Source organism: Tersicoccus solisilvae, from assembly GCF_014643255.1.
Lineage (GTDB): Bacteria > Actinomycetota > Actinomycetes > Actinomycetales > Micrococcaceae > Tersicoccus > Tersicoccus solisilvae.
This window is the reverse complement of sequence record NZ_BMJI01000012.1, coordinates 1-57,671: the sequence shown is the minus strand read 5'-3', so window position 1 is coordinate 57,671 and position 57,671 is coordinate 1. Positions and strand designations below refer to the sequence as shown.

The 57,671-nt window shown below is 71.6% G+C and carries 51 protein-coding genes and 1 riboswitch (1 of these 52 running past the window's edge); of the genes, 37 read left to right on the top strand and 14 right to left on the bottom strand.

What is annotated here, in order from left to right; all coding sequences use genetic code 11:
- Positions 1–189, top strand: the final stretch of a protein-coding gene (locus IEX22_RS10260) for a gluconokinase (protein ID WP_229659938.1). It extends 348 nt beyond the left edge of the window; the window shows 189 of its 537 coding nt (coding positions 349–537); its start codon lies off the left edge, out of view; it ends in the stop codon at positions 187–189.
- Between the two features lie 67 nt (positions 190–256).
- Here the strand turns inward: IEX22_RS10260 and IEX22_RS10255 are convergent, their stop codons facing one another.
- On the bottom strand, positions 257–1,642 hold the full coding sequence (locus tag IEX22_RS10255; RefSeq protein ID WP_229659937.1) for an MFS transporter: 1,386 nt from the start codon (positions 1,640–1,642) through the stop codon (positions 257–259).
- Between the two features lie 147 nt (positions 1,643–1,789).
- On the opposite strand from IEX22_RS10255, the gene IEX22_RS10250 reads away from it, so the two are divergent.
- A complete protein-coding gene (locus IEX22_RS10250) occupies positions 1,790–2,494 on the top strand; it encodes a hypothetical protein (protein WP_188668304.1) in 705 nt (234 codons plus the stop codon).
- A gap of 9 nt (positions 2,495–2,503) precedes the next feature.
- Here IEX22_RS10250 and IEX22_RS10245 read toward each other — a convergent pair whose 3' ends face one another.
- Positions 2,504–3,406, bottom strand: a complete 903-nt coding sequence (locus IEX22_RS10245; RefSeq protein WP_188668303.1) for a hypothetical protein — start codon at positions 3,404–3,406, stop codon at positions 2,504–2,506.
- 274 nt (positions 3,407–3,680) lie between these two features.
- Here IEX22_RS10245 and IEX22_RS10240 point away from each other — a divergent pair, with 274 nt between their 5' ends.
- The 4 genes from IEX22_RS10240 (at position 3,681) to IEX22_RS10225 (ending at position 10,155) form a co-directional block, all read left to right on the top strand.
- Entirely contained in the window at positions 3,681–5,387 is a 1,707-nt protein-coding gene (locus IEX22_RS10240; protein ID WP_188668302.1) for an HNH endonuclease signature motif containing protein, read from the top strand.
- Positions 5,388–5,498: 111 nt separating this feature from the next.
- A complete protein-coding gene (gene purH, locus IEX22_RS10235; RefSeq protein WP_188668301.1) occupies positions 5,499–7,130 on the top strand; it encodes a bifunctional phosphoribosylaminoimidazolecarboxamide formyltransferase/IMP cyclohydrolase in 1,632 nt (543 codons plus the stop codon).
- A 107-nt stretch (positions 7,131–7,237) separates the two neighbouring features.
- Positions 7,238–9,460, top strand: a complete 2,223-nt coding sequence (locus IEX22_RS10230) for an NADP-dependent isocitrate dehydrogenase (RefSeq protein ID WP_188668300.1) — start codon at positions 7,238–7,240, stop codon at positions 9,458–9,460.
- Positions 9,461–9,531: 71 nt separating this feature from the next.
- Complete coding sequence (locus IEX22_RS10225) at positions 9,532–10,155, top strand: histidine phosphatase family protein (RefSeq protein ID WP_188668299.1); 624 nt, start codon at positions 9,532–9,534, stop codon at positions 10,153–10,155.
- Between the two features lie 71 nt (positions 10,156–10,226).
- Here the strand turns inward: IEX22_RS10225 and IEX22_RS10220 are convergent, their stop codons facing one another.
- Positions 10,227–10,697 (bottom strand): Hsp20/alpha crystallin family protein, encoded by a 471-nt coding sequence (locus IEX22_RS10220; protein ID WP_188668298.1) that lies wholly within the window; start codon positions 10,695–10,697, stop codon positions 10,227–10,229.
- Between the two features lie 299 nt (positions 10,698–10,996).
- Between IEX22_RS10220 and IEX22_RS10215 the strand changes: the two genes are divergently transcribed.
- From IEX22_RS10215 to IEX22_RS10195, 5 genes are all read left to right on the top strand, one after another.
- Positions 10,997–12,223: a branched-chain amino acid ABC transporter substrate-binding protein gene (locus IEX22_RS10215; protein ID WP_229659936.1), complete on the top strand. Its 1,227-nt coding sequence runs from the start codon at positions 10,997–10,999 to the stop codon at positions 12,221–12,223.
- Positions 12,224–12,331: 108 nt separating this feature from the next.
- Positions 12,332–13,342, top strand: a complete 1,011-nt coding sequence (locus IEX22_RS10210; protein ID WP_188668296.1) for a branched-chain amino acid ABC transporter permease — start codon at positions 12,332–12,334, stop codon at positions 13,340–13,342.
- Positions 13,339–14,589 (top strand): branched-chain amino acid ABC transporter permease, encoded by a 1,251-nt coding sequence (locus tag IEX22_RS10205; protein ID WP_188668295.1) that lies wholly within the window; start codon positions 13,339–13,341, stop codon positions 14,587–14,589. Before IEX22_RS10210 ends, IEX22_RS10205 begins: the two co-directional genes overlap by 4 nt.
- Positions 14,586–15,614, top strand: coding sequence for an ABC transporter ATP-binding protein (locus tag IEX22_RS10200; RefSeq protein WP_306464440.1), 1,029 nt, complete (start codon positions 14,586–14,588; stop codon positions 15,612–15,614). Before IEX22_RS10205 ends, IEX22_RS10200 begins: the two co-directional genes overlap by 4 nt.
- Entirely contained in the window at positions 15,601–16,314 is a 714-nt protein-coding gene (locus IEX22_RS10195) for an ABC transporter ATP-binding protein (RefSeq protein WP_188668294.1), read from the top strand. The genes IEX22_RS10200 and IEX22_RS10195 overlap by 14 nt, the downstream gene beginning before the upstream one ends.
- Positions 16,315–16,421: 107 nt before the next feature.
- Here IEX22_RS10195 and IEX22_RS10190 read toward each other — a convergent pair whose 3' ends face one another.
- The 6 genes from IEX22_RS10190 to IEX22_RS10165 form a co-directional block, all read right to left on the bottom strand.
- Positions 16,422–17,504: a Gfo/Idh/MocA family protein gene (locus IEX22_RS10190; RefSeq protein WP_188668293.1), complete on the bottom strand. Its 1,083-nt coding sequence runs from the start codon at positions 17,502–17,504 to the stop codon at positions 16,422–16,424.
- 145 nt (positions 17,505–17,649) lie between these two features.
- Positions 17,650–18,750, bottom strand: a complete 1,101-nt coding sequence (locus IEX22_RS10185) for a substrate-binding domain-containing protein (protein WP_188668292.1) — start codon at positions 18,748–18,750, stop codon at positions 17,650–17,652.
- Between the two features lie 42 nt (positions 18,751–18,792).
- A complete protein-coding gene (mmsB, locus tag IEX22_RS10180; protein ID WP_188668291.1) occupies positions 18,793–20,067 on the bottom strand; it encodes a multiple monosaccharide ABC transporter permease in 1,275 nt (424 codons plus the stop codon).
- 33 nt (positions 20,068–20,100) lie between these two features.
- Entirely contained in the window at positions 20,101–21,648 is a 1,548-nt protein-coding gene (mmsA, locus tag IEX22_RS10175; RefSeq protein WP_188668290.1) for a multiple monosaccharide ABC transporter ATP-binding protein, read from the bottom strand.
- 173 nt (positions 21,649–21,821) lie between these two features.
- Positions 21,822–23,081, bottom strand: coding sequence for an ROK family transcriptional regulator (locus tag IEX22_RS10170; protein ID WP_188668289.1), 1,260 nt, complete (start codon positions 23,079–23,081; stop codon positions 21,822–21,824).
- Between the two features lie 68 nt (positions 23,082–23,149).
- Positions 23,150–23,668: a gamma carbonic anhydrase family protein gene (locus IEX22_RS10165; RefSeq protein ID WP_188668288.1), complete on the bottom strand. Its 519-nt coding sequence runs from the start codon at positions 23,666–23,668 to the stop codon at positions 23,150–23,152.
- Between the two features lie 60 nt (positions 23,669–23,728).
- A riboswitch (ZMP/ZTP riboswitch) is annotated at positions 23,729–23,812 on the top strand.
- A 51-nt stretch (positions 23,813–23,863) separates the two neighbouring features.
- On the opposite strand from IEX22_RS10165, the gene glyA reads away from it, so the two are divergent.
- Complete coding sequence (gene glyA / locus IEX22_RS10160) at positions 23,864–25,150, top strand: serine hydroxymethyltransferase (RefSeq protein ID WP_438816620.1); 1,287 nt, start codon at positions 23,864–23,866, stop codon at positions 25,148–25,150.
- Positions 25,151–25,220: 70 nt separating this feature from the next.
- Here the strand turns inward: glyA and IEX22_RS10155 are convergent, their stop codons facing one another.
- Positions 25,221–26,645, bottom strand: coding sequence for an FAD-binding oxidoreductase (locus IEX22_RS10155; RefSeq protein WP_188668287.1), 1,425 nt, complete (start codon positions 26,643–26,645; stop codon positions 25,221–25,223).
- A 105-nt stretch (positions 26,646–26,750) separates the two neighbouring features.
- Here IEX22_RS10155 and IEX22_RS10150 point away from each other — a divergent pair, with 105 nt between their 5' ends.
- From IEX22_RS10150 to IEX22_RS10120, 7 genes are all read left to right on the top strand, one after another.
- Positions 26,751–27,713 (top strand): ABC transporter ATP-binding protein, encoded by a 963-nt coding sequence (locus tag IEX22_RS10150; protein ID WP_188668334.1) that lies wholly within the window; start codon positions 26,751–26,753, stop codon positions 27,711–27,713.
- Positions 27,710–28,564, top strand: coding sequence for an ABC transporter permease (locus tag IEX22_RS10145; protein WP_229659935.1), 855 nt, complete (start codon positions 27,710–27,712; stop codon positions 28,562–28,564). Before IEX22_RS10150 ends, IEX22_RS10145 begins: the two co-directional genes overlap by 4 nt.
- Positions 28,561–29,394: an ABC transporter permease gene (locus IEX22_RS10140; protein ID WP_188668286.1), complete on the top strand. Its 834-nt coding sequence runs from the start codon at positions 28,561–28,563 to the stop codon at positions 29,392–29,394. The genes IEX22_RS10145 and IEX22_RS10140 overlap by 4 nt, the downstream gene beginning before the upstream one ends.
- A 59-nt stretch (positions 29,395–29,453) precedes the next feature.
- Positions 29,454–30,083, top strand: a complete 630-nt coding sequence (locus IEX22_RS10135) for a hypothetical protein (RefSeq protein WP_188668285.1) — start codon at positions 29,454–29,456, stop codon at positions 30,081–30,083.
- Between the two features lie 196 nt (positions 30,084–30,279).
- Positions 30,280–31,134 (top strand): exodeoxyribonuclease III, encoded by an 855-nt coding sequence (locus IEX22_RS10130; protein WP_229659945.1) that lies wholly within the window; start codon positions 30,280–30,282, stop codon positions 31,132–31,134.
- Positions 31,135–31,187: 53 nt separating this feature from the next.
- Complete coding sequence (gene trpS, locus IEX22_RS10125) at positions 31,188–32,240, top strand: tryptophan--tRNA ligase (protein ID WP_188668283.1); 1,053 nt, start codon at positions 31,188–31,190, stop codon at positions 32,238–32,240.
- 2 nt (positions 32,241–32,242) lie between these two features.
- A complete protein-coding gene (locus tag IEX22_RS10120) occupies positions 32,243–32,761 on the top strand; it encodes a 2'-5' RNA ligase family protein (RefSeq protein WP_188668282.1) in 519 nt (172 codons plus the stop codon).
- A 79-nt stretch (positions 32,762–32,840) separates the two neighbouring features.
- On the opposite strand, the gene IEX22_RS10115 is transcribed toward IEX22_RS10120, so the two are convergent.
- From IEX22_RS10115 to sdhC, 4 genes are read right to left on the bottom strand one after another with little or no spacing between them, the layout of a single operon-like run.
- Positions 32,841–33,623 carry a succinate dehydrogenase iron-sulfur subunit gene (locus IEX22_RS10115; protein ID WP_188668281.1) on the bottom strand — a complete coding sequence of 261 codons (783 nt, stop codon included), beginning with the start codon at positions 33,621–33,623 and terminating at the stop codon, positions 32,841–32,843.
- Positions 33,623–35,398: a succinate dehydrogenase flavoprotein subunit gene (gene sdhA / locus IEX22_RS10110; RefSeq protein ID WP_188668280.1), complete on the bottom strand. Its 1,776-nt coding sequence runs from the start codon at positions 35,396–35,398 to the stop codon at positions 33,623–33,625. Before sdhA ends, IEX22_RS10115 begins: the two co-directional genes overlap by 1 nt.
- A gap of 38 nt (positions 35,399–35,436) precedes the next feature.
- On the bottom strand, positions 35,437–35,919 hold the full coding sequence (locus IEX22_RS10105) for a succinate dehydrogenase hydrophobic membrane anchor subunit (protein WP_188668279.1): 483 nt from the start codon (positions 35,917–35,919) through the stop codon (positions 35,437–35,439).
- 2 nt (positions 35,920–35,921) lie between these two features.
- Complete coding sequence (sdhC, locus tag IEX22_RS10100; protein ID WP_438816619.1) at positions 35,922–36,314, bottom strand: succinate dehydrogenase, cytochrome b556 subunit; 393 nt, start codon at positions 36,312–36,314, stop codon at positions 35,922–35,924.
- Positions 36,315–36,645: 331 nt separating this feature from the next.
- On the opposite strand from sdhC, the gene IEX22_RS10095 reads away from it, so the two are divergent.
- The 18 genes from IEX22_RS10095 to IEX22_RS10010 all read left to right on the top strand — a co-directional run bounded on the left by IEX22_RS10095 (position 36,646) and on the right by IEX22_RS10010 (position 57,135).
- A complete protein-coding gene (locus tag IEX22_RS10095) occupies positions 36,646–37,812 on the top strand; it encodes a mannose-1-phosphate guanylyltransferase (protein ID WP_188668278.1) in 1,167 nt (388 codons plus the stop codon).
- 49 nt (positions 37,813–37,861) lie between these two features.
- Positions 37,862–39,136, top strand: coding sequence for an amidohydrolase (locus tag IEX22_RS10090; RefSeq protein WP_188668277.1), 1,275 nt, complete (start codon positions 37,862–37,864; stop codon positions 39,134–39,136).
- Positions 39,137–39,350: 214 nt separating this feature from the next.
- Positions 39,351–40,457, top strand: coding sequence for a BMP family lipoprotein (locus IEX22_RS10085; RefSeq protein ID WP_188668331.1), 1,107 nt, complete (start codon positions 39,351–39,353; stop codon positions 40,455–40,457).
- Positions 40,458–40,618: 161 nt separating this feature from the next.
- Complete coding sequence (locus IEX22_RS10080; RefSeq protein ID WP_188668276.1) at positions 40,619–42,172, top strand: ABC transporter ATP-binding protein; 1,554 nt, start codon at positions 40,619–40,621, stop codon at positions 42,170–42,172.
- Positions 42,169–43,551 (top strand): ABC transporter permease, encoded by a 1,383-nt coding sequence (locus tag IEX22_RS10075; protein ID WP_188668275.1) that lies wholly within the window; start codon positions 42,169–42,171, stop codon positions 43,549–43,551. The genes IEX22_RS10080 and IEX22_RS10075 overlap by 4 nt, the downstream gene beginning before the upstream one ends.
- A complete protein-coding gene (locus IEX22_RS10070) occupies positions 43,548–44,852 on the top strand; it encodes an ABC transporter permease (RefSeq protein WP_188668274.1) in 1,305 nt (434 codons plus the stop codon). The genes IEX22_RS10075 and IEX22_RS10070 overlap by 4 nt, the downstream gene beginning before the upstream one ends.
- A 5-nt stretch (positions 44,853–44,857) precedes the next feature.
- The gene (locus IEX22_RS10065; protein ID WP_268236875.1) at positions 44,858–45,277 is read left to right on the top strand and encodes a cytidine deaminase; all 420 of its coding nucleotides are present in this window, start codon (positions 44,858–44,860) and stop codon (positions 45,275–45,277) included.
- Between the two features lie 9 nt (positions 45,278–45,286).
- The gene (locus IEX22_RS10060) at positions 45,287–46,627 is read left to right on the top strand and encodes a thymidine phosphorylase (RefSeq protein WP_188668273.1); all 1,341 of its coding nucleotides are present in this window, start codon (positions 45,287–45,289) and stop codon (positions 46,625–46,627) included.
- A 91-nt stretch (positions 46,628–46,718) separates the two neighbouring features.
- On the top strand, positions 46,719–47,402 hold the full coding sequence (locus IEX22_RS10055; RefSeq protein ID WP_188668272.1) for a DedA family protein: 684 nt from the start codon (positions 46,719–46,721) through the stop codon (positions 47,400–47,402).
- Positions 47,403–47,405: 3 nt separating this feature from the next.
- A complete protein-coding gene (locus IEX22_RS10050) occupies positions 47,406–48,149 on the top strand; it encodes a DedA family protein (RefSeq protein ID WP_306464439.1) in 744 nt (247 codons plus the stop codon).
- Positions 48,150–48,189: 40 nt separating this feature from the next.
- Positions 48,190–49,320, top strand: a complete 1,131-nt coding sequence (locus IEX22_RS10045) for an adenosine deaminase (protein WP_188668271.1) — start codon at positions 48,190–48,192, stop codon at positions 49,318–49,320.
- Positions 49,301–50,065, top strand: a complete 765-nt coding sequence (locus IEX22_RS10040) for a nucleoside triphosphate pyrophosphohydrolase (RefSeq protein WP_188668270.1) — start codon at positions 49,301–49,303, stop codon at positions 50,063–50,065. Before IEX22_RS10045 ends, IEX22_RS10040 begins: the two co-directional genes overlap by 20 nt.
- Positions 50,066–50,162: 97 nt before the next feature.
- Positions 50,163–51,443, top strand: coding sequence for a phosphopyruvate hydratase (gene eno, locus IEX22_RS10035; RefSeq protein ID WP_188668269.1), 1,281 nt, complete (start codon positions 50,163–50,165; stop codon positions 51,441–51,443).
- A 135-nt stretch (positions 51,444–51,578) separates the two neighbouring features.
- Positions 51,579–52,415: an FtsB family cell division protein gene (locus IEX22_RS10030; RefSeq protein WP_188668268.1), complete on the top strand. Its 837-nt coding sequence runs from the start codon at positions 51,579–51,581 to the stop codon at positions 52,413–52,415.
- Between the two features lie 43 nt (positions 52,416–52,458).
- On the top strand, positions 52,459–53,055 hold the full coding sequence (locus IEX22_RS10025; protein WP_188668267.1) for a DUF501 domain-containing protein: 597 nt from the start codon (positions 52,459–52,461) through the stop codon (positions 53,053–53,055).
- Entirely contained in the window at positions 53,033–54,085 is a 1,053-nt protein-coding gene (locus IEX22_RS10020) for a Ppx/GppA phosphatase family protein (RefSeq protein ID WP_188668266.1), read from the top strand. The genes IEX22_RS10025 and IEX22_RS10020 overlap by 23 nt, the downstream gene beginning before the upstream one ends.
- On the top strand, positions 54,082–55,533 hold the full coding sequence (locus IEX22_RS10015) for a S8 family serine peptidase (RefSeq protein ID WP_229659934.1): 1,452 nt from the start codon (positions 54,082–54,084) through the stop codon (positions 55,531–55,533). The genes IEX22_RS10020 and IEX22_RS10015 overlap by 4 nt, the downstream gene beginning before the upstream one ends.
- Positions 55,534–55,620: 87 nt before the next feature.
- Entirely contained in the window at positions 55,621–57,135 is a 1,515-nt protein-coding gene (locus IEX22_RS10010; protein WP_188668264.1) for an NAD(P)/FAD-dependent oxidoreductase, read from the top strand.
- Positions 57,136–57,671 lie beyond the last annotated feature (536 nt).

The window sequence follows — 57,671 nt, the reverse complement described above, 5'->3', positions numbered from 1 at the left end:
ACCGTGGAGGTGCTGCAGGAGCGGATGGAGGGCCGCAGCGACCACTTCATGCCGCCCAGCCTGCTGCGCTCCCAGCTGGCGACGCTCGAGCCGCTGGCCCCGGGGGAGCCCGGGTTCGTGCTCGACATCGCGCAGCCGGTGGACGGTCTCGTGCGGCAGGCGGTCGCGGGCATCCGCGCTCGCGACTGAGCCCGCCTCTCACGACGCACGACGGCGGCCCCGGGAATCTCCGCGATTCCCGGGGCCGCCGTCGTGCTCAGTGCTCGAGCGTCGCCAGTTCCCGGCCGCGGGTCTCCGGGGCCCACACCGCCATGATGACGACGGCGACCACGACGAGGGCCCCGGTGACGGCGAACGTCAGCGGTAGCCCGAGGACCGGCCACAGCAGCGATCCGAAGATCAGCGGCACCAGGCCCGCGCCGACCCGCGACGCCGTCGACGCCCAGCCGAAGCCCGACCCGCGCAGCTGCGTCGGGTACAGCTCGGAGACGTAGGTGTAGAGCACCGGGATGGCGACCTGGACGACGAAGCCGAAGAAGAGCAGCGTCGCGTTCGCGGCCAGCGGCGCCTCGGCGTCCAGGAACAGGGCGAACACCACGAGGCTCACGGCCGAGAGGGGGCCGGCGACCGCGAGCAGCCACTTGCGGCCGAGCCGCTCGACGAGGGCGGCGGCGACGAGGGCGCCGACCAGGCCGATCGCCGTCATGCCCGCCGTGCGCAGGAAGGCGCTGGACTCCGGGTAGCCGGCCTTGACCAGGATCGACGGCATCCAGGTGAGGGCGCCGTAGTAGACGAGCAGGATCGTCACGAAGAGGCTCCACGCCGTCAGGGTGATCTTCCAGTCGAACCGCCACAGCAGCCCGACCTGCTTCGTGAGGGAGCCGATGGCCAGTTTCGGCGCCTCCTCCGGGTCGGGCAGCCGCCACGGGCCCACGGTGGCGCCGGTGCGGGCGATCAGGTCGTCGATGACGCGCTTCGCCTCGTCGCGCCGCCCCTTGCCGACCAGGAACAACGGTGACTCCGGCACGCCGGTGCGCACCCAGAAGACGAGCAGGGCCGGGATGATCATCACGAGCATCAACGGGCGCCAGTCGGCGAACGCGGCCACCAGGGCGGCGGAGACGACGCCGCACAGGGTGGCGCCGATCGGCCACCAACCGTCCATCGCCGTCAGGACCCGGCCGCGCTGCCGGCGCGGGGTGAACTCGCCGACGAGGGCGTAGTCGACGGGGATGCACCCGCCGAGACCGAAACCGGCGACGAACCGGAACACGCAGAACCAGAGCAGGTCGGGGGAGAGGGCCCCGAGGAGCGTGAACACCGAGAAGATGAGCAGGGTCAGGGTGAAGGCGCGCTTGCGGCCCACCGCGTCGGCGATCCCGCCCCACGCGAACGCGCCGACGGCCATGCCGATGAGGTTGGCGGTGCCGACCCAGGCGGCCTGGCCGGCGGTGAGGTGCCACTCGGTGGAGAGCAGCGGGATGAGGAAGCCGTTGAGGGTGACGTCCCAGGCGTCGAACATGAAGCCGAGGCCGCCGATGAGGAAGATCTTCCCCTGCACGCCCCAGCGCCAGGGCAGGTCCTGGACGACGGCGTCACCCGCGGGAAGCGGAGCATTCTGGGTATGGAGAGAACTGGTCACGGTGGACCTCTTTCCTGGCGTGATTCCCGCGACGAGCGGGCGACCTCCGACCGGGATAGCATGCTGCGTCACCACGGGGCGCCGGAAGTGGACATCACTGTAGCGCATGTCCGCGTGTCCGGCGTCACCTGAGGCTACGATCCGGTCATGACCGACGACGTGGGGGACGCCGATCGGCCGGCCTCACCCTCAGCCCAGCAGCCGTCCCGACAACGGGCCGGCCGACGCCCCCTTCCGTGGCCCCGGCTGGTCACCGCACTGGTGGGCCTCGGTCTGCTCGTCGCCGGGATCGTGACGATGGTGGTGACGAACGCCGGCGCGATCACCGGCGCCGGTCCGGCTCGCTATGCCGAGTACACGGTGTCGGACGAGCCCGCCGTCCTCTACTCCGGTTCGTACGAGTCGCTGCAGCCCGGTGACTGGGTGCCGGGGTCCGGACCAGCCGATCTGGTGGGACCGCTGCTGATCCTCGCGGGCGCCGTCGTCCTGGTGTTCACGGTCGGCTGGGCACTGGCGCAGCATGCCGTCGCAGCGAAGGCGCGACCCGTGCGGGAACTGCTCGCCGGCGCAGGGATCGCCGTCGTGCTCGTCGTCGCCGGCTTCGCCGTCGGGTTGATGGCGGCTCCGCAACGCTCGTTCGGGTGGTTCGCCTACGCGCCCCTGTCGGACGAGTACTTCGCCCCGGCCGTGCCGGACGCATCGGTCCTGTTCTCCCTTGCCCTGGTCACGGCCGGCCTCGGCGTCCTCGTCGTGACGGCCGGCTGGTGGTTCGGCTGGATCGTCGGGACCGGCGCCGGACGACGTCAGCCCCGCCGGTCCTGGACTCCCGGGCCCGACGCCGGCATCGCCTGAGCCGCTGCGTCAGCCGTTGACGTGGTCGGCGAACGCGCCGAGGTCGTCCTCGGGGTGGACGACGAGTGCCTCCAGCGTTTCCGACTGCGCGACCGCGGCGATCGCCTCGGCCGTGCCGCCGACCAGGGTGCTGTCGAAATCGATCTCGCTGCCGATGCACCAGGCCCGGTCCGCCGGCCACACCAGCGCTGGCATCGGGCCGTCGCCACTCGTCCACCCGATCCCGGCTCGCTCCGGCCAGGTCGGGTCGGCCAGCTCGTCCACCGTGGTCGCCAGTAGCACGTACTCACGGTTCGGCAGCTCGAGCAGGCCCCGCTGACGGTGGACGGCGTCGAAGACCTCGGGAGAGACGGCCCCATTTCGCTCGCGGTACCACGCCTCCTCGGCGCGACGCTCTTCGGAGCGTGACGAGTCCGGCGGGAAGAACATGACACTGCGCCCACCGACGTTGAATTCGCCCCATCCGGACCAGATGGCAACGGTCAGGTCGTCCGGCGTCGTCGTCGGCAGCAGGCGGACCAGGGCGGCGAGCTGTTCCGGCGGCAGGTGGCCGTCGCGCGTCTGGCCGAGGCTGCGGCCGTCGGGCAGGGTCGCGAAACCGTCGGCGTTCCCGGTGATAGCCGCCCACTGGGCCGTGGCGTGCATCGTCGTCCCGAGCGCCTCGGCCGTCCGCGCCCAGGTCCACTGTTCCTCGGCATGCCGTGGCTCGTCCGCCCGATCCTCGGGCAGCCCGGGGATCGGCGGCATCGCGGCGAGCTCGTCCGGGTCGGTGATCAGCCGCGAGACCGGCACCGGGTGGAACACCCGGGCGTACCGCTCGTAGCCGTCCGGCACGGCCACCGTCACCGTCGAGCCCCAGTGCGTCCGCTCGCCGATCCAGGCCCCGCGCGCGACGTCGTCGGTCCACTCCATGCGCCCAGCGTCCCACGTCGGGTGGGTGTCCGGGGGTGCTCTTCGGTGTCGCGAGTTCCGTCGGTGGCGGGTGGTTGAGTCAGGTCATGGAGACGATGGGGGCATCACGGTGCGGACGGTCTCGGCCCGGTGGCCCTGGCAGTTGCGGTGTCGGGCGGCCTCCCATGCTGCCGGGGCGCCGGCTCACCGAGGGCGTCGAGCGCGTTATCCCCAGGTCGTTGCCGGAATCATCGAACGGGCGAGTTCCGTCGGTGGCGGGTGGTTGAGTCAGGTCATGGAGACGCCGACGGTCGCACCGCAGGGGATCGAGTCGATGACCGACCCGGCGATGCTTCCCGGCCTCGACCGGGTCGGCGTCGCACCGGTCGGTCCGGCGATCACCGGCGCTGTCCCGTCCGGCCCGTCGTGGGAGCCCGCCGGGGCATGGCGCCTGATCGCCGCCACCGGTGACGGCGCGGACCTGGAGGCCGCCGTCGGCGCGCTCGAGCAGGTGCGCCGCGTGGAGGCGTGGTTGACGTGGCACAAACACCGGCTGGTGCTGGACGTGGTGCGGGCGTCGCGGGATCGGCAGACCCGGTGGGTCGATTCGCACCCCGCCTTCGACGACGCGGAGGGCGGCATCCCGGGATACGTGCAGGCGGGTCCACGCGGCCTCTCCCGACGCGAGCGGTTGGCGGTGGGTGAACGATCGGGGGTCGCGGAGGCAGCGGCCGTGCTGCGGGTGGGGGAGGAAGCCGTGCACGGGTTGCTGCGCCGGGCGGAGGCGCTGACGGGTCTGCTGCCCGCCACGGTGGAGGCGATGGCGTCGGGAGAGATCACGGGCTCAGCCGGGTCTTTGGTCGCCGGGGAAGTACGGGAGTACGCGGACCTGCTCGCCTCCACCGGCACCGACGAGGCGACGGTCCGCGCGCTGGAGGATGCTGTGGCGATGACGGAGGCGGACCTGCTGTCGGGTGCTCGCGCGGGCCGGTCGACGGGCTGGTTGCGCGATCGTGCGGTGAAGGTCCGCGAACGCTGCCACCCGAGCACATTCGAGCAGCGGCATGCGGCAGCCGTCGCGGAGCGGTGCGTGCGGGTGAGCCGGCTGCCGGACGGGATGGCCCGGTTGTCGGCGGTGCTGCCGGCCGCGGTGGCCCACCGCATCGACGGTCGCTTGAGTCGTCTCGCGCGGGAGGTGACGGGGGAGGGCCGCGAACACCATGGCGGCGACGCCCCTCGGCGGACGGTCGCGCAGCTGCGCGCCGACGTCCTCGCCGACCTGCTCGGCGGGCTGGACGGTTCCACCCTGGACGCCGGGTTCGCGGTCGCGGCCCGCAGTCGCGGGTCGTCGTGCCGTGACGGCGATCCGCCGCCCCCGGCGGTGCTGCTGACTCTTCCGGCGGAGACCGTGCTCGGCGGCGCCGATCCCGGGTGGATCAGCGGGTTCGGGCCGATCGCTGCCGAGGACGCGCGTCGACTCGCCCTACTGGCCACCTCCGTCTCGCTGGCGGTCACCGCGGCTGGGTCGAACGGTCGGCTCGGTGGTCCGCCCGGGCCCGGTGGCGACCCGCCCTGGCCGCCCTGGCCACCGCCCGTGGTGGTGCCGGTGGTGGTGACCGGGGAGCGGCAGTACCGGGTGCCGGCAGCGTTGCGCCGGGCGCTGGTGGTTCGCGACGGGACGTGCCGGTTCCCGGGGTGTCGTCGGTCGGCGATGCGATGCGACGTCGACCATGTGGTCGCGTGGGCCGACGGCGGTTCCACGGTGCCGGAGAACCTGGCCCACCTGTGCCGGAAGCACCACGTCCTCAAGCACCACTCCGCCTGGACCGTCAGGAGCGAGGGCGGACCGGACGCGACGAGGGACACGACGCCGAGGGCCGCCATGTCCGGACGTGCCGACCCCGATGCCGGCTCGCTCTTACCGGACGCGAGCGTGCTGGCGTGGACCTCGCCGGCGGGGCGCCGGTACCTGAGTCCAGCCGATGACCCGGCACCGTTCTGACCGGCACCGTTCTGACCCGGCCGGCCACCCGTCGTCATCGACGTGCCGCCACCCGGGCCCCGTGCCTAAGCTGAGGGAGAACCCGCTCCCGACCGACTGGAGTCCACTCCCGTGAGCCTGCAGCAGCTCGATCGCGTCCCCCTCCACCGCGCCCTCATCTCGGTCTACGACAAGACCGGGCTGCCCGAACTGGCCGTGGGCCTGCACGCCGCGGGCGTCAGCATCGTCTCGACGGGGTCGACCGCGAAGGCCATCGCCGCGGCCGGTGTTCCCGTCACCGAGGTCGCCGACGTCACCGGCTTCCCCGAGACCCTCGACGGGCGGGTCAAGACCCTGCACCCCCGCGTGCACGCCGGGATCCTCGCGGACCGCCGTCGCCCCGAGCACGTCGCCCAGCTGCACGAGCTGGAGGTCGAGCCGTTCGACCTGGTGATCGTCAACCTGTACCCCTTCGTCGACACCGTCGCCTCGGGCGCCGAGGCGGACGAGATCGTCGAGCAGATCGACATCGGCGGCCCCTCGATGGTGCGCGCCGCGGCGAAGAACCACGCCAGCGTCGCCGTCGTCGTCGATCCCAGCACCTACCCCGACGTGGTGCGCGCCGCGGAGGCCGGCGGGTTCGACCTGGCCGCGCGCCGTCGCCTCGCCGCCCGCGCCTTCGCCCACACCGCGAGCTACGACAATGCGGTCGCCACCTGGACCGCCGGGCAGTTCCTCGACGAGGACGAGAACGGGGCCGTCAGCTGGCCCGCCTACGCCGGCCTCGCCCTGGAGCGCTCCGAGGTGCTGCGCTACGGGGAGAACCCGCACCAGCAGGCGGCCCTCTACGCCGACAAGGCCGCCCCGGCCGGTATCGCCCAGGCGGACCAGCTGCACGGCAAGGCGATGAGCTACAACAACTTCGTCGACGCCGACGCCGCCCTGCGTGCCGCCTTCGACTTCGACGAGCCGGCCGTGGCCATCATCAAGCACGCCAACCCGTGCGGCATCGCCGTCGGCAGCCCCGATGCCGAGGACCCCATCGCCGACGCCCACCGCAAGGCCCACGCCTGCGACCCCGTCTCCGCCTACGGCGGCGTCGTCGCCGCCAACCGGGTCGTCACCGCCGGCATGGCCACCACGCTGAAGGACGTCTTCACCGAGGTCGTCATCGCGCCCGGATTCGAGCCCGAGGCGCTGACGGTCCTGACGGCGAAGAAGAACATCCGCCTCCTAGCCCTGCCCGAGGGCTTCGGTCGGTACCCGGCCGAGATCCGGCAGGTCTCCGGCGGCGTGCTCGTCCAGGTGACCGACCGGCTCGACGCCGACGGCGACGATCCCGCCACCTGGACCCTGGTCGCAGGGGAGCCGGCCGACGAGGCCACCCTCGCCGACCTCGCCTTCGCGTGGCGCGCCTGCCGGTCGGCGAAGTCCAACGCCATCCTGCTCGCCCGCGACGGCGCCAGCATCGGCGTCGGCATGGGCCAGGTCAACCGGGTCGACTCCTGCCGGCTCGCCGTCGAGCGCGCCCGGGAGCTGGCCCCCCAGGGGCCGGACGGCGTCCGCGTCGACCGCGTGACCGGATCGGTGGGCGCCTCCGACGCGTTCTTCCCCTTCGCCGACGGCGCGCAGATCCTGTTCGACGCCGGTGTGCGCGCCGTGGTCCAGCCGGGCGGGTCCATCCGCGACGACGAGGTGATCGCCGCCGCGAACGCGGCCGGCGTGACCATGTACGTCACCGGCGCCCGCCATTTCTTCCACTGAGGTCCACCGAGGTCCACCGATCCGTCCCGCCGCCGAGCCGGTCGGGTAGCATCGAACAGGCTGGCGAGCCAGCCGTCCGCCCACCGTCGCGAGGGAGATGCCCATCCATGTCCACGATCATCTACACCCACACGGACGAGGCGCCCATGCTGGCCACTCACTCGTTCCTGCCGATCATCGAGGCCTTCGCCTCCACGGTGGGGGTGGACGTGGAGACGCGGGACATCTCGCTGTCCGGTCGCATCATCGCCGCCTTCGGTGACCACCTGACCGAGGACCAGCGCACGGCCGACGCCCTCGCCGAACTCGGCGAGCTGGCGAAGACGCCCGAGGCCAACATCATCAAGCTGCCGAACATCAGCGCCTCGGTGCCGCAGCTGAAGGCCGCCATCGCCGAGCTGCACAGCCAGGGCTTCGCGGTCCCCGGCTACCCGGACGAGCCGGCCTCCGACGAGGAACGGGAGATCCGCGCCCGGTACGACAAGATCAAGGGTTCCGCGGTCAACCCCGTGCTGCGCGAGGGCAACTCCGACCGGCGCGCGCCGGCCTCGGTGAAGAACTACGCCCGGAAGAATCCGCACCGGATGGGTGCCTGGACCGCCGAATCGAAGACCAACGTCGCCACCATGGGCGGGGACGACTTCCGCTCCAACGAGCAGTCGGTCGTCATGGACGAGGCCGACACCCTGTCCATCGTGTTCGTCGCCGCCGACGGCACCGAGCGCGTGCTCAAGGAGGTGCCCGTCCTCGCCGGTGAGGTGATCGACGGCACCGTGATGCGCGCCGCCGCGCTCGATCGGTTCCTGGCCGCCCAGGTGCAGCGCGCCAAGGACGAGGGCGTGCTGTTCTCGGTCCACTTGAAGGCCACGATGATGAAGGTCTCGGACCCCATCCTGTTCGGGCACACCGTGCGCGCCTACTTCGCCGAGCTGTTCGAGACCTACGGTGACGACCTGGCCGCCGCCGGGCTGAGCGCCAACAACGGGCTCGCCGCGATCCTCTCCGGCCTCGACGACCTGCCCGACGACGTCAAGGAGGGCGTCGAGGCCCTCATCCAGAAGGGCCTCGAGGAGGGGCCACGGCTGGCCATGGTCGACTCGGACCGCGGCATCACCAACCTGCACGTCCCGTCCGACGTGATCGTCGACGCCTCGATGCCGGCCATGATCCGCACCTCCGGCCACATGTGGGGACCGGACGGCGAGGAGGCGGACACCCTCGCGGTGCTGCCCGACAGCTCCTACTCCGGCATCTACCAGGCCGTCATCGACGACTGCCGCGCGAACGGTGCGTTCGACCCGGTCACCATGGGCACCGTGCCGAACGTCGGCCTGATGGCCCAGGCCGCCGAGGAGTACGGCAGCCACGACAAGACGTTCGAGATCACCGAGCCCGGCGCCGTCAAGGTCGTGGACACCGCCGGCACCGCGCTGCTCCAGCACGCCGTCGAGCCCGGGGACGTGTGGCGCGCCTGCCAGACCAAGGACGTGCCGATCCAGGACTGGGTCAAGCTCGCCGTCACCCGCGCCCGCGCCTCGCAGACGCCGGCCGTGTTCTGGCTCGACGAGACCCGCGCCCACGACGCCAACCTGATCGCCAAGGTGAAGCAGTACCTGGCCGACCACGACACCGAGGGCCTGCAGCTGGAGATCCTCGACCCGGTCGAGGCCACCGCGTTCACGCTGCGCCGGCTCCGCGCCGGTGAGGACACCATCTCGGTGACCGGCAACGTGCTGCGCGACTACCTGACCGACCTGTTCCCCATCCTCGAACTGGGCACCAGCGCGAAGATGCTCTCGATCGTGCCGCTGATCAACGGCGGCGGCCTGTTCGAGACCGGTGCGGGCGGTTCCGCCCCGAAGCACGTGCAGCAGCTGCTCAAGGAGAACCACCTGCGCTGGGACAGCCTCGGCGAGTTCCTGGCCCTGGCCGTCAGCTTCGAGCACCTCGCCACGACCACCGGCAACGCGCGGGCCCAGGTCCTCGCCGACACCCTGGACCGGGCCACCGGCACGTTCCTGCTGGAGAACAAGTCCCCGAGCCGGAAGGTCGGGGAGCTGGACAACCGCGGCAGCCACTTCTACCTCGCGCTCTACTGGGCGCAGGAACTGGCGCAGCAGAACGACGACGCGGAGCTGAGCGCCGCGTTCGCGGACGTCGCCGCGCAGCTGAAGGAGAACGAGCAGGTCATCGCCAAGGAACTGCTCGCGGTGCAGGGCTCCCCGGTGGACCTGGGCGGGTACTACCGGCCCAGCGAGGAGAAGGCCTTCACCGTGATGCGGCCCTCCGCCACCCTGAACGGCATCCTCGACGCCCTGACGCGGCGCTGACCGTCTCCCGGTCCCGGCACCCGGCGGGCCCCGTCCCTCGTGGACGGGGCCCGCTGGCGTAGCGTGAGGCCGTGACCACCTTCTCCCTCGTGCGGCACGGCCGCACCTCCTGGCAGGACGAGAGCCGCTACGCCGGCGTCTCCGACATCGCGCTGACCGCGACCGGGAGGGCCCAGGCGGACGCCCTGGCGGCGTGGGCCGTCGAGCGGCCAGGCGGCGAGGCCTTCACTGCTGTCCGGTCCTCGACCCTGCGACGGGCGGTGGACACCGCGAGCCCCGCCGCCGAGGCCCTGGGACTCACCCTGGCCACCGACGCCCGGCTCGGCGAGGTGGACTTCGGTGCGGGGGAGGGCCTGACCCGGGTGGAGATGGACGAGCGGTTCCCCGAGGCCAGCGCCGCCCATTTCGCGCACCCGGGGGTGATCCCGCTGCCCGGCGGCGAGCCGGGGGCGACGGCGATCGCGCGCGGGTCCGACGCCCTGCGTGAGCTCGAGAGCGCCCACCCGGACGGGCACGTGCTCGTCGTCAGCCACGGCACGCTGATCCGGCTGCTGCTGTGCGCCCTGCTCTGGATCGACATCGACCGCTACCGCACCGTCTTCCCCGAGATCCGCAACGGGTCCGTCACGACGGTGCGGATCTCGGGCCACCGGGCCGAACTGCTCGACCTGAACGTGGTGCCCCCGGCGGGGTGACCCCGACGCGCCAGCGCCGCCACCGACGAGGTCGGCAGCGGCGCTGTGCGGGTGGGGGCGTGGTGATGGCCTCAGTCGGCCTCGGTCACCTCGTCGGCGGACGAGCCGCCGTCCTGGTCGAGCTGGCCGACCACCGTCTCACCGTCGCCGGTGCTCACCTGGATCTTGCGGGGCCGGGCGCGCGGGCTGACCGGGATGTCGACCGTGAGCACGCCGTTCTCGTAGCGGGCGGTGATGTTCTCGATGTCGATGCCCTGCCCCAGGTTGAGCTGGCGCAGGAACGACTGGGACTGGCGCTCGTGCGCGATCCACTTGACGTCCTCCACGGCGGGCACCTGCCGTTCGGCGCGAATGGTCAGCAGCTGACCGTCGACGTCGATGTCGACGCTCCGCGGGTCGATGCCCGGCAGGTCGGCGTGCAGCACGTAGCGGTTGCCCTCGCGGTACAGGTCCATCGGCATCCGGCTCGGGCTCTGCCGCCCGGCGAACAGTGAGGTGGCGACGCGATCCAGTTCCCGGAAGGGGTCGTAGTTCGTCGGCATGATCTCTCTCCTTGGCCTTTCTTCACCTGGTTGAGTCGATTTGACTCAACTATTGAGGAGGTTAGCACTCAGGTCGAAGCCCTGCCAAGACCCTCGTGCGGTGACGCGCAAGGACTCCCGCCGGGGTGTGGGCGACGCAACACCCGTCATTCGCCACGCAACATCACGGAAATGTGACCTTCACCACCGCGTCCGCATTTTGTGTGTAGTCTCAACCACACATATCGGGTGCAGCCACCGTTCGGAACGGCTGCCGATTCGTCGTGAGAGGCGGAATCACCATGGCGTCGAGGAAGACCTTGACCACACTGGCTGCGGGGGCAGCCATCGCGATGGCCCTGGCCAGCTGCGCCAACCCGGGTGCCGGAAGCGGGGGCGCTTCCGGTGGGTCCAGTGACGCGGGCGGCAGCGGGCGGGTCAACCTGCCCGCCATCAGCTCCATCGACACCCCGAAGGACGCCGTGCTGCCGAAGGGCGACGGCAAGGCGACCTGTGACGCCTCCACGACGCTGGCGTACGTGGGCGCCCAGACGGGTCCCAACGCCCAGCTCGGCGTGAACATCTACAACGGCGTGCAGCTGGCGATCAACGAGCACAACGCCGCCAACCCGAACTGCCAGGTGCAGTTCAAGAAGTTCGACACCGAGGGCGATCCCAACAAGGCCACCGGCCCGGTCACCCAGGCCGTCAGCGAGAACAACATCGTCGGCGTCGTCGGCCTGCCGTTCTCCGGTGAGTCGAAGGCCACCGGCAACATCTTCGAGCAGAAGGGCCTCGTGCACATCACGCCGGCCGCCACCAACCCGACGCTGACCACCAACGGCTGGAAGACCTTCTTCCGGGGCCTGGGCAACGACGCGGTGCAGGGCCCGGCGGCGGCCGAGTTCCTCAAGACCAAGCTGGAGGCCAAGAAGGTCTACGTGGTCCAGGACGACTCGGACTACGGCATCGGCCTGGGCGAGTCGACCTCGAAGGCCCTCGGCGACGCCGTCGCCGGCACCGACAAGGTGACCACCGGCCAGAAGGACTTCTCGGCCGTGATCTCCAAGATCGTCAACGCCAAGCCGGACGCCGTGTTCTACTCGGGCTACTACGCCGAGGGTGCCCCGTTCCAGCAGCAGCTGGCCGGCAAGGGCTACACCGGTGTGTTCCTCGGCCCGGACGGGCTGAAGGACGACCAGTTCATCAAGCAGGCCGGTGACGCGTCCGACGGCGCCTACTTCACCTGCCCCTGCATCCCGGGCGAGCTGATCTCCAGCTTCTCCGACGGATACAAGAAGGTCAGCAACGGCGCCGAGCCGGGCACCTACTCCATCGAGGGCTACGACGCGGCCACCGTGCTGCTCGCCGGCATCGACGGCGGCAAGAACACCCGCCCGGCCCTGCTGGACTGGGTGAAGACCTACGACAAGGACGGCCTGTCCAAGCACTACCAGTGGGACGACAAGGGCGAGCTGGCCAAGCCGGACGTCTACGGCTACAAGGTCGAGGGCGGCAAGATCGTCCCGGTCGGCAAGATCGGCTGACACCCGTGTTCGTGGTGCCGCGGGGCAGCGCTCGGCGCTGACCCCGCGGCACCGCTGCGTGCGGACCGTTGTCCCGCTGCCCGTTCCCGTCCGCCTCAAAGGATCTTCATGCTCGCAACCCTGACCGCTGCGCTGCCCATGGCCAGCGACTGGATCAACTTCGACGTCGACTCGCTGGTGCAGAACTTCTGGCCCGCCACGTTCGACGGCCTCACCTTCGGCGCCATCTACGCCCTCGTCGCCCTCGGTTACACGCTCGTCTACGGCGTGCTGAACCTGATCAACTTCGCCCACTCCGAGGTGTTCATCGTCGGCTGCTACGCCATCGTGTTCACCCTGACCCTCGGCTTCGGCTTCGGCCCGTCCATTCCCCGGCTGGGCCTCTGGGCCATCGTCATCAATCTCGTGATCGCGGTGCTGGTCGCCATGGTGGCCTCCGCCGTGACCGCGTTCCTGCTCGAACGCATCGCCTATCGGCCGCTGCGCAAGCGCAACGCCCCGCGCCTGGTCTTCCTGATCACCGCGATCGGCATGTCGTTCGTCATCCAGTACATCTTCTTCATCTGGCGGGGACCGTCGGCCGAGCCGGCTGTCATCATGTTCCGGCCGACCCCGGTGTTCGACGTCTTCGGCACCATCATCGACAGCCAGCAGATCGTCATCATCGTGGCGGCCGTGGTCATGATGGTCATCGTCGACCAGTTCATCTCCCGGTCCAAGACCGGGCGCGGCATCCGGGCCGTCGCCCAGAGCCCGGACACGGCGACCCTGATGGGGGTGAACAAGGAGCGGATCATCGTCACCACGTTCATCATCGGCGGCCTGCTCGCCGGCGTCGCCGCCCTGTTCTACGTGATGAAGGTGCCCTCCGGCGTCCAGTACAACGGCGGGTTCATCCTCGGCATCAAGGCGTTCGCGGCCGCCGTGCTCGGCGGCATCGGCAACGTCCGCGGCGCGCTCGTGGGCGGCCTGCTGCTCGGCCTGATCGGCAACTACGGGCAGCTGCTGCTCGGTGACTCGCAGTGGACCGACGTCGTCGCCTTCGTCGTCCTCGTCCTCGTCCTGCTGGTCCGGCCGTCCGGCATCCTCGGCCAGACCCTCGGAAGGAGCAAGGCATGAGCATGGCCAGCAAGACCCCGATGCCCTCGGCCGAGGCGGCCAAGGACGCCGTCGACCGGGAGTCCGGCCGCGGTGAGTTCTTCGGTCCGCTGCGACGCCGCTGGACGCAACTGTCCCGGCAGCAGCAGTGGGCGTGGGTGGCCATCATCGTCGTGGCCGCGTACGCGCTGCCGCTGCTGAACCCGCCGCTGATCTCCACCGAGCCCGGCACGAACTTCGCGCTCACCTGCGCCGAGATGGCCCGCTATGCCCTGGTGGCCGTCGGGCTGAACATCGTCGTCGGCTACGCCGGCCTGCTGGACCTCGGGTACGTCGCGTTCTTCGCGGTCGGCGCCTACACGGCGGCGATGCTCACCAGCCCGGACTCGCCGTTCATCAAGATCCCGTACCTGTGGACCCTGCCGGTCGCCATCGCGGTCACCATGTGCGCCGGCGTCATCCTCGGCGTGCCGACGCTGCGCCTGCGGGGCGACTACCTCGCGATCGTGACGCTGGGCTTCGGCGAGATCATCCGCATCCTGGCGACCATCATCCCGGCCGCCAAGGGCCAGGTCGGCTTCCAGAACGTCGGGGCGCCCCCGGGCACCCAGGCGGACGGCACCCCGCTGTTCTCCAACTCGAACGGCGTGCCCTGGTACTGGCTGATCCTCACGGTGCTCATCATCGTCATGCTGCTGGCCGGCAACCTGGAGCGGTCCCGCGTGGGTCGCGCGTGGGTCGCCATCCGCGAGGACGAGGACGCCGCCGAGGCGATGGGCGTGCCCACCTTCAAGTACAAGGTGTGGGCGTTCGCGCTCGGCGCCGGGGTGGGCGGCCTGTCCGGTTCCCTGTTCGCCGGGCAGATCGGCTTCGTGAACAACCAGCGGTTCGACGTGCAGACCTCCATCCTGTTCCTGGCCGCCGTCGTCATCGGCGGCACCGGCAACAAGGTGGGCGCGGTGATCGGCGGTGCGCTGGTGGCCTACCTGCCGCTGCGGTTCGTCGAGATCGCGAACTACAAATTCTTCATTTTCGGCGTGCTGCTGGTCGTCATCATGATCTTCCGGTCCAAGGGCCTGCTCGGCGCCCGGCAGCACCTGCTCACCTACGCCCGGCAGGCCTACGGGAAGGTCGTGGAAGCGGCTCGCAAGGGCGGCGTCCTGCCGCCGCGGCGCAGCGACACCGGCATCATCCCCGCGGTGGGCACGGGTAGCACCGGGACCGGCTCTAGCGCGGCCCGGACCACGCAGAAGGGAGACGGGGCATGAGCCACGTGGCCGGCGGCGAGACGCCGCAGCAGCCCGAGCCGCAGCGCTCGAGCACCGACGAGCCCCTCGCCGTCGCCGGCACCGGCGACGGTGCCGAGCCGCCCATCACGGGCGACCCGGCACGGCAGGAGGCGGTGCGGAACCTGCGCGCCAACCCCGCCGTGGACACCGGGGTGCTCCGCGAGGCGCACCTGGACCCGGAGGTCGTCGAGGCCGTCGTGCCGGATCGCGACATCGCGGCCCGGATCGGCGAGACGCTCGTCGAGATCCGGAACCTGACCATGAAGTTCGGTGGTCTGACCGCGATGGAGGACGTGTCCTTCGAGATCAAGCGCGGCGAGATCCTCGGGCTGATCGGGCCCAACGGTGCGGGCAAGACGACGTGCTTCAACGCCATGACCGGGGTCTACAAGCCCACGAGCGGGGAGGTTCTGCTCGAGGGCAAGCGGCTCAACGGCATGGCGCAGCACAAGATCACCCGCGCCGGGATCGCCCGCACGTTCCAGAACATCCGCCTGTTCGGGGAGATGACGGCGCTCGAGAACGTCGTCGTCGGCCTGGACGCCCGGCACCGGACCAGCGTCTTCGGGGCGCTCACCCGGCTGCCGCGGCACTTCCGGGAGGAGAAGAGCGCCATCGACCACGGCATGGCGCTGCTGGACTTCGTGGGCATCGCCGACCAGGCCGGCCGGCTGTCGCGGCACCTGCCGTACGGCTACCAGCGCCGGCTCGAGATCGCGCGCGCCCTGGCCACCGAGCCGAAGCTGCTCTGCCTGGACGAGCCCGCCGCGGGCTTCAACCCGGCGGAGAAGGAAGAGCTGATGGAGCTGATCCGGGTGATCGCCGCCGGCGGCTACACGGTGCTGCTCATCGAGCACGACATGAAGCTGGTCACCGGGGTGACCGACCGCATCGTCGTGCTCGAGTTCGGCAAGAAGATCGCCGACGGGACGCCGGCCGAGGTCACCTCGGACCCGCGCGTCATCTCGGCCTACCTCGGGGAGCCCGACGATGACGTTGCTTGAGTTGAAGGACGTCAGCGTCCAGTACGGCCGGATCCGCGCGGTCCGGGACCTCTCCTTCACCGTGGAGGAGGGGGAGGTGGTGTCCCTGATCGGGGCCAACGGCGCCGGCAAGACCACCACGATGAAGACCATCTCCGGTCTGCTCAACCCCTCCGCGGGCAGCATCACGTTCGACGGGGACGACATCACCCACACCCGGGCGCACCTGCGCGTGGTGCGGGGCATCTCCCAGTCGCCCGAGGGCCGCGGCGTGTTCCCCGGCATGACGGTGATCGAGAATCTCGAGATGGGCGCCTACGCGCGGAAGGACCGGTCCGGCATCGCCGCGGAGCTGGAGCGGGTGTTCGACCTGTTCCCGCGGCTGAAGGAGCGGCGCAAGCAGGTCGGCGGCACGATGAGCGGTGGCGAGCAGCAGATGCTCGCGATCGGGCGCGCGCTGATGTCCCGGCCGCGCCTGCTGCTGCTGGACGAGCCGTCCATGGGCCTCGCCCCGCAGTTCATCCGGCAGATCTTCCGCATCGTGACGGAGATCAACGAGCAGGGCACCACGGTGCTGCTCGTCGAGCAGAACGCCAACCAGGCCCTGTCCCGCTCCCACCGGGCCTACGTGCTCGAGACGGGCGAGATCACCCGCACCGGTACCGGCAAGGAACTGCTCGCCGACGACGCCATCAAGGAGGCGTACCTGGGCAGCGCCTGACCCGGCGCTCCCACCGCACCCCTCGCCAGCTCGTCAATAGATGCTCCATCGGGCCCGATTCCGGGCCTTCGTGAACATCTATTGACGAGCTGGCGTCGTTTCCGGCCTCAGGCGTCGTCGTCGGCGGGGTAGCGGACACCGAGCTGGGCCCGCACCGCGTCGAACAATTCCATGCTCGCAACCGAGTCGGCCAACGGCATGGTCGGGGACTCGGCCAGGCCCTGCTGGATGCAGCGGGTCACCTCGCGCAGCTGCCACACGTAGCCGCGGCTGCCGGCGGGGTCCCGGTCGAACCGCTCGTGGGTCGGCTCGCCGGCGCCCCGCTGGAGCGTGAGCTCCGTGATGCGCGTGACGGAGGGACCGGCGCGCAGCCAGCCCTCGGTGCCCCCGACGGTCAGGTGACGCGGGCCGAAGGAGTTCAGGGCGTTCGTCAGCTGGGCGTGCACCCCGTCCGGGTAGACCAGGGTGAGCGCCTCCTGCGCGTCCACCCCGGCCTCGGTGAGCGTGCCGGTCGCGGTGACGGAGACCGGCCGGCCGAGGATGGTCAGGGGCCACAGCGTCGTGTAGGGACCCAGGTCCAGCAGGGCGCCCCCGGCGAGCTCCCGGTTCCAGAGACGGTGCTGCGGCGGCTGGTCCGCGGCGAACGCGAGGTCGGCCGCGAGCCAGCGGACCTGCCCGACGGCGCCGTCCGCGATCAGGTCCCACAGCCGGTTCGGCCCGGGCTGGAACCGGGTCCAGACCGCCTCCATCAGGAACCGGTCGTTGGCGCGGGCGACGTCGGCCAGCCGACGCGCCTGCGCGGCCGTGACCGTGAACGCCTTCTCGCACAGCACGTGCTTGCCGGCCTGCAGCAGCAGCTCCGCGTCGGCGGCGTGCTCGCTGTGCGGGGAGCCGATGTAGGCGACGTCGACGTCGGGGTCCGCCGCCATCCGCTCGAGCCCGGTGAGGTCGTCGGCGCCGCCGTACGCGCGGGCGATCCCGTGCTCGGACGCGAAGGCGTCCGCCGAGTCCTGGGACCGGGACGCGACGGCGTGCAGGACGGCGTCCTCGAGGAGGGCGAGCTCGCCGGCCATGGTCGCGGCGATGGATCCGGTGGAGACGATGCCCCAGCGCAGTGGCCGGCCGGTGGCCGTCAGGGGAGCGGGGGCGTCGGCGGCGAGCGACGGCGGGGCGGGGAAGAGGCGGGTCATGCCCCCATCATGCCGTGCCGACCCGGCGGATACCGCCGTCACCGGGGACGACGGAGGGCCCCGCCGCACTGTCCGGAAAGAACAAAAAAGCGCGGCGGGGCCCTCGTCGGTGGTGCCCGTCGGGACGGGCGACGACCTCAGCAGGTCACTGGGTCAGCTTGGACAGCGTCGGGTCGTTGGCGTACGCCTCCTTGGCGTTGGCCTTGGTGACGATCTGCGGCGGCAGCAGGTAGGCCGGGACGACCTTGGTGCCGTTGTTGTACGACTTGTCGTCGTTGATCTCCGGCTTCTGGCCCTGCTGGATACTGTTCACCATCGCGATGGTCTGCTTGACCAGGTTGCGGGTGTCCTTGTTGATGGTCGAGTACTGCACGCCCGCCATGATCGACTTGACCGACTCCACCTCGGAGTCCTGGCCGGTGACGATCGGGGTCGGCTTGCCGGCGCCCTTGACCGAGGTCAGGATGGCGCGGGCCAGGGTGTCGTTCGGGGACAGGACGCCGTCCAGGGTGGTGGAGCCGTAGTTCGCCGACAGCAGCGTGTCCATCCGCTTCTGCGCGTTCTCGGCCTTCCAGCCCTGGGTCACGGCCTGCTCGAAGGACTTCTGCCCGGAGGTGACCTTCAGGGTGCCGTCGTCGATCTTGGGCTGCAGCACGGACATGGCGCCGTCGAAGAACACCTTGGCGTTGGCGTCGTCGGGGGAGCCGGCGAAGACCTCGATGTTGTACGGGCCGCTCGGCTTCTTGGCCTTCATGCCGTCGAGCAGGGCCTGGCCCTGCAGCTGGCCGACCTTGAAGTTGTCGTACGCGACGTAGTAGTCGACCGCGTTGGTGTTCTTCAGCAGCCGGTCGTACGCGATGACGGTGACGCCGGCGTCCTTCGCGGCCTTGACCTGGGTGGAGAGCTGGGCGCCGTCGATGGCGCCGACGACGATGACCTTCGCGCCCTTGGTGACCATGGACTGGATCTGGTTCTGCTGCTCGGACACGCCACCGTTGGCGAACTCGACGTCGGCCTTGTAACCGGCGTCCTTGAGGTCCGTGTTGAACAGGTTCTCCGCGAGGACCCAGTTCTCCGAGGTCTTCTGCGGCAGGGCCACGCCGATGAGGGAGTCCTTCGCGAACCCGCCCGAGCCGCCCGAGGCGCCGCCGCTGGCGGAGGAGCCCGAGTCGCTGCGGCCGCAGCCGGTCAGCGCGAGGGTGCCGATGGCCGCCACGGCCGCCATCGCTTTGACGACATTGCGCATGTTCATCTCTTTCTGTTGTGTCCGCAACGGACGGGTTGGGCCTCAGGCGTCGGCGCCGACGACCTGAGAGGTTTCGGTGGTCTCCCGCTTCGCGTTGGTCCCCCCGAAGTTCTTGAGCAGCAGCCCGGTGATCGAGCGCTTGCCCTGCGACTTGTTGTAGACGTCGAAGGCGACCGCGATCAGCAGCACGAGGCCCTTGATGATCTGCGTCCAGTCGGCGCCGACGCCGAGCAGCTGCAGACCGTTGTTCAGCACCGCCATCACCAGACCACCGATGACGGAGCCGACCACGGTGCCGACACCGCCCGAGACCGCGGCGCCGCCGATGAAGACGGCCGCGATGGCGTCCAGCTCCCAGCCGACGCCGTCGAACGGGCCGGAGGCGCTGGAGCGGGCGACGAACATCATGCCGGCGATGGCGGCCAGCACGGACATGTTCATCATGACCAGGAAGTTGACCTGCTTGGACTTCACACCCGAGAGCTCGGCGGCGTGGCGGTTGCCACCGACCGCGTAGACATGCCGGCCGATGATGGTGCGGCTGGCGAGGAACCCATAGATGACCACGAGCACGCCGAGGATGACGCCGGAGATCGGGAACGAGGTGCCCGGCCGGCCGGTGGCGAACAGGTAGGTGGCGTAGAGGATGGCGGCGCAGATCAGCACGAGCCGGGTGACGAGCACCCACAGCGGCTCCAGGTCGGCGCCGATGCGGCGCTGGTTGCGCCGGGTGCGCACCGCCCCGATCACGAGCAGGGCGACGAGGACGAGGCCGATCAGCAGGGTGAGGTTGTTGTAGCCGGTGCTCGGACCCAACTCGGGCAGGTACCCCGCCCCGAGGTACTGGAACTGGTCCGAGACGGGGATCGTGTTCGACTTGCCGACCCACTGGTTGCCGCCGCGGAAGATGAGCATGCCGGCCAGGGTGACGATGAACGCCGGGATCCCGACGTACGCGACCCAGAAGCCCTGCCACGCACCGATCAGGGCGCCCACGACGAGGCCGACGAGGACGCCGATCAGCGCGCCCCCGAAGCCGGTGAGCTGCCAGTCACTCATGCACTTGGCCACGACGATGCCGGTGAACGCCGCGACCGAGCCGACGGACAGGTCGATGTGCCCGGCGATGATGACGAGCACCATGCCGACGGCGAGGACGAGGATGTAGGCGTTGCCGTTGAACAGGTTGATCACGTTCTCCGGGGTGAGCACGAGCCCGCCCGTGGCGATCTGGAAGTACAGCAGCAGCGCCACGAGGGCGAAGACCATGCCGAACTGGCGGAGATCGCCGCCGAAGATGTCCTTGAGGTGTTTCATCGGTGTCCTTGGTGTGGTGCGGGTGGACGGCGGTCAGGAGGCCAGCTGGGCCCGGGTGGAGGTCATCATCCGCATGAGGGACTCCTGCGAGGCCTCACCGCGGTCGAGCACGCCGGTGATGGCGCCCTCGAAGATCGTGTAGACCCGGTCGGACAGACCGAGCAGCTCGGGCAGTTCGGAGGAGACGACGATGACGCCCTTGCCCGCGTCGGCCAGGGCCTGGATGATGCCGTAGATCTCGTACTTGGCGCCGACGTCGATGCCGCGGGTGGGCTCGTCGAGGATCAGCAGCTCGGGATCGGTGAACAGCCACTTGGCCAGCACGACCTTCTGCTGGTTGCCGCCGGAGAGCTTGCCGACGCCCTCATTGACCGTGGGTGCCTTCGTCCGCAGCGACTTGCGGTACTGCTCCGCCGCATTGAACTCGGCGTTCCGGTCGACGACCGAGAGCTTCGCGATCTTCTGCAGCTCCGCCGAGACGGTCGTCGTCTTGATGTCGTCCAGCAGGTTCAGGCCGAGCACCTTGCGGTCCTCGGTGACGTAGCCGATCCCGGCGTCGATCGCCTGGTGCACGTTCTTCAGCGTGATCGGCTTGCCGTTCATGATGATCTGCCCGTGCTGGTAGGTGCCGTACGAGCGGCCGAAGATCGAGCGCATCAGCTCGGTGCGGCCCGCGCCCATCAGGCCGGCGAAGCCGACGATCTCCCCGCGCCGGACGAAGAAGTTCGAGCCCTTGCAGACCAGCCGCTCGGGCACGGTGGGGTGGGCGACCGTCCAGTCCCGCACCTCGAAGAAGGTGGGGCCGATGTCGGGGGTGTGGTCGGGGAACCGGGACTCGAGGGAGCGGCCGACCATGCCCTTGATGATCCGGTCCTCGTCCACGCCGCCGGCGCCGACGTCGAGCGTCTCGACCGTCTTCCCGTCCCGGATGATCGTGATGGAGTCGGCGATCTGCTCGATCTCGTTGAGCTTGTGGCTGATGATGATCGACGTGATCCCGCGGGCCTGCAGGCCCCGGATCAGGTCGAGCAGGTGCGCGGAGTCCTCCTCGTTCAGCGCCGCGGTCGGCTCGTCGAGGATGAGCAGCTTCACGTCCTTGTTCAGCGCCTTGGCGATCTCCACCAGCTGCTGCTTGCCGACGCCGATGTTCTTGATCGGCGTCTCGGGGTCCTCCTTGAGGCCCACCCGGGCGAGCAGCTCGATGGCCCGCTTGTTGGTGGCCACCCAGTCGATGCGGCCGCGACGGGTCAGCTCGTTGCCGAGGAAGATGTTCTCGGCGATGGAGAGCTCGGGGATGAGCGCGAGCTCCTGGTGGATGATGACGATGCCCGCGGCCTCGGAGGAGCGGATGTCCTTGAACTGGACCTCCTGGCCCTGGTAGATGATCGTGCCCTCGTAGGACCCGTGCGGGTACACGCCGGAGAGCACTTTCATCAGGGTGGACTTGCCGGCCCCGTTCTCGCCGCAGATGGCGTGGACCTCGCCGGCGGTGACGTCGATGGAGACGTCGGAGAGTGCTTTGACCCCCGGGAACACCTTGGTGATGTGCTGCATCTGCAGGATCGTGTGGTTATCGGACATACCCCGGCCTCACCTCGAATGACCTCGTTGTCGAACGGCGACCGGCCGGCGGACCCGCCCCCGGGCGCACAGCTGGTTCGAGAGATGAGTTAACTGCATCACTCCGCTGTCGTCAAGTAATGAACGCATACCGGCGAGTAATACGCCAGTGGATGAATGGAGGACGCCGTCCATCAGGCCGGCACCGCGACCTGTTGGAAGGCGAGTGTGCAGGCGCCCAGTGCCTCCGCGCGGTCGCCCAGCGAGGCCATCGCGAGCTCCGTCGTCGCGGTGACGGCGGGGATGGCGTGCCGGTGCATGCCCTGCCGCACCGGGTCGAGCAGCACGGCGCCGAGGGCGGCGAGCGGGCCCCCGACGATGATCCGCTCGGGGTTGAGGATGTTGGCCATCGACGCGAGCGCACGGCCGAGGGCCTGCCCGGCGTCGGCCACCACCCGCCGGGCGGCCGGGTCGCCCCCGGCGGCCGCCTCCACCAGGTCGGCGGTGGTCAGCGGCCGGTCGGAACGGCGGGTGCGGGCGAGCAGATCGAGCATGTAGGACGTCGACGCCACCGTCTCCAGGCACCCGCGGCTGCCGCACCGGCAGATCTGGCCCTGTTCCACCACCGTCGTGTGGCCCAGCTCGCCGGTCAGGCCGACGTTGCCGTAGTACAGCTCGCCCCGCAGGATCAGACCCATGCCGATGCCGGAGCCGACCTTGACGAACGCGAGGTCGTGGGCGTCCGCGTGCGGGCCCCAGGTGACCTCCGCCAGGGCCCCCAGGTTGGCGTCGTTGTCCAGGTGCACGGGGGTGCGCAGGGTGCTGCGCAGCCGGTCGAGGACGTGGATGCCGACCCATTCGGGCAGGATCGCGCCGTAGACGATCTCGCCGGTGCGGCGGTCCACCGGGCCGGGGACGCCCACCCCGCAGCCGAGCAGGTCCTCCCGTCGGCGGCCGGTCTCGTCGAGCATGCGCTGCAGCAGCCGGTCCGCCTCGGCGATCACCTCGCTCGCGCCGAGGCCCACGGGCACGTCCTGGAACCGCTCGGCCAGGATGGTGTGGCTCGGTGTCGCCAGGATGATGCGGATGTGCCGGCGGCCGAAGTCGATGCCGGCGGCGAAGCTGCCGTCCTCGTTGAGGCTGACCAGGGTGGCCTTGCGGCCCGAGCTCGTCGTGGGCTCGGTGGTGACGAGCGAGGCCGCCGCCATCCTCCGCACGATGTTCGAGATGGTGGCGGTGGACAGGCCGGTGCGGCGCGCGAGTTCGGCCTGCGTGGCGGGGCCGGAGCCGGCCAGCACCTCGCGGATGCGCTGCTGGTTGAAGTCGCGCAGGGCCCGCTGGGAGCCGGTGTTGCGGGACGCGGCGCCGGCGTAGGGCGGCGCGGACGGCGTCGGGAGGGAGGCGTGGTCGATGCCGCGCCGGCGGGCAGGGCGGACGTCGTCATCGACAGGCATACCGGACAGCGTGCCCCACGGAGACGGTTGTCGTCAAGAAGTTAATGCAAGCGGTGTCAAACGCACAGTCACGAGGAACGACCCGCGTGCTGGCGGGAGAGGGCGCGATAGTGGGCGGCGTTCTCCCGGACCCCCGCCCGCTCGTCGTCGGTCAACTCCCGGCGCACCTTCGCCGGGACGCCGGCGACGAGGGAGCCCGGGGGCACGACGGTGCCCTCGAGGACGACGGCTCCGGCGGCCACGAGGGAACCCGTCCCGATCACGGCGCCGTTGAGCACGGTCGCGTTCATGCCGATCAGGCAGTCGTCCTCGACCGTGCAGCCGTGCACGACGGCGTTGTGGCCGACGCTCACCCCGTCGCCGATGGTCGCCGGGAAGTCCGGATCGGCGTGCACGACGACGTTGTCCTGCAGGTTGCTGCCGGCGCCCAGCCGGATCGTGGCGGTGTCCCCGCGCACGACGGCGCCGTAGAAGACGCCGGAGCCGGCACCGACGCTCACGTCGCCGATCACGGTCGCATTCGTCGCCACGAAGGCGGACGGGTCGATCCGCGGGGAGTGGTCACCGTGCTGGAGGATGGTCGCCATGGCCCGATCCTAACCAGCCGGCCCCTCGGCGTCCGGCGCCTTCGGTGTACCGTGAGCCACGACGGGACGCGTGACTGGCGTGAGGTGGAGGACCACCGGGGAGCGCGCCCGGTGAGGGACCGGCCGCACGCCTGGGTGGAGTCCACGACGACCGCGTGCCCGACCGCCACGACCGCCCCCGCAGGAGAGATCACGTTGAGCCATTCCGCCACCGCCGCCCTGAACACCCAGCCGCTGACCGAGGTCGACCCCGAGATCGCCGCGGTGCTCGCGGACGAGCTCGGCCGCCAGCGGGGCACCCTCGAGATGATCGCCTCCGAGAACTTCGTGCCACGGGCCGTGCTGCAGGCGCAGGGCTCCGTGCTGACCAACAAGTACGCCGAGGGCTACCCCGGGCGGCGCTACTACGGCGGCTGCGAGTACGTCGACGTCGCCGAGAACCTCGCGCGGGACCGGGTCAAGGCGCTGTTCGGGGCCGAGCACGCCAACGTGCAGCCCCACGCCGGGGCCCAGGCCAACGCGGCCGCGCTCGCCGCCATGATCCAGCCCGGCGACAAGCTGCTCGGGCTCACCCTCGCGCACGGCGGGCACCTGACGCACGGCATGAAGCTGAACTTCTCCGGCAAGCTCTACGAGGTCGCCGCCTACGGCGTGGACCCGGACACCTACCGCATCGACATGGACCACGTGCGGGAGCAGGCCCTCGCGGAGCGGCCGCAGGTGATCATCGCCGGCTGGTCCGCCTACCCGCGGCAGCTCGACTTCGCCGCCTTCCGGTCGATCGCCGACGAGGTGGGCGCGCTGCTGTGGACGGACATGGCGCACTTCGCCGGCCTGGTGGCCGCGGGCCTGCACCCGAACCCCGTGCCGCACTCCGACGTCGTCACCTCCACCGTGCACAAGACCCTCGGCGGTCCCCGCTCCGGGCTCGTGCTCTCCAAGGCCGAGTACGCGAAGAAGATCGACTCGGCGGTGTTCCCCGGCCAGCAGGGCGGCCCACTGATGCACGCCATCGCCGCCAAGGCCGTCGCGTTCAAGATCGCCGCGGGGGAGGAGTTCGCGCAGCGGCAGCGCCGCACCCTGGACGGTGCCCGGATCCTCGCCGAGCGGCTCTCCGCCGCCGACGTCACCGAGCACGGCGTGTCGGTGCTGACCGGCGGCACCGACGTGCACCTCGTGCTCGTCTCCCTGAAGGACTCGGCGCTGGACGGCAAGCAGGCCGAGGACCTGCTGCACCGCGCGGGCATCACCGTCAACCGCAACGCCATCCCGTTCGACCCGCGCCCGCCGATGGTCACCTCGGGCCTGCGGATCGGCACCCCGGCCCTGGCCACCCGCGGCTTCGGCGACGCCGAGTTCACCGAGGTGGCCGACGTCATCGCGGAGACCCTCAAGCCCGGCGCCGACATCGACGCGCTGCGCGTTCGCGTGGAGAAGCTCGCCGGCGACTTCCCGCTGTACGAGGGCCTCGAGGAGTGGTGAGCGCCTCCCGCTGAGGCGCCTCGACCCGGGCCCCGGCCCGGCTCAGCGCTGGTTCGCCGGCGCCCGGCGGCTACGGCGCGAAGACCTTGCCGGGATTGAGCAGGCCGTCCGGGTCGAACGCCGCCTTGATCCGGCGCTGCAGGGCCAGCTGGTCGGTACCGAGTTCGTCCCCGAGCCAGCGCCTCTTGAGCACGCCCACCCCGTGCTCGCCGGTCAGGGTGCCGCCGAGCTCGATGGCGTACTGGAACAGCTCGTCGGCCGCGTCCCACACCCGCGGGGGGACCTCCGTGCCCGCGAACACGAACGTCGGGTGCAGATTGCCGTCACCGGCGTGGGCGTTGGTCGGGATGGCCACGTCGTACCGGTCGGCGATGTCGGCGATCCGCGCGTACATGGCGGCGAGCCGATCCCGGGGCACGGCGACGTCCTCGATCAGGGCGGTCCCCAGCCGGGTCATCGCCGGATGCACCTCGCGCCGCACCTGCACCAGCCGGGCCGCCTCGGCCGGGTCCCGGGCGAACTCGACCCGGCCCCCGTTCGCCTCCAGCACCGCGCGGATCGCCTGCGCCGTCGCCTCCGCCCCCGGGCCGTCCGTCTGGATCAGCACGTAGGACCGGCCCCGGTCGATCAGGTCGACGCCCGTGTGCGCGCTGACGGCGGCGAGGATCTGCTCGTCGAGCAGTTCCATCACCGCCGGCTCCAGGTGGGCGGCGGTGACGGCCGAGCAGGCCGCGGCGGCCGCCTCGACGTCCTCGAAGAACGCGGCGATGGTGGGCACCGGGCCGGTGACGGCCGGGCGCAGCTTGAGCGTGCACTCGACGATCACGCCGAGCACGCCCTCCGAGCCGATCATCAGGGCGCAGAGGTCGAGCCCGGTGACGCCCTTGACGGTGCGGTGCCCGACGCTGATCAGCGTGCCGTCGGCCAGCACCACCTTCAGCGCCAGCACGGACTCCCGGGTGACCCCGTACTTGGCGCACAGCAGCCCGCCGGCGTTGGTCGCGATGTTGCCGCCGACGGACGAGATGTCCTTGCTCGCGGGGTCCGGCGGCCACCACAGCCCCTGCTCGGCGAGGGCCGCGTTCAGGGTGCCGTTGAGGATGCCGGGCTGGACGACGGCCAGCCGGTTCTGCGGGGAGATCTCCAGGATCCGGTCCATCCGCGCCGTCGAGAGCACCACCTCGCCCGCCCCGCCGATGGCGCCCCCGGCCAGCCCGGTACCCGCGCCGCGGGTGACGATCGGGGTGCCGGTCGCGGTGCAGATCCGGCACACGGCCTGGACGTCCTCGATCTCCTGTGCCTCGACCACCGCCAGGGGGGCGGCGTCGGTCGCGTGCCCCGATTCGTCGGTCCGCGCCGCCGCCAGGGAGGCCGGGTCGGTGCGGACCTTGTCCCCGAGGGCCTCGGTCAGCCGGCGCAGGACCTCGGGGTCGGTGGCGGCCGGGAGATGATCGGCGGGCCCGGGCCGGGGCGGAAGGGTGCCGGGTGCGGTCATCGTCGGTGCTCCTCGAGTACGTCGCGTCAATGCTGTGATCTGTCGGTGTGATTTCCTACACTGTCACGAGTGTCCACCGACTCGCCCGCCGGGCGCGGTGCCGCCGTGACCTCGGCGCGCACCGATTCCCCGGCGTCCTCCGCGCCCGCCGCCGTCATCACCGCCCGGGACCTGACCAAGGTCTACGGCGACACCCGCGCCGTCGACGGGATCAGCTTCGACATCGCCCCCGGTGAGTCCTTCGGCCTGCTCGGCCCCAACGGTGCCGGCAAGTCGACGACCATGCGGATGATCGGGGGCGTGACCGGGCGCACCGGCGGCGAGCTGACCATCATGGGCCTGGACCCGGAGAAGCACGGGCCCGAGGTGCGGGCCCACCTCGGCGTCGTCCCGCAGCAGGACAACCTCGACGAGGAACTGCGCGTGCGCGACAACCTGCTCGTCTACGGCCGCTACTTCGGGCTCCCGTACCGCTACCTCCAGCCCAAGGTCGACGAGCTGCTCGAGTTCGCCCAGCTGACGGAGAAGGCGAAGGCCAAGGTCGACTCCCTCTCCGGCGGCATGAAGCGGCGCCTGACCATCGCCCGCGCCCTGGTGAACGAGCCGAGCATCGTGATGCTCGACGAGCCGACCACGGGCCTGGATCCGCAGGCCCGGCACATCCTCTGGGACCGCCTGTTCCGGCTCAAGGAGCAGGGCGTCACCCTGGTGCTGACCACCCACTACATGGACGAGGCCGAGCAGCTGTGCGACCGGCTGATCGTCGTCGACAAGGGCAGGATCATGGCGGAGGGGTCGCCGGCCACCCTGATCCGGCAGTACTCGACCCGCGAGGTGCTCGAGGTCCGGTTCGGCACGGACCGCAACGCGGCGGCGGCCCAGTCGCTGGCCGGGGTGGGCGAGCGGATCGAGGTGCTGCCGGACCGGGTGCTGCTCTACGCCGCGGACGGCGAGGCCGCCCTCGACGAGGTCACCGCGCGCGGCCTGCGACCCGTCACGTCCCTGGTGCGACGGTCGTCGCTGGAGGACGTGTTCCTCCGGCTCACCGGGCGGAGTCTGATCGAGTGAGCGGGAGCACCCCCACCGCCCTGACCTACTCCGGGCGCGCCCACGGCCCCGCCGTGTCCGCCGCGAAGGCCCGCCGGTGGGGCGCCCTCTACTACGCCGAGCACGCATTGCGCAGCATGCGCGCCTACGCCGGCACCATCGCGCTGGAGAGCATCGGCTCCCCGCTGCTCTACCTCTACGCCCTCGGCGTCGGCCTGGCCGTGCTCGTGGACCGCAACGGTGTCGCCGCGAACGGGGTGAGCTACCTGCAGTTCGTCGCGCCCGCCCTGGTCACCTCGGCCGCGCTGATGACCGTGGGCCTGGAGATGATGTTCCCCGTGATGGACGGCTTCAAATGGCGCCGGGTCTACTACGGCCCCAACGCCTCCCCGCTCACCCCGGGTCAGATCGCGGCCGGCCACCTGATGGCCGTGGGGGTCCGTCTCACCGTGCAGACCGTGGCCTACGTCGGCATCCTCCACCTGTTCGGCGCCGTCCCGTCGCTCGGCACCGGCTGGTTGATCGTGCCGATCGCGGTCCTCGGGGCGCTCGCCTTCGGGGCGCCGGTGATGGCGTACTCGGCGACGCTCGAGGGCGAGGGCTTCCAGTTCTCCATGATCCAGCGGTTCGTGATCACCCCGCTGTTCCTGTTCTCGGGCACCTTCTACCCGCTCGAGACGATGCCGGCCGGGCTGCAGTGGATCGGCTGGATCTCCCCGCTGTGGCACACGACGCAGCTGGCCCGGGTCGTGTCGTTCGGGCTGGCGGTGCCGCCGTGGCTAATGGTCGTCCATCTGGTGGTCCTGGTCGCGCTCGCCGTGACGGGGATGACGCTGGCCCGCCGGTTCTTCACCCGCAGGCTGGGTCGATGACCGCCCCCGGCGGCGTCACGACGCCGCGCCTGACCCCGTCGCGCCGGCCGCTCGCGGTGCTCTACTCCCGCAATGCGAGCGCCGTCATCGGGCGCGGGTTCCGGGTGATCCGCAGCCAGAACTGGATCATCCTCGTCTCCGGGTTCTTCGAGCCGGTCTTCTACCTGCTCTCCCTCGGGGTGGGGCTCGGCACGCTCGTCGGTCAGGTCGAGGGCCCCGGCGGGACCACCGTGAGCTACGCCGCGTACATCGCGCCGGCGCTGCTGGCGGTCTCCGCGATGAACGGCGCCGTCTACGACTCCACCTGGAACGTCTTCTTCAAGATGACGTTCGGCAAGCTGTACCAGGGCATGCTGTCGACCTCTCTCGGGCCGCTGGACGTGGCCGTGGGCGAGATCGTCATGGCCCTGGTGCGCGGCGCCCTGTACGCGGTGGGCTTCACCGGGGTGATGGTCGTGTTCGGCCTCGCGCAGTCCGCCTGGACGTTGCTGCTGATCCCCGCCGCCGTGCTGGTCGCCTTCGGGTTCGCCAGCTTCGGCATGGCCGTCACCAGCTACATGAAGACCTTCCAGCAGATGGACATCGTCACGTTCGTGATGATGCCGATGTTCCTGTTCAGCGCGACGTTCTACCCCCTCTCCGTCTACCCGGAGCCGATCCGGTGGGTGGTCCAGGCGCTGCCGCTGTGGCACGGGGTGGAGTTGATGCGCCAGCTCAGCGTCGGCGTCCTCACCGGGGAGACCGCCCTGCACCTGCTGTACTACGTCGTGATGATCGTGATCGGGCTGGCACTGACCACCAGCCGGCTGCGGGCGCTGTTCCTCAAGTAGCCCGTTCGCCTCCGGTGGAACGCCGCCGCCCCGGCCCGGCGGTACGGGAGAATGGGGCCATGGCTGGCTCGACGCGTCCCGATCCCCGATCCGACTCCCGCACCGGTGCGCCCGCCGGGGGCCTGCTCTCCGGCACCGGGTTCGCGGGCCGCGCCTACGACGGCGCCGTCACCGGCGCTCGCCGGTCGCCGCTGGGAGGGGGCGGGCTGATGCTCGCCGTCGTCATGGTGGTGTTCCTCGTCGCCGTCGTGTTCGCCGCCAATCAGAACGACGTCGTCGGCTGGCTGGTCGCGATCGTCGCCGCGGGGTGGCTGGTGCTGGCCCTCGTCGTCTTCCTCGCCGTGCGCCGCGCCGCCCGCTTCGGCGCCACCCAGCTCGCCAGCGCCAACGACACGCTGCGCTCCGCCGCCGGGCTGCCCCCCTCGGGTGCCACCGCCGGCACGCGGGTGGTCTCCGCCGCGGCCGCCGACCCCGTCCGGGACGAGAAGCTGGCGCACAGCCTGCGGATCGTGGCGGTGCAGGGCCGGGTGATCGAGCAGCATCTGGGCACCGACCCGGACCAGGTGGCGCGGGCGCTGGAGACCATCCAGATCACGGCCCACAACGCGCTCGGCATGCTCGGTGTCGACGACCGTCCTCGCCGCGACGGCACCGACGACGGTCCCCTCAGCGGCACCGTCGTCGACTGACCCGCGCCCTCACCTTCCGCCAGCTCGTCAATAGATGTCGACGCAAGCGGTTGCGAAGGGCCGGATCGAACATCTATTGACGAGCTGGCCAGGGGGGCCGGGGGGCGCGGGGGAGCCCGGCGGTAGAGTGGATCGGGTGACATCGCTGCCCGTGCTGACGACCGCCGAGGACCCGACCGCCGAGAACGACGCCACGATCGATACCGCCGGCGCGACCCGCCGGCTGCGCGTGGCCAGCGTCAACGTCAACGGCATCCGGGCCGCCTTCCGCACCAGTGGCGTGCGGGCGGGCAACGGCGACGGCATGCGCGAGTGGCTCGCCGCCCGCGACGTCGACGTGCTGACCCTGCAGGAGGTGCGGGCGCCCGACGCCGTCGTGCACGAGCTGCTCGGCCCCGACTGGTACGTCGCGCACGCCGAGGCCGGCGCCAAGGGCCGCGCCGGCGTCGCCGTCGCCACCCGCCTCGAGCCCACCGCCACCCGGATCGGGATCGGCGAGGACTACTTCGCCACCGCCGGCCGCTGGATCGAGGTCGACGTGACCGTCCCCACCGCCGCCGGCGACGCCGTGCTCACCGCGGTCAGCGCCTACGTGCACTCCGGGGAGGCCGGCACCGCCCGCCAGGAGGACAAGTACCGGTTCCTCACCGCGATGGAACGCCGCCTGCCCCAGATCCGGGCCCGTGCGGACCTCGCCGTCGTCACCGGCGACCTGAACGTCGGGCACACGACGCGCGACATCAAGAATTGGAAGGGCAACGCCACGAAGGCCGGCTTCCTGCCGGAGGAGCGCGCCTACGTCGACCGGTTCCTCGGCGAGCACGGCTGGGTGGACGTCCACCGTGCGCTCGCCGGCGACGTCGACGGGCCCTACACCTGGTGGTCGATGCGCGGGGCGGCCTTCGACAACGACGCCGGATGGCGGATCGACTACCAGCTCGCCACTCCCGAGCTCGCCCGCACGGCGACGACCGCGAGCGTCGACCGAGCCGCGTCCTGGGACACCCGCTGGTCCGACCACGCCCCGCTGGTGATCGACTACCAGCTCTGACCGCCCCGCCAGCCGCCAGCACCGACCCCGATCTCGACAAGGAAGCACCGTCCATGGCCACCCCGCCACGTCCCCGCGTCCTCTCCGGAGCCCAGCCCTCCGCCGACAGCCTGCACCTGGGCAACTACATCGGGGCCGTGCGCAACTGGGTGCGGATGCAGGACGACAACGACGCGATCTACTTCATCCCCGACCTGCACGCCATGACGGTCGAGCACGACCCGGCGACGCTCGCGGACCGGACGCGCCGCACGGTCGCCCAGTACATCGCCGGCGGGGTGGACCCGGACCGCTGCACCCTGTTCGTGCAGTCCCACGTGCCCGAGCACGCCGAGCTGGCCTGGGTGCTCAACTGCATCACCGGCTTCGGTGAGGCGTCGCGAATGACCCAGTTCAAGGACAAGACCGCCCGCTACGGCGTCGACGCGGCGACCGTGGGCCTGTTCGCCTACCCCACGCTGATGGCCGCCGACATCCTGCTCTACCAGGCGCACCGGGTGCCGGTGGGGGAGGACCAGCGCCAGCACATCGAGCTGACCCGCAATCTCGCGCAGCGGTTCAACACCCGGTTCGGGGAGACCTTCGTGGTCCCCGAGGGATTCATTCCGCCGGCGTCGGCGAAGATCTACGACCTGGCGAACCCGACGGCGAAGATGTCCAAGTCCGCGGCCTCCCCGGCCGGGCTGATCAACCTGCTCGACGAGCCGAAGGTCACCGCGAAGAAGATCAGGTCGGCCGTGACGGACAACGGCACCGAGATCCGGTTCGACCGCGAGGCCAAGCCCGGCGTCTCCAACCTCCTGGCCATCCACTCCTCGCTCAGCGGCCGCGGCGTCGACGAGCTCGAGCAGGACTACGCCGGGAAGATGTACGGGCACCTGAAGGTGGACGTGGCCGACCTGGTCACCGCGTTCGTCGTCCCCTTCCGGGAACGGACGACGGAGCTGCTCGCCGACCCGGCCGAGCTGGACGCGATCCTCGCGCGCGGCGCCGAGAAGGCCCGCGAGATCGCCGGGCGGACGCTCGCCGCGGTCTACGATCGGGTGGGCCTGCTCCGACCCGCGCGCGGCTGGGTGCGCGAGCCCGCGGCGACCGGCGAGAGCTGACCGTGGAGGCGCTGACGGAGGGTGCCCTCGGGGTGGTGATCGCCGTCCCGGGGCCGCTCGCGGCGCAGCTGCACGGGTGGCGCGCCTCCTTCGGGGAGGCCGCCGAGGCGCTCGTCCCGCCCCATGTGACCATCCTGACCCACGGGATCACGGACGACGTCGACGCCGCCGTCACGGCGGTGGCCGCGGTCGCGGCCCGCACCGCTCCGTTCACCGTGGTGCTGCGCGGCACCGGCAGCTTCCTGCCACACTCGCCGGTCGCCTTCCTGCGCCTGGCCACCGGGGCGCGGGAGTGCGTCGACCTGCACGAGGGCATCCTCGCGGCCGGCATCGGCAGCGGCGCCCGGTTCCCGTACCACCCGCACGTCACCCTCGCCCAGGGCGTCGACCGGCAGGCCCTGGACGAGGCGCTGATCCGCTTCGCCGGTTTCGCCGCCACCTTCCCGGCGCGCGCGCTCGGCGTGTTCCGCGCGGGCGAGCAGGAGTGGGAGCAGGTGGGGGAGGTCCCGCTCGGCGGCTGAGGAGCACCAGGACACACGACGAAGGCCCGGGCGGTTCCTCGCCCGGGCCCTCGTCGTGTGTCGTGGCGTCCGCGTCCGGTCAGATCGCGCGGGCGAGCACCGCCTGCTTGACCTCGGCGATGGCCTTGGTCACCTGGATGCCGCGCGGGCACGCCTCGGTGCAGTTGAAGGTCGTGCGGCAGCGCCACACGCCCTCCTTGTCGTTGAGGATCTGCAGGCGCATGTCGCCGGCGTCGTCGCGCGAATCGAAGATGAACCGATGCGCGTTGACGATGGCGGCCGGGCCGAAGTACTGGCCGTCGGTCCAGAACACCGGGCAGGACGACGTGCATGCCGCGCACAGGATGCACTTGGTGGTGTCGTCGAACCGCTCGCGCTCCTCGGCGGACTGCAGGCGCTCCTTCGTCGGCTCGTGCCCGCGGTTGACGAGGAACGGCATGATCTCCCGGTAGGACTGGAAGAACGGCTCCATGTCGACGATCAGGTCCTTCTCCACCGGCAGGCCCTTGATCGGCTCCACCAGGATGGGCTTGGACGTGTCCAGGTCCTTGAGCAGCGTCTTGCAGGCCAGGCGGTTGCGGCCGTTGATCCGCATCGCGTCCGAGCCGCACACGCCGTGCGCGCACGAGCGGCGGAACGAGAGCGACCCGTCGTGCTCCCACTTCGCCTTGTGCAGCGCGTCGAGGACGCGGTCCGTGCCGTACATGGTGAGCGAGAACTCGTCCCAGTGCGGCTCGTCCGAGACCTCCGGGTTGTACCGGCGGACCCGCAGGGTCACGTCGAACGTGGGGATCTCGCCGCCCCCGCCCGCGGACGCGGGGAGCTCGACCTTGGATGCCGGTTCGGCTGTCTGGGTGCTCATCAGTACTTGCGCTCCATCGGTTCGTAACGGGTGAAGATCACCGGCTTGGTGTCGAACCGGATCCCCTGGACGCCCTCCATCTCGGAGTCGGGGTCCCGGTACACCATGGTGTGCTTCATCCAGTTCGCGTCGTCACGATCGGGGTAGTCCTCGCGGTAGTGCCCGCCGCGGGACTCCTTGCGGTGCAGGGCGGAGACGGTCATGACCTCGGCCATGTCCAGCAGGAAGCCCAGCTCGACGGCCTCGAGCAGGTCCAGGTTGAACCGCTTGCCCTTGTCCTGCACGGAGATGGCCCGGTACCGCTCCCGCAGGGACACGATGTCGTCCAGGGCCTGCCGGATGGACGTCTCGGTGCGGAACACCTGCATGTTCGCGTCCATGGTCTCCTGCAGCTCCGACCGGATCTTCGCGACCCGCTCGGAGCCCTCCCCGGTGCGGACGACGTCGAGCAGGTCCTCCGTGTACGCGGCCGGGTTCTCCGGCAGCGCCACGAACTCCGCGCGGTTGGCGTACTCGGCGGCGTTGATGCCCGAGCGCTTGCCGAACACGTTGATGTCCAGCAGGGAGTTGGTGCCCAGCCGGTTGGAGCCGTGCACGGACACGCAGGCCACCTCGCCGGCCGCGTACAGGCCAGGCACCACGGTGTCGTTGTCCGCGAGGACCTCGCCCTTGATGTTGGTGGGGATGCCGCCCATCGCGTAGTGGCAGGTCGGGAACACCGGCACCGGCTCGGTGTAGGGCTCGACGCCCAGGTAGGTGCGGGCGAACTCCGTGATGTCCGGCAGCTTCGCGTCGATGTGCGCCGGCTCCAGGTGGGTCAGGTCCAGCAGCACGTAGTCCTTGTTCGGTCCGCAGCCGCGGCCCTCCCGCACCTCGTTGGCCATCGACCGGGCGACGATGTCGCGCGGCGCGAGGTCCTTGATGGTCGGGGCGTACCGCTCCATGAACCGCTCGCCCTCGGAGTTGCGCAGGATCGCGCCCTCGCCGCGGGCGGCCTCGGAGAGCAGGATGCCCAGGCCCGCGAGGCCGGTCGGGTGGAACTGGATGAACTCCATGTCCTCCAGGGGCAGGCCCCGGCGGAACGCGATGCCCATGCCGTCACCGGTCAGGGTGTGCGCGTTGGAGGTGGTCTTGAAGACCTTGCCGACGCCACCTGAGGCGAACACGACGCTCTTGGCCTGGAACACGTGGATCTCGCCGGTGGCCAGCTCGTAGCTGACGACGCCGGCCACGCGCTTGCCGGGCACCCCGTCCGCGCCGGTCTCGTCGATGAGCAGCAGGTCGAGGACGTAGAACTCGTTGTAGAACTCGACGTTGTGCTTGACGCAGTTCTGGTACAGCGTCTGCAGGATCATGTGGCCCGTGCGGTCCGCGGCGTAGCAGGCCCGCCGGACCGGCGACTTGCCGTGGTCACGGGTGTGCCCGCCGAAGCGCCGCTGGTCGATGCGTCCCTCCGGCGTGCGGTTGAACGGCAGGCCCATCTTCTCCAGGTCGAGGACGGCGTCGATGGCCTCCTTGGCCATCACCTCCGCGGCGTCCTGGTCGACGAGGTAGTCCCCGCCCTTGACCGTGTCGAAGGTGTGCCACTCCCAGTTGTCCTCCTCGACGTTGGCGAGGGCCGCGCACATGCCGCCCTGGGCCGCACCGGTGTGGGAACGCGTCGGATACAGCTTGGTCAGCACCGCCGTACGCGCGCGCTGACCTGACTCGATCGCCGCGCGCATCCCGGCGCCACCGGCGCCCACGATCACGACATCGTACTTGTGGACCTGCATGCTTCGATGACTCTTTTCTCTCGTGGTCGCCAGGCGTCTCAGGGGGCGGGGCAGAAGCTGCTGACGGTGGCGACGCCGTCGATCACCGGGCAGGGATCGAAGGTGAAGATCACCAGGGTGCCGAGCACGATCATCGTGCCCGAGGCGATGTACAGCACGGTCTTGAGCCAGAGCCGGGTCGCGTTCCGCTCGGCGTAGTCGTTGATGATGGTGCGCACGCCGTTGGTGCCGTGCAGCAGGGCCAGCCACAGCATGGCCAGATCCCACACCTGCCAGAACGGGCTGGCCCACTTGCCGGCCACGAAGCCGAAGTCGACGGCGTGCACGCCGTCGCCCGCCATCAGGTTGACGAACAGGTGCCCGAACACGAGGACGATCAGCACCACGCCGGAGAGGCGCATGAACAGCCAGGCCAGCATCTCGAAGTTGCCGCCCTTGCCCTTGCTGCGGCGGTACTGCGGGGCGATGCGGCCACCGGAGTTGTTGGGGGAGCGAGGAGACTCGACGACGATCCCGGACATGATCAGTGACCTCCGAAGGCGAACGTGAAGGCGAGGGACAGGTGGCGCACCAGGAAGGGGATCATGATGACGAACCAGCCGACGACGACGGCCCACAGCATCTGCCGCTGGTACTTCGTGCCCTGCTTCCAGAAGTCGACCAGGATGATGCGCAGGCCGTTGAGCGCGTGGAAGACGATGGCGCCGACCAAGCCGGCCTCGCCGAGCGCCATCAGCGGGTTCTTGTACTGCTCGATGACGGCGTCGTACGCCTGCGGGGACACCCGCACCAGCGACGTGTCCAGCACGTGGACGAGGAGGAAGAAGAAGATCACCACGCCCGTGATGCGGTGACCGACCCAGGACCACATGCCTTCACGGCCGCGGTACAGGGTGCCCATGGATGTTTTCGGCACTGAAGAACCTCCCTGCAGGTCCGAGCGCGGTCGCGGTCAGCGGTATCGCGTCCGACTCGGCCGGGCACTGCGAACCCGATGATCTTTCCCAGCCGCCACCGGTGCGAGTGGCCGTCCGTACGGCCGGCCGCGGCAGCGTCGACGGGTGGTCGCAGACCCCGGCCCGTCAGACCCACCATAGTCCTCCCGGGCGCGCCGCCGTGACCGTGGCGGCGCGCGTGACGGCGCGGTTCCGCCCCGCTGCGTCCCGCCGCCGGCCGCGCTGTGGGCGACGCCACACCGCCGCGACGTCTCCCGGGCCCGATCGGCGCCCTGCACTAACGTGGGGTCAATGAGCGAGCACGACCTGTCGACCCCCGTGCCCACCGACGCGCCCGCGACCGGGTCCGAGGCGGGAGCGTCCGTCCTGTCCCGGTTCTACGCGGTGATCCCGGCGGGCGGGGTCGGCACGCGCCTGTGGCCGCTCTCGCGCGCGGCCACGCCGAAGTTCCTGCACGACCTGACCGGCAGCGGGCACACCCTGATCCGCGCCACCTACGACCGGCTGGAACCGCTCGCCCCGGGCCGGGTGCTCGTGGTGACCGGGCAGGCGCACCGGGACGCCGTCGTCACCCAACTGCCCGAGGTGGACGAGGGCAACGTGGTGATCGAGACCGAGCCGAAGGACTCGGGAGCCGCCATCGGCCTGGCCGCGGCGATCCTGCACCTGCGGGACCCGGAGACGATCATGGGCTCGTTCGCCGCGGACCACGCCATCAGCCCCGACTCCCTGTTCCGGGAGGTCGTGGCCGAGGCCGTGCACACCGCCGCCACCGGCCGGATCGTCACCATCGGGATCAAGCCCACCTACCCGTCCACCGGTTTCGGCTACATCCAGCTGGGCGAGCCGCTCGCGGTGGACGGCGCCCCGCACGCCCTGACCGTGCGCACCTTCGTGGAGAAGCCCTCCGAGGAGGTCGCGACCGAGTACGTGGCCTCCGGGGAGTACTGCTGGAACGCGGGCATGTTCGTCGCCCCGACCGCCCTGATGCTGCACCACCTGGAGGCGGCCCAGCCGGAGCTGTTCGCCGGGCTGATGGAGATCGCCCGCGCGTGGGACGGCCCGGACCGCGACGAGGTCGTCGCCCGGGTGTGGCCGGGCCTGCCGAAGATCGCCATCGACTACGCCGTGGCCGAGCCGGCCGCCGCCGCCGGGGACGTCGCCGTCGTGCCCGCCGACTTCCGCTGGGACGACGTCGGGGACTTCGCCGCGATCGGCCGGCTCAACCCGGCCGGCTCGGGGGTCACGGTGCTCGGCGAACACGCCCGCGTGGTCACCGACAACGCCACCGGCGTCGTCGTCACCGGCACCAACCGGCTGATCGCCCTGATCGGGGTGGCGGACATCGTCGTCGTCGACACCCCGGACGCGCTGCTGGTCACCACCGCGGACAACGCGCAGGCGGTCAAGAAGACGGTGGAGCAGCTGAAGGCCTCCGGCGCCGACGACGTGCTCTGAGCGGCGCGGTCCGCCGCCGGCAGCGGCCGGGCTGACTAGAGTGGATGGGGTGGATCGCGCACCCTTCGGCTTCTCGTCCGACTCCGACCAGCTGCCCGTCGTCGGGCCGTTCCTGCGCCCGCTGCTCGCCGAGCTGACCGCCTTCCGCCGCGACCTGCACGTCCACCCCGAACTCTCCACCCGCGAGGTCCGCACCACCGCGCGGATCGCCGAGCGGCTGGCCGCCGCGGGACTCACCCCGCACCCGTTCGAGGGCACCGGCCTGTACGTCGACATCGGGCAGGGCCCGATCGCCACCGCCCTGCGCGGGGACATCGACGCGCTGCCCGTGCAGGAGGAGACGGGGCTGCCGTGGTCCTCCACCAACCGCGGCGTCTGCCACGCCTGCGGGCACGACATGCACACCACCGTGATGGTCGGCGTCGCCCTCGTGCTCGCGGACCTGAACCGGTCCAGCCCCCTGGCCGGGCGGGTGCGGATCATCTTCCAGCCCGCCGAGGAGACGATGCCCGGCGGCGCCCTGACCTGCATCGAGCAGGGGGTCCTCGACGGCGTGCCGCGGATCTTCGCCCTGCACTGCGACCCGCGGATCGACGTCGGGCAGATCGGCACCCGGATCGGGGCCATCACGTCGGCCTCGGACACCGTCCGGATCGAACTGACCGGCCGCGGCGGGCACACGTCCCGCCCGCACCTGACCGAGGACCTGGTCTTCGCGCTCGCCGAGATCGCCGTGAACGTGCCCGCCGTGCTGTCCCGGCGCATCGACGTGCGCAGCGCCGTCTCGGTCGTGTGGGGCCAGATCCACGCGGGCGCCGCCCCGAACGCCATCCCGGCCACCGGGTTCATGTCCGGCACCATGCGCTGCCTCGACGGGGACGCGTGGCTCGCGGCGGGTGAGCTGCTCGACGACGTCGTCAGCCAGGTGGCCGCCCCGTTCGGGGTGACGGTCGAGCTCGAGCACGTCCGCGGCGTCCCGCCGGTGGTCAACACGGAGGCGGAGACGGCGATGATCGAGGCCGCGGCCCGGGCCGAGCTCGGGGAGGACGTCGTCGTGCTCACCCCGCAGTCGATGGGCGGCGAGGACTTCGCCTGGTTCCTGCAGGAGGTCCCCGGCTCGATGTTCCGGCTCGGCACCCGCACGCCCGGCGGGGAGACGTTCGACCTGCACCGCGGTGACTACGTGATCGACGAGGACGCCCTCGCGGTCGGGGTGCGGGTGATGGCGGCGACCGCCCTGCGCGCCCTCGCGGAGGCCGGCGAGGCCCCCGCGTTCCCGCTGCCGGCCCGCACCGTCCGTGCCGCCGGGGTTACCGGTAGGTAACAAATCGCGTGTCGAGGTGTGAACTGGGCAACAACGGCCGGTCCGCTCGGTTATCGTAGGTGCCTGTACAGCCCGTCGCCGCGCAGCGGCGAGCACCACCGTCCGGCATCGCGGGCGGAACCGCCACGACGACCCCGTTCAGCCGGTCGCGGGAGCGGGGGGCAACTCGTCCTGGGAGGAACCGTTGAACACCACTGACATCACGGGCGCCGTCATGCCGCAGCGCCGTCGTCTCGCCGTCGGCACCGCCGCCCTCGGCGTCGCGGCCCTGCTGCTGGCCGGCTGCGGTCAGGCGCCGTCGTCCGGCTCGACCGGCGCCGCCGGCTCCGCCAACCCGTCGGCGAAGGACTTCACCGGCTGCATCGTCTCCGACTCGGGCGGATTCGACGACCGATCCTTCAACCAGTCCTCCTACGACGGGCTGATGAAGGCCAAGAAGGACCTCGGCATCACCACCAAGCAGGCCGAGTCGCAGGCCGCGACCGACTTCGGGCCGAACCTGAACTCGATGATGCAGGGCGGCTGCAACCTCACCGTCACCGTCGGCTTCAACCTCGGTGACACCACCAAGGAGGTCGCCGCGAAGAACCCCACGAAGCACTTCGCGATCATCGACTACTCGGACCCGAAGTTCACCGACAACGTCAAGCCGATCGTCTACGACACGGCCCAGGCCGCGTTCATGGCCGGCTACCTGGCCGCCGCGACGACGAAGACCGGGAAGGTCGCCACCTACGGCGGCATGAACATCCCGACCGTCACCATCTTCATGGACGGCTTCTCCGACGGGGTGAAGTACTACAACGAGAAGAAGTCCAAGAACGTCCAGCTGCTCGGCTGGAACAAGGACAGCCAGAACGGCACCTTCGTCGGCAACTTCGAGGACTCCGGCAAGGGCAAGCAGAACACGGTCAACTTCATCAACGAGGGCGCCGACGTCGTCATGCCGGTCGCCGGCCCGGTGGGCGCGGGCACCATCGACGCCGCCGTCGACGCGAAGAACGCCGGCAAGGACGTCAAGCTCATCTGGGTCGACTCGGACGGTTTCGAGACGAACACCAAGGGCAAGGACCAGATGCTCTCCTCCGTGATGAAGCTGATGGGCGACGCCGTGGAGACCGTGGTCAAGGACGACCTGGACGGCAAGTTCAGCAAGACCCCCTACGTCGGCACCCTGGACAACGGCGGCGTGGCCCTGGCCCCGTTCCACGACCAGGACGCGAACGTCTCGGCGGACACGAAGTCCGAGCTGGACCAGATCAAGAAGGACATCGTCTCCGGCGCCATCAAGGTCACCTCGAAGGCCAGCCCCCAGGGCTGACGAAGCCGCGACCGTCACCGCCACGACGGTCCCGCCCGGCACCGCCGGTCCGCCCGGGCCGGCGGTGCTGTGCGTCCGGCGCCGGCCCGGGTGGCAGACTCACCCGTGGCGGGGCGCCACGACGACCCCCGACGATCACCCCACGAAGGACGGGATGAGTCATGAGACTCGAACTGCAGGGCATCACCAAACGGTTCGGCACGTTCACCGCCAACGACGCCATCGACCTGGTGGTCGAGCCCGGCCAGGTGCACTGCCTGCTCGGCGAGAACGGGGCGGGCAAGTCCACCCTGATGAACGTGCTCTACGGGCTGTACGAGCCCACCGAGGGGCAGATCCTGATCGACGGCACGCCGGTCGCCTTCTCCGGACCCGGTGACGCGATGGCGGCCGGCATCGGCATGGTGCACCAGCACTTCATGCTCATCCCCGTGTTCACGGTGGCGGAGAACGTCGCCCTGGGCAACGAGAACACCCGCGGCGGCCTGCTCGACCTGGCAGCCACCCGGACCCGCATCCGGGCGATCTCCGAGCAGTACGGTTTCGACGTCGACCCGGACGCGATGGTCGAGGACCTGCCGGTCGGCGTCCAGCAGCGGGTCGAGATCATCAAGGCGCTGGTCCGGGACGCGAAGGTGCTGATCCTCGACGAGCCCACGGCGGTGCTGACCCCGCAGGAGACCGACGAACTGCTCGCCATCATCGACCAGCTCACGGCGGACGGCACCTCCGTCGTCTTCATCAGCCACAAGCTGCGCGAGGTCAAGGAGGTCGCGGACCGGATCACCGTGATCCGCCGCGGCAGGGTCGTCGGCAGCGCCGACCCGTCGGCGTCCACCACCGAACTGGCCTCGCTGATGGTGGGCCGCTCGGTCTCCCTGAACCTGACCAAGGACGCGCCGCGGCGCGGCGCGACCACGTTCCGCGTCCGGGACCTCACCGTCACCGCACCCAACGGCACCCGGCCGCTGGACGGGGTGAGCTTCGACATCGCGCAGGGCGAGGTGCTCGCCGTCGCCGGCGTCCAGGGCAACGGGCAGACCGAGCTCACCGAGGCGATCCTCGGTCTGCAGGCGCACGTCACCGGGGCCGTCACGCTCGACGGGACGGAACTGCTCGGCCGCTCCGTCAAGGACGTGCTCGCCGCCGGGGTCGGCTTCGTGCCCGAGGACCGCACCGTCGACGGGCTCGTCGGGCCGTTCTCCATCGCCGAGAACATGGTCCTCGACCTCTACGACCGTGCCCCCTTCGCCCGCGGCATCGGGATGAGCCCGGTGGCCATCCGCCGCCAGGCCGAGGAGAAGGTCGCCGAGTTCGACGTCCGCACGCCGAGCATCGGCGCCGCCGTCTCCACCCTCTCCGGCGGCAACCAGCAGAAGGTCGTGCTCGCCCGCGAGCTGTCCCGGCCGCTCAAGCTCTTCATCGCCTCCCAGCCCACCCGCGGGCTCGACGTCGGCTCCATCGAGTTCGTGCACCGCCGGATCATCGCCGAGCGGGACCAGGGCACTCCGGTGCTGATCGTCTCCACCGAACTCGACGAGGTGATCCAGCTCGCCGACCGCATCGCGGTGCTGTTCCACGGCGCTCTGATGGGCATCGTGCCCGCCGACACCCCGCGTGACGTGCTCGGCCTGATGATGGCCGGGTCCACCGCCGAGGAAGCCCTCGCCGAGACCGGCGCCGCCCCCCAGCCCGAGGAAGGACCCCGGACGTGAGCACGCAGGACCCCACTGATGGACCCCCCACCGCTGACCGGTCGGAGAACGACGGTTCTCGTGCCGATGAGGCCGCGAAGCCGACGTCGACGGACCAGTCAGCGGGGGAGGGGGCGACCCCGCCGCCCGCCGCCGCACCCGCCGGCGGGGGTCTGGTCAAGGACGACTCGTCGGCCTCCGTCGCGCGCCGGATCTTCTCCGGCAACGGGCTGGTGGCCGTGCTCTCGGTCGTGGCCGCCGTGATCCTCGGCGGCATCCTCATCGCCGCCACCGACGAGGCCACCGTCGCCGCGTCCGGATACTTCTTCGCCCGGCCGACCGACACCATCAGCGCCGGCTTCACCGCGGCGATGAACGCCTACGCGGCGCTCTTCTCCGGGGCCATCGTCAACCCCGAGGCGGAAGGGGTGACCGGCATGCTGTACCCGATCAGCGAGACCCTGACCGTGGCCACCCCGCTGATCCTCGCCGGCCTCGGCGTCACGCTGGCGTTCCGGGCCGGCCTGTTCAACATCGGTGCGCAGGGCCAGATCCTGCTCGGCGCGACCTTCGCTGCCTGGGTCGGGTTCACCTGGCACCTGCCGGTGGGCCTGCACATCGTCGTGGCCGTGATCGCCGCGATCGTCGGGGGCGCGATCTGGGGCGGCATTCCCGGTTTCCTCAAGTCCCGCACCGGAGCGCACGAGGTGATCGTGACGATCATGCTCAACTACGTCGCCATCTACCTGGTGCAGTACCTGCTCACGCAGCCCTCGTTCCAGCGGCCCGGGTCCTCCAACCCGATCAGCCCGCTGGTCGACGACTCAGCGATGTTCCCCCAGCTGCTCGGACCCGACCTGCGGCTGCACGCCGGCTTCCTCGTCGCCGTCGCCGCGGTCGTCGTCGTGTGGTGGCTGCTGGGCCGGTCCACCATCGGCTTCGAGTTCCGGGCCGTCGGCGCCAACCCGCACGCCGCCCGCACCGCCGGCATCAACGTCACCCGCGCCACCGTGCTCGTCATGGTGATCGCCGGCGCGCTCGCCGGTCTGGCCGGCGTCGCCCAGGTCTCCGGCACCGAGCGGGCACTGACCAGCGACATCGCCGCGAGCTTCGGCTTCGACGCCATCACCGTGGCGCTACTGGGCCGCTCCACCCCGTGGGGCACGTTCTTCGCGGGCCTGCTGTTCGGCGCGTTCCGCGCGGGCGGCGTCGCCATGCAGACCCAGACCGGCACCCCGATCGACATCGTCCTCGTGGTCCAGTCCCTGATCGTCCTGTTCCTGGCCGCGCCGCCGCTCGTGCGGGCGCTGTTCCGCCTTCCCGACCCGGGCCGGCCCCGGAGATCACGACGGCAGCAGCGCCGCCGGGCCGCCACCGTGAGCACCGGAGGTGCCGCATGAGCACGACCGTCACCGCCCCGGAATCGTCCGGAGCCCCCGAGGCCGCGACCGGCCGACGTGCCGCCGTCCGGTCCTGGCGTCCCGTGATCGTGTTCGGCATCGGCGCGGTCGTCGCGCTGGTCGTCTTCGCGATCGGCGCGCCGAACGCCACCGCCGTGTTCCGGTTCTCCGAGTCGGGCGACGCGTTCGGCCTGCCCGACCTCGCCCTGTCCGCCGTCGCCCTGGGCTGGGTGTGCGCGCTGCTGTGCGTCGCCGTCGCCGTCGTCGCGTTCCTCGCGGTGCGGGCCGGCCGACCGCTGAACCGGTGGCTCACCGTCCTGTTCTGGGTCGCGTTCCTGGTCGGTTTCCTCACGTGGGTGGTGGGCAGCGCGAAGACGCCGAACGTGTCCCTCGCCGGCCTGCTGGCCGGCTCGGTGACGCTCGCCGTGCCGCTGATCTTCGGCTCCCTCTCCGGGGTGCTGTGCGAGCGGGCCGGCGTCGTCAACATCGCCATCGAGGGGCAGCTGCTGTTCGGAGCGTTCAGCGCCGCCGTCGTCGCCTCGGTCACCCAGAACGCCTACGCCGGGCTGGTCGCCGCCTGCGTGGCCGGGGCGCTGGTCGCCCTCGTGCTCGCGGTGTTCTCCATCAAGTACTACGTCAATCAGATCATCGTCGGCGTCGTGCTCAACGTCCTCGTCTCCGGGCTGACCGGGTTCCTGTTCTCCACCGTGCTCACCCGCGACGCCGAGCTGTTCAACTCGCCCCCGCAGCTGCCGCACTGGAACATCCCGCTGCTGGGCGACATCCCGGTGATCGGGCCGATCCTCTTCCGGCAGACCATCGTCGGCTACCTCATGTACGTCGCCGTGATCGCGGTGTACATCGGCCTCTTCCACACCCGCTGGGGCCTGCGCGTGCGCGCGGTGGGGGAGCATCCCCGGGCCGCCGACACCGTGGGCATCAAGGTCAACCGCACCCGGTTCACCAACGTCCTGCTCGGCGGCGTGGTCGCGGGCCTGGGCGGGGCGTTCTTCACCCTCGTCTCGGTCAGCCAGTTCACCAAGGACATGACCGGCGGGCAGGGCTTCATCGCCCTCGCCGCGCTGATCTTCGGACGCTGGAACCCGATCGGCGCGTTCTTCGCGGCCCTGCTGTTCGGCTTCGCCACGAACCTGCAGTACGTGCTCTCGTTCCTCGGCACCCCGGTGCCCAGCCAGTTCCTGGCGATGCTGCCGTACCTGGTCACCATCCTCGCGGTCGCCGGCCTGGTCGGGCGCTCCCAGTCCCCGGCCGCCAGCGGCGTGCCGTACCTGAAGGGCTGACGGCGGTGTCGCCGAGCACCGACGGGCCGCGGACCATCGAGGACGTCGACTGGGACGCCCTGACCGCCGCCGCGACGGACGCGATGCGCCGGGCGTACGCCCCGTACTCGCGCTACCCGGTCGGGGCGGCCGCCCTCACGGAGGACGGCCGGACCGTGACCGGGATGAACATCGAGAACGCCTCGTACGGGGTGACGCTGTGCGCCGAGTGCTCGCTGATCTCCGCCCTGATCGCCTCCGGTGGCGGCCGGCTGCGCGCCTTCGTGTGCGTGGACGGCACCGGCGCGGTGCTGATGCCGTGCGGGCGGTGCCGCCAGCTGCTGTACGAACACCGCGGGACCGGGATGACCCTGCTCACCGTGAGCGGGCTGCGGACCATGGACCAGGTGCTGCCCGACGCCTTCGGCCCCGAGAACCTCGCCTGAGGAGGCGCCATGACCACCACGCCGAGGACCTTCGACGCCGTCGACGTGATCCGCACCAAGCGCGACGGCGGCCGGCTCTCCGACGCGGCGATCGACTGGGTGATCGCCGCCTACACCCGCGGCGTCGTCGCCGACGAGCAGATGGCGGCGCTGACGATGGCCATCCTGCTCAACGGCATGGACCGGGCCGAGATCGCCCGCTGGACGGCCGCCATGGTCGCCTCGGGCGACCGGATGGACGTCGCCGGGCTGCGCCGCGACGGCCGGGTGCTGCGCACCGTCGACAAGCACTCCACCGGCGGGGTGGGGGACAAGATCACCCTGCCGCTCGGCCCCCTCGTGGCCGCGTTCGGCGTCGCCGTCCCCCAGCTGTCCGGCCGCGGCCTCGGCCACACCGGCGGCACGCTGGACAAACTCGAGGCGATCCCCGGCTGGCGGGCGGAGCTCTCCACCGACGCCCTGATGGCGCAGCTGCGCGACGTCGGCGCCGTGGTCGCGGCCGCCGGCCCCGGCCTGGCCCCGGCCGACGCCCGGCTCTACGCCCTGCGCGACGTCACCGGGACCGTCGAGGCGATCCCGCTGATCGCCTCCTCGATCATGAGCAAGAAGATCGCCGAGGGCACGAGCGCCCTGGTGCTCGACGTCAAGGTCGGCTCCGGCGCGTTCATGAAGACCATCGACGACGCGCGGGAGCTGGCCCGCACCATGGTCGACCTCGGCGCCGACGCCGGGGTCCGCACCGTCGCGCTGCTGACCGACATGTCCACCCCGCTCGGGCTGACCGCGGGCAACGCGCTCGAGGTCGCCGAGGCGGTGGAGGTGCTCGCCGGTGGCGGCCCGGCCGACGTCGTCGAGCTCACGCTCGCCCTGGCCCGCGAGATGCTGGACGCGGCCGGCGTCACCGACGCCGACCCGGCGGCCGCCCTGGCCGACGGCCGGGCCATGGACGTGTGGCGGCGGATGATCGCCGCCCAGGGCGGGGACCCGGACGCGCCCCTGCCCGTGGCGAAGGAGACCGAGACCGTCGTCGCCCCCGCCAGCGGCACGCTCGCCCGGCTCGACGCGCTCGGCGTCGGCGTCGCCGCCTGGCGGCTCGGGGCGGGACGCGCACGCAAGGAGGACCCGGTGCAGGCCGGGGCCGGGATCACGCTGCACGCCCGGCCGGGGGACACCGTCACCGCCGGACAGCCGCTGCTGACCCTGCACACGGACACCCCCGAGGCGTTCGGCCGGGCGCGGGAGGCCCTCGACGGGGCCGTCGAGGTGACGCCCGACGGCGCCCCCGGGACGGCGGGACGCGGCCGCCCCGCAGACCGGTCCATCGTGCTCGAGCGGGTGGCCCGGCCATGATGCGGCCCGCCCTGTCTCCGCCCCGGCGATGACCCTATGATGTGGGCGTGGGGGCAAGGGAAGGGACAGCGTGCACGTCGTCAATGATCTGGTGATTCACGCTGCCTCGATGTGGTGGATCCACCCGCTGCTGCTGCTGTTCTGCTTCATCGACGGCTTCGCCCCGATCCTTCCCTCCGAGACGCTGATCGTCGCCCTGTCCGCGCTCTCGGTCTCCTCCGGGCAGCCCAATCTCGGCTTCGTCGCCATCGCCGGGTTCCTCGGAGCCGTGGCCGGCGACCAGGTCGCGTACCGGATGGGCCGGGCCGCCGGCGCCAGCGGATTCCGGTGGATGCAGGGCGCCCGTGCCCAGGCCACGCTGCACTGGGCACGGCGCGAGCTGGACAAACGCGGGGCCATGCTCATCCTCACCGCCCGGTACATCCCGGTGGGCCGCGTGGCCGTCAACTTCACGGCGGGCGCCACCCGCTTCCCGCTGCGCCAGTTCACGATCCTCGACATCATCGCGTGCGCCACCTGGATCGGGTACGGCATCGGCATCGGCATCGTGGCCGGCGCCTGGGTGCACGAGCACCCGCTGCTCGGAGCGGGACTGGCCATCGTCATCGCCATCGCCATCGGCTTCCTCATCGATCACGCCATGCAGTGGGTGTCCCGGATCAGGGCCCGGCGCGTGGCGCGGGCCGAGGCCGCCGGCGGGACCACGGCGGCGCGGCCGGCGGCCGATGCGGACCCGGCCTCGGTGCGGGAGAACGTGCGCAGCGAGAACGCCTGACCGGTGCCCGGACCGCTGCTGCTCCCGGCCCTGACCGCGGCGGCCCCGGCCGTCGTGCCGGTGCTGGTGCCGACCGCCGCCGGGCCGATGCAGGAGATCAACGACGCCATCGCCTCCCTGGCGGGCACCGCCTGGGTGCTGCCGGTGCTCTTCCTGCTGTGCGTGTGCGACGGGTTCTTCCCGCCGCTGCCGAGCGAGTCGGTGGTGGTCGCCCTGACCGCGATCGCCGTGTCCACGGGCAGCCCCGCCCTGGCCGGCATCGTCGTCGCGGCCGCCGCCGGCGCCATCATCGGGGACAACATCGCGTGGCTGATCGGCCGCTCCGTGGGCGTGACCCGCTTCCGGTGGATGCGACGCCGCCGCGTGCAGCAGGCCTTTCGCTGGGCGCGCGGCGAACTGGACCGGCGCGGCGCGCTGCTCATCCTCACCGCCCGGTACATCCCGGTCGGCCGGGTCGCGGTGAACATGACCGCGGGGGCCACCGGCTTCACCCGGCCCCGGTTCGTGCTGCTCACCGTCATCGCCGGCATCAGCTGGGCGGGCTACTCCGTCGTCATCGGGGTGCTCGCCGGCGCCTGGGCGCGGGACAACCACGTGCTCGCCGCCGGGGTCGCCATCGCGATCGCCGTGACGGTGGGCATCGTGGTCGACCGGCTCACCCACCGGCTCGCCCGGCGGGACCACGCGCCCGAACCGCACGAGTACGACCGGGGCCGGCGGCGCGCCACCGGCGACGACGCCGGCTGAGGCGGTCGGCCCCGCCCCGCATCGTCGCTACAGTGAGACCGTGACCGAGAACCTGAGCCCCGCCGCCGCAGCCGAGGTCGACTACCGCGTGCTGCCCAAGATCTCCCTCCACGACCACCTCGACGGGGGCCTGCGCCCGGCCACCATCGTCGACCTCGCCGACGGCGCCGGGCACACGCTGCCCACCACGGACCCGGCCGCGCTCGGCGCCTGGTTCGTCGAGTCCGCCGACTCCGGGTCCCTGGTGCGCTACCTGGAGACCTTCGACCACACGATCGCCGTCATGCAGACCGCCGACAATCTGGCCCGGGTCGCCCGGGAGTTCGTCGAGGACCTCGTGGCCGACGGCGTCGTCTACGGCGAGGTCCGCTGGGCCCCCGAGCAGCACCTGCGCGGCGGCCTGACGCTGGACGAGACCGTCGAGGCCGTGCAGGCGGGCATCGACGAGGCCACCGCCGCAGCCCGCGCCGACGGCCGGGACATCCTGGTCGGGCAGCTCGTCTCCGCCATGCGGCAGGCCGACAACGGGCTCGAGATCGCCCGGCTCGCCCTGCGGCACCGCGACCGCGGCGTCGTCGGCTTCGACATTGCCGGGCCCGAGGACGGGTTCGGTCCCGCCCGTCTGGCCGACGCGTTCGACCTGCTCGCGCAGAACCTGTTCCCCGCCACCGTGCACGCCGGCGAGGCCGCCGGGCTGGACAGCATCACGGAGGCCCTCGCCGTCGGCCACGCCCTGCGGCTCGGCCACGGGGTCCGGATCGCCGAGGACCTGACCGTGGACTTCGACGCCGGGCTCGAGGACGGCGCCGCCCTGGTCACCTGCGGGCCGGTGGCCAGCTGGGTGCTGGACCGGCAGATCCCGCTGGAGCTGTGCCCGTCGTCGAACCTGCAGACCGGGGCCATCGCCGCGTTCGGCACCCGGCTCGACCAGCACCCCTTCGACCTGCTCTACCAGACCGGGTTCAAGGTCACCGTCAACACCGACAACCGGCTGGTCAGCAACACGACGCTCAGCGACGAGATGGCCCTGCTGGTCGACGCGTTCGGCTACGACCTCGACGATCTGCTCGCGCTCACGCTCAACGCCGTCGACGCCGCGTTCGCGCCGCTGAGCGTGCGGATCGCGCTCGCCGAGGCGATCACGGAGAGCTATGACGGCCTCACCGGCTGACGACGCGCCCGGCCCCGCGGCGCCGGACGCCGGGGAGGCGTTCGCGGAGCTGGTGGCCGTGATGGACCGGCTGCGCTCGCCCGGGGGCTGCCCCTGGGACGCGGCGCAGACCCACGCGAGCCTGCTGCCGTACCTGATCGAGGAGGCGCACGAGCTGGTCGAGGCCGTCGAGACCGGCGGCCCGGACGATGTGCGCGAGGAACTCGGCGACGTGCTGCTCCAGGTCGTCTTCCACGCCCGGGTGGCGCAGGAGGCCGGGGCCGGCGCCGCCTTCGACGTCGCCGACGTGATCGGCACGCTGGTGGAGAAGCTGCGCCGGCGGCACCCGCACGTGTTCGCCGTGGACCCCGCGGCGACCGACGAGGTGGCCCCCGGCCTGGCCGACCTGCACCGGCGATGGGACGAGATCAAGCGGGTCGAGAAGCCCGAGCGCACCGGCCCGTTCGACGGGATCCCGCCGGGCCTGCCCGCGCTCGCCCTCGCGCAGAAGACCCTCGGCCGCGCCCAGCGGGCCGGCTGGGAACCGGCGGCGGATCCCGCCGGCGCCGCCGACCTGACCGAGGCCGATCTCGGCGACGCCCTGCTCGCCCTGGTCCGCCGCGGCCAGGCGGCGGGCCTGGACGCCGAGGCGGCGCTGCGGCACGCGGTGCGCCGGTACCGCGCCGACGCGGGGCCGGACACCACCGGATCCGCACCGGCGTCATCCGCTGCCGGCGACGCCGCGGGCACCGGACCCGCGCACTAGGCTGGGACTGCATCCGCGGGGACGGCCTGCCACCCGAGAAGCAGCCCGAGAACCGGCGTCCGATCACGTATCAGCTCGACAGAACAGGAGTGCTCCCATGGCCAGTATCGATGCCATCCACGCCCGCGAGATCCTCGACTCCCGCGGCAACCCGACCGTCGAGGTCGAGGTCCTGCTCGACGACGACTCGTTCGGCCGCGCCGCGGTCCCCTCCGGTGCCTCCACCGGCGAGTTCGAGGCCGTCGAGAAGCGCGACGGCGACGCCGGCATCTACCAGGGCAAGGGCGTGACCTCCGCGGTCGACGCGGTGCTCGAGACCATCCAGCCGGCCCTGCTGGGCTTCGACGCGACCGACCAGCGGCTCATCGACGCGACGATGCTCGACCTGGACGGCACCGAGAACAAGAGCAAGCTCGGCGCCAACGCCATCCTCGGCGTCTCCCTCGCCGTCGCCCGCGCCGCCGCGGAGTCCGCCGCCCTGCCGCTGTACCGCTACCTGGGCGGCCCGAACGCGCACGTGCTGCCCGTGCCGCTGATGAACATCCTCAACGGCGGCTCCCACGCCGACTCCGACGTCGACATCCAGGAGTTCATGATCGTGCCCCTGGGCGCGGCGACGTTCTCGGAGGGGCTGCGCTGGGGCGTGGAGGTGTACCACAACCTCAAGAGCGTGCTGAAGAAGGAGGGCCTGAGCACGGGCCTGGGCGACGAGGGCGGCTTCGCCCCGAACCTGCCGTCCAACCGGCACGCCCTCGACATCATCACCACCGCCATCGAGAAGGCCGGCTACACCCCGGGCAGCCAGATCGCCTTCGCCCTCGACGTGGCCTCGAGCGAGTTCTTCGAGAACGGCGCCTACCAGTTCGAGAAGCAGTCCCGCAGCGCCGAGGAGATGAGCGCCTACTACGAGGACCTCGTCGCCAACTACCCGCTGGTCTCCATCGAGGACCCGCTGGACGAGAACGACTGGTCCGGCTGGCAGACCCTCGCCGGCAACCTGGGCGAGAGGGTGCAGCTGGTCGGCGACGACCTGTTCGTCACCAACGTCGAGCGGCTGCAGCGCGGCATCGACGAGAAGGCCGCGAACTCGCTGCTGGTCAAGGTCAACCAGATCGGCTCCCTCACCGAGACCCTCGACGCGGTCAGCCTCGCCCAGCGCGCCGGGTTCACCACGATCACGTCGCACCGCTCCGGCGAGACGGAGGACACGACGATCGCCGACATCGCCGTCGCCACCAACGCCGGTCAGATCAAGACGGGCGCCCCCGCCCGGTCCGAGCGCGTGGCCAAGTACAACCAGCTGCTGCGCATCGAGGAGGAGCTGGACGACGCCGCCCGCTACGCCGGGGCGAGCGCCTTCCCGCGTTTCTCGGCCTGATCGGTCCTCGCGCTCGTTACGGTAGGGGGGACGGCGCCGCACCCGCGGCCGCCGTCCCTCCGCCGGCACGTTCGCCCCGCCCCAGGGGCGGGGAGCCACGTGCGGGGACGTACTGACCAGCAGCGCAGGAGAACGATGTCGACGCGACGACCCAACGTGCCCCGCACCGGCCCGGCCTCCGAGCCCCGCCGTCCCGGCACGGGCGACGTCGATGCCGCGGCAGCCCCGGCAGGCGCCGGCAGGACCGGCGCCCCGAAGACCGGCGCCGTCAAGGCCGGCGGCGCGAAGTCCGGTACCGCGAAGTCCGGGTCGTCGGCCGCGCGGCCGCCCCGGCCGGTCACCTCGGCCCTTCCCGTCACGCCCCGCGCCGTCCAGCAGGCCGAGGACACCGGCGACGAACGGTCCGGATTCCGGCTTCTGCGCGGGCTGCGCCGACCCGGACGCGGCGATCGGGGCCGGGCCGAGACGTCGTCGGCCTCGACCCGCTACACCGTGCGCCGTGAGGACGGGCGCGTCAACTACGCCTTCACCGAGGCCTCCCGGCCCGCGGCCGGCGGCTCCACCGCCGTCCGGCCCGTCCCCGCCAAGGCGTTCTCGGGCCGCCTGCTCGCCCTCGCCCTCGTCCTGGTCACCATCACGATCCTGCTGGCCCCCTCGGTGCGCACGTACCTCGGCCAGCGGGCCGAGATCGGCAGTCTGCAGCAGAGCATCCAGGACGAACGGGCCGAGCAGGCCCGGCTGAAAGACCAGCTGGCCCGCTGGAACGACCCGGCCTACATCAAGCAACAGGCCCGTGACCGGCTGTTTTACGTGATGCCGGGCGAGACGGGATACTTGGTGATCGGAGCGGACAGCACGGACGAGGTCCCGCCGGTCGCCACCTCGGCCGAGTCCGACGACGGGCCGCAGCCGTGGCTCGACGCCCTGTGGACCTCCGTGGAAGGCGCGTCGGCACCGAACAGGCAACAGTAGGACGGGTCCACCGGGCCCGATCCGGTCAGGAGAGGACGGGCACGTGAGACCTCACCCCGACGCAGCAGAACCCCGACCCGCGGATCTCGACACCATCAGCCTGCAGCTGGGGCGACCGGCGCGCGACGTCGTCGAGATCAGCGCCCGCTGCGTGTGCGGCAACCCGCTCGTCGCCGCCACGGCGCCTCGGCTGAGCAACGGCATCCCGTTCCCCACCACCTTCTATCTCACCCACCCGGTGCTGACCGCCGCCGTGTCCCGGCTCGAGGCGGCCGGGGTGATGGCGCAGATGAACGACCGGCTCGCGGCCGACCCCGAGCTGGCCGCCCGGCACCGCGCCGCCCACGAGCACTACCTCGCGGAGCGGGACCGCATCGGCCGGCGGGCCGGCACCGGAGAGGTCCCCGAGATCGCCGGCATCTCCGCCGGCGGGCTGCCGGACCGGGTCAAGTGCCTGCACGCCCTCGTGGGCCACGCCCTTGCCGCCGGGCCCGGCGTCGACGTCCTCGGGGACGAGGCGCTCGCGGCCATCGCCCAGGACTGGACCCCGGACCGGTGCGTCTGCACCGGCGCCTGGGACCCCGACGCCCCCGTCCCGACGAAGGATCTGAGCCGCCATGTCCGACGCCTCGCGCACTGAGCCCTCCACCGACCCGGCCGGTCCCGCCGCCGGCACTCCGGCCCCCGGGGCCCGCCGGGTGGCCGCCATCGACTGCGGCACCAACTCCATCCGCCTGTTGATCGCGGACGTGTCGGCGGACGGCACCGCTCTGACCGACGTCGTGCGCACCATGCGGGTGGTCCGGCTCGGGCAGGGTGTGGACCGCACCGGGCGGCTGGCCGAGCAGGCCCTCGACCGGACGTTCGCGGCGTGCCGCGACTACGCGGCGCAGTGCCGGGAGCACGACGTGACGGCGGTCCGCTTCGTCGCCACCTCCGCGACGAGGGACGCGCAGAACCGGCAGGACTTCGTCGACGGCGTCCGCGACATCCTCGGCGTCGAGCCCGAGGTGATCAGCGGGGACGAGGAGGCCGCCCTGTCCTTCGCGGGCGCCCTGAGCGTTCTCGACCCCGCCCGGCCCCTGCCCGCCCTCGTCGTCGACCTCGGCGGCGGCAGCACCGAGTTCGTGCTCGGCGACCGGGACGGGGTGCGCGCGAGCCTGAGCACCGACGTCGGTTGCGTGCGGATGACCGAACGGCACCTGAACGAGGACCCGCCCACGGAGGCGCAGATCGCCGCCGCCACCGCGGACATCGACGCGGCGATCGACGCGGCCGCCGCCGTCGTGCCGCTCGAGGACACGGCGACCGTGATCGGCGTCGCCGGGACCATCACCACGGTCACCGCCCACGCCCTGGGGCTGGGAGAGTACGACGCCGGCGCCATCCACGGCGCGGAACTGGACGTCGCGACGCTGCGGGCCAGCGCGGACGCGCTGCTGCACGCGACGCGCGCGGAACGGGCCGCCATGCCGTTCATGCACCCCGGTCGGGTCGACGTGATCGGCGCCGGCGCGCTGATCTGGTCCCAGATCCTCGAGCGGGTGGCCGCGACGACCGGGTCCGGCACGGCGCCGGTGCGCACCGCCGTCACCAGCGAGCACGACATCCTCGACGGCATCGCCCTGAGCGTGCCGGCCGGCACCGACGGGCCGTCGCCCCGAGCATGACGTCCCGCTCGACCTCCTCCGCTTCCGTGCGCCCGGCCGCCGGCGCCCGTGGCGGGTCCCGGCGCGCGACGGCCGGCGTGCTGGCGACCGTGCTGGCCGGCGTGCTGACCGGATCGGGCTGGCTGCTGTCGGTGTCGCCGGCCGTCGCCGTCCCCGCCCCCGTCCAGCCCGCCCCCGCGACGCGCACCACGACGCCGACCACCCCCCGGCCCACCGCTCCCTCCTCGGGCCCGGACGCGATGCGCGCGGCCGAATACTGGCTGCACGAGTACGGCTTCGACGAGGCGCAGAAGATCTCCCGCGGGTCCGGCGTCACGGTGGCCGTGATCGACACCGGGATCGCCACCGACCACCCCGACCTGGCGGGAGCGGTGGCGGGCGGCACCGACGTCTCGGGCGCGGGCGCGGCGAACGGCGCCGAACCGATCGGTTTCGAACCCGAGCACGGCACCATGGTGGCGACCCTGCTGGCCGGCCGCGGGCACGCCCCCTCCCCGTCCACGGCATCGGCCTCCGCGTCGGCGAAGGCGACCCCCGGTGCGTCGGGCCGGACCGCCGGCATCCTCGGGGTGGCCCCGGAGGCGCGGCTGCTCACCGTCTCGGCCTGGGTCGGGGACGGCAACCCCGGTGGCCGCGACATCATGGACCAGATCCCGGCGGCGGTGCGATGGTCCGTCGACCACGGGGCGAAGGTGATCAACATGTCCCTGACCAGCACGAGCACGTCGTGGCCGCGCAGCTGGGACGACGCGTTCGCGTACGCCGAGCAGAAGGACGTGCTCGTCGTCGCCGCCGCGGGGAACCGCGGCGGCGGCATCACGCAGGTCGGGGCGCCCGCCACCATGCCCGGGGTGCTCGCCGTCGGCGGCCTCGACCGGGCCGGCAAGGCCAGCTGGGACGCGTCCGCGCAGGGCATCTCGATCGGGGTGAGCGCGCCGTCCGAGGACCTCGTCGGTGGACTGCCCGGCGGCACCTACCGCACGTGGGCCGGGACCTCGGCCGCCACGCCCCTGGTCTCCGGCCTGGCGGCCCTGATCCGCTCACGCTGGCCCGAGCTGAGTGCCGGCGAGGTGGCGAACCGCATCGTCAGCACGGCCCACGACGAGGGCGCCGCCGGCCGCGACCCGATCTACGGGTTCGGCGCCGTCGACGCGGCCCGGGCCCTCACCGCCGACGTGCAGCCCGCCGCGGCGAACCCGCTCGGTTCGGTCACCGACTGGATCCGCGTGCACCGGCGGGCCGGCGATCCGCAGACCACCGCGCCGTCGGCCGTCCCGAGCCGCCGGACCGCGCAGGCGGTGCCCGTCCCCGCGGCCCCTGCGCCGGACCGGCCCGAGTCCGACGGCGGCGTCGTACCCGGCCTGATCGTCGTCGGCTTCGGTGCCGCGCTGGCCCTCGTCGCGGGTGCCGCGGCGGTGCATCTGACCACGCTGCGCCGCCGCCGCTGAGGCTGCCGATCCGCGCCCGCGGCACCCGGGAGGACCGGGCCGCCCCGGGCTCGTGGTGCGAATGCCGAAGTGGGTAGCATGGCCCCTATGGCGCCTACACCCCAAGTCGTGAATCGTCCGCGCATCCTGATCGTCGGTGGAGGCTATGTCGGTCTCTACGCCGCCCTCGGCCTGCAGAAGAAGATCAAGGAACAGGGCGGCATCGTCACCCTCGTCGATCCGCTGCCCTACATGACCTACCAGCCGTTCCTGCCGGAGGTCGCCGCGGGCAACATCGAGTCGCGCCACGCGGTGGTCTCGCACCGCAGGCACCTGAAGGACACCGAGCTGATCAACGGCAAGGTGATCGCGGTCGACCACGACGCCCGGACGGCCACGATCCAGTCCGTGGACAACGAGGACCCGTTCCAGATCAGCTACGACGAGATCGTGATCGCGGCCGGGTCGATCACCCGCACGTTCCCCATCCCCGGGCTGGACGAGGCCGCCGTCGGCCTGAAGGCCATCGAGGAGGCCAACGGCATCCGCAACCAGACCCTCGAGCTGATCGAGACGGCGTCGCTGACCGCCGACGAGGACGTCAAGCGGCGGTCGCTGACGTTCGTCGTGGTCGGCGGCGGGTTCGCAGGCATCGAGATCCTCGCCGAGCTCGAGGACATGGCCCGCGTGGCGGCCGAGCGCAACCCGCGGCTCAAGCCGTCCGACCTGCGCTTCGTCCTGGTCGAGGCGATGGGGCGGATCATGCCCGAGGTCACCGAGGAGCAGGCGGTCAAGGTCGTCGAGCACCTGCGCAGCCGCGGCATCGAGGTTCACCTGAACACCTCGCTCGCCTCCGCGGAGGGTGGCCACCTCAAGCTGATCTCCATGCCGGACAAGGCGCCGAAGGACGAGTTCGACGCCGACACCCTGATCTGGACCGCCGGCGTGCAGGCCAACCCGATGGCCAAGAACACCGGGTTCCCGCTGGACGACCGCGGGCGCGTCCGCGTCTCGGCGGACCTGCGGATCACCGGCGACGACGGCCCGATCCCCGGGGCCTGGGCCGCGGGCGACGTCGCGGCCGTGCCGGATCTGTCCGGTGAGGGCCCCGGCGGCTTCTGCGTCCCGAACGCCCAGCACGCCCTGCGCCAGGCCAAGCGCCTCGCCAAGAACCTGCTGGCGGCGCGCGCCGGTCAGCCGCTGGTCGACTACAAGCACGCCTCCCTCGGTGCGGTGGCCGGCTTCGGCACGTGGAAGGGCGTCGCGAAGATCGTGCTCGGCGGCAAGACCATCAAGATGGACGGCCCGTTCGCCTGGCTCGCGCACCGCGGCTACCACGGCATGGCGATGCCCACGGTGGAGCGCAAGGCCCGGGTGATCGGCAACTGGGCGATCTCCCTCGCCGTCGGCCGGGACACCACCCAGCTGCTCAACCTCAACGACCCGACCCGGACGTTCCGCGAGGCCACGTCCCCGACCCCGAAGATGGCCTCGCCGTCGACGGTGCCGGTCGGCACGGACCCGAGCCGCGAGCGCAAGGGCATCGACTCCCGTCGGCGGGTCATGCCGCTGACCCCGGGGCCGCGCGAGACGACGCCGGAGCAGACGCCCACCACGCGCTGACGCTCATCGCTCCACGTTTCACCGCCTGACGACGGGCCCGGGGTCTCCCCGGGCCCGTTCGTCGTGTGCGGGACGTGCCGGTCCCTGGCTGCGGCGCGCGCGGCTCCGCAGTGGGGCCCGGTTGCGGGGGTGCGTGATGGGGCTGGGGTGCTGGAGCCCTGGTCTCGGTCGCAGCGGAGCCCGGTTGCGTGGGTGCGTGATGGGGCCGGGGTCCTGGAGCCCGGACGGTGGCGTCGTTGTTCGGGCCGGGCTGCGGCGCCTTGGTCTCGGTCGCAGCGGAGCCCGGTTGCGGGGGTGCGGGAGCGGGCTGGGGTGCTGGAGCCCGGACGGTGGCGTCGTTGTTCGGGCTGGGCTGCGGCGCCCAGGTCTCGGTCGCAGCGGAGCCCGGTTGCGGGGGTGCGTGATGGGGCTGGGGTGCGGCGGCCGCGGCTCCGCAGTGGTGAACCGCCCCGGGTCTGGTGGAGGGTCTGATTCCCCGAGAGGATGATGATCATGCCGGCACCGAGGAAGTATCCGCAGGAGTTGCGGGAACGGGC

What these genes read in the sequence shown, in the direction of transcription:
- IEX22_RS10250 (WP_188668304.1), top strand. Translation starts at nt 1,790, where the DNA reads ATGACCGACGACGTGGGGGACGCCGATCGGCCGGCCTCACCCTCAGCC.
- IEX22_RS10245 (WP_188668303.1), bottom strand. Translation starts at nt 3,406, where the DNA reads ATGGAGTGGACCGACGACGTCGCGCGCGGGGCCTGGATCGGCGAGCGG.
- IEX22_RS10240 (WP_188668302.1), top strand. Translation starts at nt 3,681, where the DNA reads ATGGAGACGCCGACGGTCGCACCGCAGGGGATCGAGTCGATGACCGAC.
- IEX22_RS10230 (WP_188668300.1), top strand. Translation starts at nt 7,238, where the DNA reads ATGTCCACGATCATCTACACCCACACGGACGAGGCGCCCATGCTGGCC.
- IEX22_RS10220 (WP_188668298.1), bottom strand. Translation starts at nt 10,697, where the DNA reads ATGCCGACGAACTACGACCCCTTCCGGGAACTGGATCGCGTCGCCACC.
- IEX22_RS10210 (WP_188668296.1), top strand. Translation starts at nt 12,332, where the DNA reads ATGCTCGCAACCCTGACCGCTGCGCTGCCCATGGCCAGCGACTGGATC.
- IEX22_RS10205 (WP_188668295.1), top strand. Translation starts at nt 13,339, where the DNA reads ATGAGCATGGCCAGCAAGACCCCGATGCCCTCGGCCGAGGCGGCCAAG.
- IEX22_RS10200 (WP_306464440.1), top strand. Translation starts at nt 14,586, where the DNA reads ATGAGCCACGTGGCCGGCGGCGAGACGCCGCAGCAGCCCGAGCCGCAG.
- IEX22_RS10195 (WP_188668294.1), top strand. Translation starts at nt 15,601, where the DNA reads ATGACGTTGCTTGAGTTGAAGGACGTCAGCGTCCAGTACGGCCGGATC.
- IEX22_RS10190 (WP_188668293.1), bottom strand. Translation starts at nt 17,504, where the DNA reads ATGACCCGCCTCTTCCCCGCCCCGCCGTCGCTCGCCGCCGACGCCCCC.
- IEX22_RS10185 (WP_188668292.1), bottom strand. Translation starts at nt 18,750, where the DNA reads ATGCGCAATGTCGTCAAAGCGATGGCGGCCGTGGCGGCCATCGGCACC.
- mmsB (WP_188668291.1), bottom strand. Translation starts at nt 20,067, where the DNA reads ATGAAACACCTCAAGGACATCTTCGGCGGCGATCTCCGCCAGTTCGGC.
- mmsA (WP_188668290.1), bottom strand. Translation starts at nt 21,648, where the DNA reads ATGTCCGATAACCACACGATCCTGCAGATGCAGCACATCACCAAGGTG.
- IEX22_RS10170 (WP_188668289.1), bottom strand. Translation starts at nt 23,081, where the DNA reads ATGCCTGTCGATGACGACGTCCGCCCTGCCCGCCGGCGCGGCATCGAC.
- IEX22_RS10165 (WP_188668288.1), bottom strand. Translation starts at nt 23,668, where the DNA reads ATGGCGACCATCCTCCAGCACGGTGACCACTCCCCGCGGATCGACCCG.
- IEX22_RS10155 (WP_188668287.1), bottom strand. Translation starts at nt 26,645, where the DNA reads ATGACCGCACCCGGCACCCTTCCGCCCCGGCCCGGGCCCGCCGATCAT.
- IEX22_RS10140 (WP_188668286.1), top strand. Translation starts at nt 28,561, where the DNA reads ATGACCGCCCCCGGCGGCGTCACGACGCCGCGCCTGACCCCGTCGCGC.
- IEX22_RS10135 (WP_188668285.1), top strand. Translation starts at nt 29,454, where the DNA reads ATGGCTGGCTCGACGCGTCCCGATCCCCGATCCGACTCCCGCACCGGT.
- trpS (WP_188668283.1), top strand. Translation starts at nt 31,188, where the DNA reads ATGGCCACCCCGCCACGTCCCCGCGTCCTCTCCGGAGCCCAGCCCTCC.
- IEX22_RS10115 (WP_188668281.1), bottom strand. Translation starts at nt 33,623, where the DNA reads ATGAGCACCCAGACAGCCGAACCGGCATCCAAGGTCGAGCTCCCCGCG.
- sdhA (WP_188668280.1), bottom strand. Translation starts at nt 35,398, where the DNA reads ATGCAGGTCCACAAGTACGATGTCGTGATCGTGGGCGCCGGTGGCGCC.
- IEX22_RS10105 (WP_188668279.1), bottom strand. Translation starts at nt 35,919, where the DNA reads ATGTCCGGGATCGTCGTCGAGTCTCCTCGCTCCCCCAACAACTCCGGT.
- IEX22_RS10095 (WP_188668278.1), top strand. Translation starts at nt 36,646, where the DNA reads ATGAGCGAGCACGACCTGTCGACCCCCGTGCCCACCGACGCGCCCGCG.
- IEX22_RS10085 (WP_188668331.1), top strand. Translation starts at nt 39,351, where the DNA reads ATGCCGCAGCGCCGTCGTCTCGCCGTCGGCACCGCCGCCCTCGGCGTC.
- IEX22_RS10080 (WP_188668276.1), top strand. Translation starts at nt 40,619, where the DNA reads ATGAGACTCGAACTGCAGGGCATCACCAAACGGTTCGGCACGTTCACC.
- IEX22_RS10070 (WP_188668274.1), top strand. Translation starts at nt 43,548, where the DNA reads ATGAGCACGACCGTCACCGCCCCGGAATCGTCCGGAGCCCCCGAGGCC.
- IEX22_RS10060 (WP_188668273.1), top strand. Translation starts at nt 45,287, where the DNA reads ATGACCACCACGCCGAGGACCTTCGACGCCGTCGACGTGATCCGCACC.
- IEX22_RS10040 (WP_188668270.1), top strand. Translation starts at nt 49,301, where the DNA reads ATGACGGCCTCACCGGCTGACGACGCGCCCGGCCCCGCGGCGCCGGAC.
- eno (WP_188668269.1), top strand. Translation starts at nt 50,163, where the DNA reads ATGGCCAGTATCGATGCCATCCACGCCCGCGAGATCCTCGACTCCCGC.
- IEX22_RS10030 (WP_188668268.1), top strand. Translation starts at nt 51,579, where the DNA reads ATGTCGACGCGACGACCCAACGTGCCCCGCACCGGCCCGGCCTCCGAG.
- IEX22_RS10020 (WP_188668266.1), top strand. Translation starts at nt 53,033, where the DNA reads ATGTCCGACGCCTCGCGCACTGAGCCCTCCACCGACCCGGCCGGTCCC.
- IEX22_RS10015 (WP_229659934.1), top strand. Translation starts at nt 54,082, where the DNA reads ATGACGTCCCGCTCGACCTCCTCCGCTTCCGTGCGCCCGGCCGCCGGC.
- IEX22_RS10010 (WP_188668264.1), top strand. Translation starts at nt 55,621, where the DNA reads ATGGCGCCTACACCCCAAGTCGTGAATCGTCCGCGCATCCTGATCGTC.